This window comes from Agromyces sp. ISL-38, assembly GCF_018613935.1.
Lineage (GTDB): Bacteria > Actinomycetota > Actinomycetes > Actinomycetales > Microbacteriaceae > Agromyces.
In genome coordinates, this window is sequence record NZ_JAGGPF010000010.1 from 287,089 (window position 1) to 344,283 (window position 57,195).

The following is a 57,195-nucleotide window of genomic DNA, read 5'->3' on the forward strand; positions in this document are numbered from 1 at the left end:
GCCGCCGAGCAGGATCGACGCGTCGTCGGAGAGCACGAGCTTCTTGTAGACGCCGGCGACCGGGTCGGCGTAGACGACGTCGAGCGCGCCGGGCGTTTCGCCGAACGCGTCGCCGAAGCTCGCGACGTCGACGCCGCCGAGCTTGAGCTTGGTCGAGAGGTCGTACCCGGGGAACTCGGCTTCGCCGCCGAGCAGGCGGGTCGCGACGACCTCGGCCATCGCATAGCCCGGCGCGACGAGGCCGACGCAGCGGCCCTCCATCGCGGCGACCTCTCCGATCGCGTGGATCGACGGATCCGAGGTGCGGCATCCGGCGTCGACGACGATGCCGCCCCGCTTGTCGACGTTCAGGCCGGAGATCCGTGCGAGCTCGTCACGCGGCCGCACCCCGACCGTGAAGATGACGACGTCGGCCGGGGCGAGGCTGCCGTCGCGGAACTCGAGCTGCGCGACACCCCCGTGAGGGCCCGCGTCGAGCCTCGTGGTGATCGTTCCGGTGCGCACCTCGATACCGCGAGCGCCGATGAGGCGCGCGAGGGCTTCGCCGCCGGCCGCGTCGAGCTGGGCCGACATGAGGCGATCGGACGACTGGATGATGGTGCACTCGACGTCCATGCCCTGCAGCGCGCCTGCGGCCTCGAGGCCGAGGAGCCCGCCACCGACCACGATGCCGCGAACCGGTCGGTCGAGGGCGCCCTGGCGCTCGGCCACCCACGAGGAGAGGGACTCGAGGTCGTCGAGCGTGCGGTAGACGAAGACGCCGGGCAGGTGGAAGCCGTCGACAGCGAGAGATGCTGCGTAGGAGCCGGTTGCAAGCACGAGCTCGTCCCACTCGACGACGGTGCCGCTCGCCGTGCGGAGGCGACGCTCGTCGCGATCGAGCGCCACGACCGCGTCGCCGCGGAGGAAGGTCACGCGCTCGTCGTCGACGAAGTGCTCGCGTGACAGGGTGAGGTCGTCGACGCTCGCCCCGTCGAAGAACGCGGTCAGCCCGACGCGGTCGTAGGGGAGGCGATCCTCCTCGCCGATCACGGTGATCCGCCACCGGCCCTCGGGGTCGCGCGTGCGCACGCTCTCGACGAAGCGGTGGGCGACCATTCCGGCGCCGACCACCACGAGGTGACGCGTGAGCGTGTTGTCCGACATGCCGTCACGGTAGGCGCTCGGCGTTGCGGCGCCGTGGCGGGCGTGTTTCGGGGGTGTGTCGCGGGCCATCGGTGTCTCCTCGTTCCGTCTCAGACGCGGGCGTGCAGGAGGCCGATGGTCATTCGGGCCCCCCGATCACGGACCGAGCTGTGTGACCAAAACGGTACGCAAGCCGTGTTTCCTCGTCGGACGTGAGGTGTTACCCCGATGCAAACCTCTCCGCACTTCGTGCGCGAGAAGATTGTGAGAAGGTGCTCAGCCGCGCGCGGTGAGCACGATCGGCTCGCCTTCGGTGATGGCGATGGTGTGCTCGGAGTGGGCGCCGCGCGAACCATCGGCGCTCTTCAGTGTCCAGCCGTCGGCATCCGTCACGATGCGGTCCGTCGTCTCGAGGAACCACGGTTCGATCGCGATCACGAGCCCCGGCTTCAGCGGAAGGCCGCGACCCGGGCGGCCGTCATTCGGAATATGCGGATCGCCGTGCATCGTGCGGCCGACGCCGTGCCCGCCGAAGTCGGTGTTGATCGAGTAGCCCTCGGCCTTCGCGACGTTCGCGATCGCCCGGGAGATGTCACCGATGCGGTTGCCGGGGCGCGCGGCCGAGATCCCGGCGGCGAGGGCACGCTGGGTCGTGTCGATGAGCCGCAGGTCTTCGGCTCGCGGCGTGCCGACGACCATCGAGAGGGCCGAGTCGGAGACCCATCCGTTCACCGACGCCGCGAAGTCGAGCGTCAGCAGGTCGCCGTCGCGGAGGGTGTAGTCGCGGGGGAGGCCGTGGAGCACCGCCTCGTTCACCGAGGTGCAGATGACCTTGCCGAAGGGGCTGCCGCCGAACGAGGGGTGGTAGTCGATGTAGCAGCTCTCGGCGCCGGCCGCCAAGATCATGTCGTGCGCGAGCGCGTCGAGCTCGAGCAGGTTGACCCCGACCCCGGCGGCTCTCGAGGTCGCCTCGAGCACGCTCGCCACGAAACGGCCCGCGGGCCGCATCTGCTCGACCTCGGCAGGGGTTCTCAGTTCGATCACGCTCGTCCTCTCCGCCTCCATTCTGTCGTCTCCGCCCTGAGTGAACACCCGGCGAGCTCGAAGGTGCCGCCGTTACGCTGGCAGCATGCTGATCCGGCGCGCGTTCTACCGATGGCAGTTCATCGCGGTCGTCGCGCTGCCCGTGTGGCTCGCCGTCGGCTGGGCCGTCTTCGGCGGCGGCGGCTGGGGCACGCTCGGGCTCGTCGTGGTCGTGCCGGTCGGGTTCATCGCCCTCGGCGTCGTCGCGCTCCTCACCTCCCTCCGGCCGACCGTGCGCGAGCAGCGCGCGGCGTCGTGGATGGATCTCGGCATCATCGGCGCGTGGCACGCTGCGATCGTCGCCACGGGCTTCTACGGCGCCACCGCGACGCTCTTCGCGGTGCTCGCGATCCTGCTCGCGATCGCCGCGTTCTGGCTCGCCGTCTGGCAGCTCGTGCACGACGGCGCGCGGCGCGTCCAGGCGTCGATGGCCGAGTTCGAGCGGCTCGCCGCCCAGCAGCAGGACGGCACACGGCGTCCGGATGCCGCGGCCACGCGACGCCCGCCGTTCGACGACGGCGGCGACGACGTCATCATCGTGCGCGAGGTTCGCGACTGACGGTTGCAAATGCTGCAGCGGCATCCGCGGTCCCGCTTTTGCCGGGAAGTATCGTGACATGGCACAATAGAGGATTGTGCCGCCGCAGGTCTCTGCCTCCGGGGAGCTAGCACAGCGCGACCTGGTCGCGCGGGCGGCACCATTCACTTCAATCAATGATCCGCGTTCGACCGGTGGCGGGCGCAGAGAGCGAACCATCATGCACATCCTCGACCAACTCGACGCAGCGAGCCTGAGGTCGGATGTTCCCGACTTCCGGCCCGGTGACACCGTCAAGGTGCACGTGAACATCATCGAAGGCACGCGCAGCCGCGTGCAGGTCTTCCAGGGCGTCGTCATCGGCCGTTCAGGAGAGGGCGTGCGCGAGACCTTCACGGTGCGCAAGGTCAGCTTCCAGGTCGGCGTCGAGCGCAAGTTCCCGGTGCACTCGCCCGTGATCGACCACATCGAGGTCGTCACGCGCGGAGACGTGCGCCGCGCGAAGCTCTACTACCTGCGCAAGCTCCGCGGCAAGAAGGCCAAGATCAAGGAGAAGCGCGACAGCTAGTCGCCGCTTCGCTCGCGGATCGCGAGCGCCTGGCATCGTCACCGAGCTCCCCGCCCCTAGACTGGGTGGGGAGCTCGGGCGGTTAAATGACTGAAGAAATTATCACCTCGCGATCAGATCGCGCGGGCTCGGCATCGGCGCGCAGAAAACGAGGCATCCTCCTCTTCCTGCGCGACCTGCTCGTCATCTTCGTGGTGGCCGTGCTCGTCTCGTTCCTCATCAAGACGTTCCTCATCAGGTCGTTCTTCATCCCATCGCAGTCGATGGAGGAGACCCTCGTGAAAGACGATCGCATCATCGTGAACCAGCTGGTTCCCGAGGTCACGCCGCTCGAGCGCGGCGACGTCGTCGTCTTCAAAGACCCGGGCGGATGGCTCCCGGCCCGCGTCGAGACGCCGCAGCCGCCGCTCGTGGCCGCCGTCGACTGGTTCCTTGCGTTCGTGGGACTCTCGGCGCCCGACTCGAACGACCACCTCGTCAAGCGCGTCATCGGATTGCCCGGCGATCACATCGTGTGCTGCAATGCGCTCGGCCAGATGAGCGTGAACGGCGTGCCGCTCGACGAGCCCTACGTGGCGCTGCCGCCGGGCGAGAGCAAGGTCTCTCGCGACGACTTCGACGTGGTCGTACGCGACGATTCGCTGTGGGTCATGGGCGACAACCGCTACAACTCGAAGGACTCCCGATACAACACGCAGACGCCGCTCGAGGGGTTCGTGCCCATCGACAACGTCGTCGGCCGCGCCTTCGTGGTGAGTTGGCCCATCGATCACTGGATGTGGCTTGACAACTACCCGCAGGTGTTCGATGGTGTCGATAAGGGAACGGGCTGACATGGTTCCACCACCGGTCGCGGTGCCGACATTGCGGGCGGAGCGCGAGATCTTCGCCGGAGGTGCTTCGGTGCTGCTCGCGTGCGACGAGGTCGGCAGGGGAGCGCTCGCAGGCCCCGTCACGGTCGGGCTCGTGCTCATCGATGCGAGCGTTCGCCGCATGCCGGCGGGCCTGCGCGACTCCAAGCTCCTGAGTGAGCCGCGGCGTGAGGAGATGGCACCGAAGGCGGCCGCATGGGTTCGTGCGTCGGCGGTCGGCGACGCCTCGGCCATGGAGATCGACGAACTGGGCATCATGGCGTGCCTCGGCCTGGCCGGAGCTCGCGCCTTCGCCGCGCTCGCACTCGCGCTCGGCGACGAGGTGACCGATGCGCCGCTCCTGCTCGATGGCAACCACGACTGGCTGAGCATCGCCATCGAGCACCGCGCCCGTGTGGTCACGCGGATCAAGGCCGACCGTGATTGCGCGTCGGTGGCTGCGGCATCCGTCATCGCCAAGGTGCATCGCGATCGTGGCATGCGCCGCGCGCACGACGACGTGCCCGTCTACAGCTGGGACGAGAACAAGGGTTACGCGAGCCGTGCCCACTTCGCCGCGATCGACGAGCACGGACCCAACGAGCTGCACCGCTCGACCTGGCTGCACGATCGCTCGGCATCGGCGCCGGCGCTCTTCGACCTCGGCGTAGGATGAGTCACGATGGATGAAGACGAGTTCGAAGACTACGACCGCGAAGTCGAGTTGGCCCTGTATCGGGAGTACCGCGACATCGTGTCGCAGTTCCAGTACGTGGTCGAGACCGAGCGACGCTTCTATCTCGCGAACGAGGTCGAACTCGTGCGCCGTGATACCGAGCACGATTTCTATTTCGAGCTCACCATGAAAGACGTGTGGGTGTGGGACGTCTACCGCGCCGACCGCTTCGTGAAGTCGGTGCGCGTGCTCACGTTCAAAGACGTCAACGTCGAAGAGCTCGCGACCCGGGAGTTCGAACTCCCGAAGGAGCTCGCGCTCGACGAGTAGCACTCGTCCTCGACAGCGTTGCTCACTGCTCGGCCTTCGCTGCTGAGGGCCGCTTCTGCCGGCCGGACCCCACCACCGCGCGACGCTGGTCGCGGAGGTGGTGCGGATGGCGCACAATGCGGAACTCGGTCGACGCGGTGAACAGCTTGCGGTCGATCATCTGGTCGGCCGCGGCATGGCGGTGCTCGATCGCAATTGGCGGTGCCGGCTCGGCGAGATCGACATCGTGGCGCGCGACGGGCGCGACACGGTGTTCGTCGAGGTGAAGACCCGCACGACGAGCGACTTCGGGCACCCGTTCGAGGCCATCACACCGCTGAAGCTCGCGCGCATGCGCCGGCTCGCGATCGCCTGGTGCGAGGCCACGGACGCCGCGGTGTCGCGAATCCGCATCGACGCCGTCGCCGTGCTCGCCCCCACCGAGGCGCCGGCCCTCATCGAGCACCTCGAGGGGATCAGCTGATGCCCGTCGCCCGCACCCGCTCGGTCGCCCTGCTGGGGCTCGCCGGCTCGATCGTCGAAGTCGAGGCCGACCTCTCGTCGCAATTGCCCGCGTTCGTCATCATCGGCCTGCCCGACGCCGCGCTCGCCGAGGCCCGTGAGCGAGTGCGCTCAGCTGCCGTGAATGCCGGATGCCCCTTGCCGCAGCGCCGTCTCACGGTGAACCTCTCACCCGCGGCCCTCCCGAAGCACGGCTCCGGCTTCGACCTCGCGATCGCGATCGCGTGCCTCGCGGCCGCGGGCGAGATCGCACGCGAATCGGTCGACCGTGTCGTTCATCTCGGTGAGCTGGGGCTCGACGGCCGGCTGCGACCGATCGACGGCATCCTCCCCGCGGTGCTTGCGGCATCGCGCGCGGGTCACGACACCGTCATGGTGCCCGCGGGCAACGCCGCCGAGGCGTCCCTCGTGCCCGGGGTGACGGTGATCGGGGTCGCCTCGCTCCTCCAGGCCGCCATCTGGCACGGCGGCGCCTATGAGGCGCGCGACGTCGAGGCAGTCCCCTCGACGGATCGCGCCGACGTGCCCGATGCGGTGCCCGGCGATCTTGCCGACGTGGCCGGCAACGAGGAGGCGGTGGCGGCGCTCCTCGTGGCGGCTGCCGGTGGCCATCACATGTTCCTCCTCGGTCCGCCCGGAGCGGGCAAGACGATGCTGGCGTCCCGGCTGCCCGGAATCCTGCCCGATCTCGACGCCGACGCGGCGCTCGAGGTCGCCTCGCTCCGCTCGCTCGCCGGTGGGCGACTCGTGAACGGACTGTCGCTCCGTCCGCCGTTCGAGGCTCCGCATCACACGGCGACGGCAGCGGCGATGGTGGGCGGCGGCAGCCGGCTCATCCGTCCGGGTGCCGCGGCGCGAGCGACCCACGGCGTGCTGTTCCTCGATGAGGCTCCCGAGTTTCCGGGATCGGTGCTCGACGTGCTCCGCCAGCCGCTCGAATCGGGCAGCGTCAGCATCCATCGCGCGACTGCCGTCGCCTCGTTCCCTGCACGGTTCCAGCTTGTGCTCGCCGCGAACCCGTGCCCGTGCGGCGGCTATGACTCGCCGGGCAGCGAATGCACCTGTCCGCCGTCGATGAGGCGACGCTACCTCGGCCGCATCTCGGGGCCGCTCCTCGATCGCATCGACGTGCAGCTGAAGGTGCCGCGGGTCACCGCGGCCGGACTCCGCATGATGGGCGACCGCGCCGGCACCACGAGCGATGAGGCCCGTGCCCGTGTCATCGAAGCCCGCCGAGCGGCATCCGAACGACTGGTCGGCACCCCTTGGCGCACGAACGCCGAGATGCCGGGCCCGTGGCTGCGCGGCGCGGGCGGCTTGCATCCCGGCGGCAAGGCGACCGCGGCCCTCGATCGCGCACTCGAACGCGGCGGCGTCACCATGCGCGGCTACGACCGGGTGCTGAAGGTCGCATGGACCATCGCCGACCTCGACGGCACGATGCGCCCCGGCGCCGACCAGGTGGGTCGTGCGTTCTATCTCAGGAAGGGAATCCCCGCATGAGCATCGTGAAGCGCTCGGTGTCACGACTGGCCGCCGAGCTCTCCGCCGTACGTCGTGACGACGACGGTGCAGCGCTCGAGGCGTTCGCCCGCGCGCTCCTCGGCTCGGTGGCAGAGCCCGGCGACGGGCTGCTCGGACGCGTCGTCGCTGCGCTCGGCCCGGTCGAGAGCGCCGAGCTGCTCCTCGAGTCCGCGCCGGCCGAGCGGATCGCCGGTCGTGTCACGGAGGTCGGCGAGTCGCTCGATCAACGCGAGGCGGCCGCGGGCCTCGAACGGTGGCTGCCGCGCATAGAGCATGCGGCGTTCGTGCGCTCGCTCGCCCAGGCGGCGCGCGTCGACGCGCGCCTGCTGATCCCTGGCGACCCCGAGTGGCCGGCGGGCGTCGACGAGCTGGGGGTTCACGCGCCGCTCCTGCTGTGGATTCGCGGCCGCGCCGACGCCCTGAACCACGGCCGGCCGTCCATCGCCCTCGTCGGGGCGCGCGCCGCCACGGGCTACGGCGAGCATGTGGCGATGGAGGCATCCGCCGGGCTCGTCGATCGCGGGTTCACCATCGTGTCGGGCGGCGCCTACGGCATCGACGGGATGGCGCACCGCTCGGCGCTCGCGAGCGATGGCGTCACGGTCGCCTTCCTCGCCGGCGGTGTCGACCGCTTCTATCCGATGGGCCATGAGGCGCTGCTCTCACGCATTGCCGCGACCGGCGCGGTCGTCTCCGAGCTCGGGTGCGGTGCTGCTCCGACGAAGTGGCGCTTCCTCCAGCGCAATCGACTCATCGCGGCTGCGAGCGAGGCGACGGTCGTACTCGAGGCCGGGATGCGGTCAGGGTCGCTCAACACCGCCGGTCACGCGGCAGCGCTCGGCCGCCCCCTCGGTGCCGTGCCCGGGCCGGTCACGAGTCCGGCATCGGGCGGATGTCACCGCCTCCTCCGTGAGTACGACGCCGTGTGCGTGGTCGACGCCGGGCAGATGGCCGAACTCGTCGGCGACCACCGATCGGGCATGCGCCCGAGTGCCGGCGACGGCGACGGCGCCGGCGCGCCCTACATCGCCGCTGCGTCGCCCAACGCCGTGCGCGTCATCGACGCGCTCAGCGTGCGGAGCCCGCGCTCGCTCGACGAGGTTGCGAAGAGGTGCGGCATGGCGGCGACGGCGGTCATGAGCGTGCTCGGCGCCCTCGAGGCGGAGGGCGTGGCCGTGCGTCATTCCGAGGGCTGGCGGCGGAGCCGCGCGACGTGAGGGGGCCACCATCCGCACGACACGACGATGCCGCCGAGCGGCGTGACGGGGTGGGCGCGCGGCGTGATGGGGTCGCCGCGCGGCGTGACGGCACCCGTCGGAGGCTCGGCTTAGGCTGACCCTGAAGGGGGTCGGCATGCAGTATCCGAAGCTCGGGAGGTATCCCGCAGCGCGTCAGGTGATCGCCCATGTGAGCGACACGCACTTGCTCGAAGGCGGTGCGCCGCTCGGTGGGGTCGCCGACACCGTGCTCGCGCTGGAGCAGACGGTGTCGCAGTTGCGTCGACTCGGCGACGCCCTCGACGCGATCGTCGTGACCGGCGATGTCGCCGATCTCGGGGAGCCCGACGCCTACCGCATCGCCCGCGAGATCCTCGCACCTCTCGCGAGCTCGGCAGGTGCCGAGCTCTGCTGGGTGATGGGCAATCACGACGAGCGCGGCACGTTCCGACGCGACCTCCTCGGCGAGGCGCCGAGCGATTCCCCGGTCAATCGCATCACCGACGTGTCGGGGCTCCGCGTGATCGCGATCGACACGACCGTGCCGGGATACCATCACGGCCTGCTCGACGAATCGACGATCTCCTGGCTCGATGCGGCTCTTTCAGATCCCGCGCCACTTGGCACCGTACTCGCGATGCACCATGCTCCGATCGCCACGCCCCTCGCCCTCATGGACCTGCTCGAGCTGCGCGGGCAGGACGAACTCGCCGAGGTGATCGGCGGCCGTGATGTGCGGCTCATCCTCGGCGGTCACCTTCACTACGCCACCAACGGCATGTTCGCCGGCATCCCGGTGTCGGTCGCCGGGGCAACCGCATACACGATGGACCTCTCCGCGCCGACCCGCGAGCTCGCCGGCATCGACGGCGGCCGCTCGTTCACGCTCGTGCACCTCTTCGAGGACAACTTCACCACGTCGATCGTGCCGATCGGTGCGTTTCCCATGGTCACGAACTTCAGCGCCGAGTTCCTCGCCGAGATCGAGGCGCTCTCGCCCGAGGCCAGGCTCGAGCGCTTCTCACGAAAGCCCACCGGCGTCGCATGACCGGCGATCGCGCGCGGGGTGCCCGAGCCCCAGCACAGTGCGGGTCGAGTCAGTGCAGGCCGAAGCCATGAACCTCGACACCCTGCTCGACGACTACCTCGCGCACGTGCGCACTGAACGCGGGTACTCCGAGCACACTGTCGCGGCATACCGCGGCGATCTCATCGAGCTCGTCGCGTTCGCGGGGGAGCGGGGCGCCGTTGACGCCGCCGCGATCGATCTCGCGCTCCTCCGCGACTGGCTCTGGGCGGCGACGGAGCGCGGGCTCGCACGAGCGAGCATCGCGCGGCGCGCGGCATCCGCCCGGGGATTCACCGCGTGGCTCTTGCGTCGCGGCCTCATCGCGGCCGATCCCGGGCTTCGTCTCAGGGCGCCGCGCGCGCAGCGCACCCTTCCGAGGGTGGTCACGCAGCAGGCACTCGCCGACGCGCTCGCCGCACTCGAGCGCGCCGCCTCGACCGACGATCCCATAGCGGTGCGCGACAGTGCCATCGTCGAACTGCTCTACGCCTCGGCGCTTCGCGTCTCCGAGCTCGTCGGACTCGATCGCTCGGCGATCGATCGTCGACGCCGAACGGTCCTGGTCGTCGGCAAGGGCTCGAAGGAACGTGTCGTGCCCTACGGCGCCCCTGCGGCTCGAGCGCTCGACCACTATCTCGACCAAGCGCGACCCGCCATCCTGGCCGCGGCCGCGGCGGCTCAGACCGGGCGTGGCGCGCTCGCCGTGACCGATGCGGTGTTCCTCGGCGCGCGGGGCGCTCGGATGGGCGTCAGGAGCGTCTACCGTGTCGTCACCGAGGTGCTCTCATCGATCCCGGGCACCGGTCCGAGCGGACCGCATGCCTTCCGTCACAGCGCCGCGACGCACCTCCTCGATGGCGGCGCCGACCTGCGGGCGGTGCAGGAGTTCCTCGGTCACGCGAGCCTCGGCACGACCCAGATCTACACCCACGTCTCGGCCGAACGGCTGAAGCAGAGCTATCGCACGGCGCACCCGCGGGCCTGACGCTTACAACGTGGGCAGCAGCACCGCTCGCGGCAGGCCGCCGAGGAACAGGAACGGCGAGACGTACTCGCCGTGCACCCGCACGCCGAAGTGCACGCATTCCGACGCACAGTGTCCGCCCGAGGCGACCGTGCCGATCGAATCGCCTGCCGTCACGGAAGTGCCGGCCCCGACGAGAGCCTCCACGGGCTCGATTGCGCTCACGACGCCGTCGCCGTGATCGATCGCGACGACCCCTCGTCCGGCGACCGTGCCGGCGAAACTGACGGTGCCGGCTGCCGGGGCAGTGACGACGGCACCTGCAGCCGCTTCAAGATCGATGCCGCGGTGGCCGGCCGCGTAGGGCGTCGGCGGCGCGCGGAACGGGGACACGACCCGGATCGGCGGCGGAACCGGCCACGTCCACGTCTGGGGATGGTCGACGTGCGGCGATGAGGCTTCAGCCATCGCGCCCGTGCGGAGACCGAGTGCCTCCGCGGCAGGCGGCGTGATGGCGATGAAGGCGGCAAGCGTGCCGACGATGAGGGCGGATGCCGCGACGAGCGACAACACCGTGCTTGAACGGGTGCTGCGGGAAGGCGGCGCGGAGGGGAAATCGGTCATGTTCCGATGCTCGATCGGCGCGGAGGCATCCGTCGCGGAGGAATCGAACCGGTGGCGATCCGACCGCCGCTCGCGGTTGGGGAGGACGAGTGCCGATGATAGAGTGTCGAGAGCACCTCGGTCCTCCGGGGTGACTACGCGTGCCATTTCGGCCGACGACTCCACTCAGTCCCCTCTTCGGAGCGGGCGGAGCCGTGCCGGGCACCAGGGCTCTCGGCCGCCGGCCGGAGCGACAACTGAGAACAAAGGAGTACGGCTCATGGCCGTCGTCACCATCCGCCAGCTGCTCGACAGCGGCGTTCACTTCGGGCACCAGACCCGCCGTTGGAACCCGAAGATGAAGCGATTCATCTTCACTGAGCGTTCCGGCATCTACATCATCGACCTGCAGCAGTCGCTCGGCTACATCGACAAGGCCTACGACTTCGTCAAGGACACGGTCGCCCACGGCGGCACGATCCTCTTCGTCGGCACCAAGAAGCAGGCCCAGGAGTCCATCGCCGAGCAGGCGACCCGCGTCGGCCAGCCCTTCGTCAACCAGCGTTGGCTCGGCGGTCTCCTCACGAACTTCACCACGGTCTCCAAGCGCCTCGCGCGCATGAAGGAGCTCGAGGAGCTCGACTTCGAAGGCACCACGAGCGGGTTCACCAAGAAGGAACTCCTCATCAAGAAGCGCGAGCTCGACAAGCTGCACAAGTCGCTCGGCGGCATCCGCAACCTGTCGAAGACGCCGTCGGCCCTCTGGGTGGTCGACACCAAGAAGGAGCACCTCGCGATCGACGAGGCCAAGAAGCTCGGCATCCCCGTCATCGGCATCCTCGACACGAACTGCGACCCCGACGAGGTGCAGTACCCGATTCCGGGCAACGACGATGCGATCCGTTCCGTGAGCCTGCTCACCCGCATCATCGCCGACGCTGCGGCCGAGGGCCTCATCGAGCGTCACCAGAAGCCCGAAGCCGAGGGCAACGTCTCGGCCGTCGAGCCGCTCGCCGAGTGGGAGGCGGAGCTCCTCCAGGCTCAGACCCCCGAGCAGTCCTCGCCCGAGACCGCCAAGGTCGACGCCGCAACCGCTGAGGCCGAAGAGGTCTCCGAGGTCGTCGAGGCGGTTTCCGCAGAAGCCACCGACGAAGCCGCCACCGAGTCGGCTGCCGACGCCGAAGCGGCTGAGGCCGCTGCACCCGAGGCCGCTGAGGCTGAGTCCGATGCACCCGAGGCCGCTGAGGCTGAGGCCGCTGCACCCGAGGCCGCTGAGGCCGCCGCCGAGTCCAAGTAAGACCACGAGCCAGGAGACATCCGAATATGGCCAATTTCACTCTCGAAGACGTCAAGAGCCTGCGCGAGCGCCTCGGCACCGGCATGGTCGACACGAAGAACGCACTCGTGGAGGCCGACGGTGACATCGAGAAGGCGGTCGAGGTTCTTCGCCTGAAGGGCGCGAAGGGCAATGCCAAGCGCGCCGACCGCTCCACCGCCGAGGGCCTTGTGGCCGCCGTCGACAACGGCGACGGCACCGCGACCCTGATCGAGCTCGCGTGCGAGACGGACTTCGTCGCCAAGGGCGACAAGTTCGTCGGCCTGGCCGACCGCGTGCTCGCGGCCGTCGCCGCGTCCCGTGCCGACTCGGTCGAGGCGGCACTCGCCGCTCCGGCCGACGGCAAGACCGTCGCTGACGTGATCAACGAAGAGGCGGCGATTCTCGGCGAGAAGGTCGAGCTTCGTCGCGTCCGCCTCGTCAAGGGCGAGCACTTCTCGATCTACCTGCACAAGACGTCGAAGGACCTGCCCCCGCAGGTCGGCGTGGTGCTCGGATTCGCCGGTGACGACGCGGAGACCGCGCGCAGCGTCGCCCAGCACATCTCGTTCGCGAACCCCGAGTACCTCGCACGCGAAGACGTTCCGTCCGACGCGGTCGAGAAGGAGCGCTCGATCGTCGAGCAGATCTCTCGCGAAGAGGGCAAGCCCGAGGCTGCGCTCCCGAAGATCATCGAGGGCCGTCTCGGCGCCTACTTCAAGCAGGTCGCACTGCTCGAGCAGGACTACGCCAAGGACAACAAGCTCTCGGTCAGCAAGGTCGTCAAGGATGCAGGCCTCACGGTGAGCGACTTCGCTCGCTTCAAGGTCGGCGCGTAAGTGCCACAGGGGAGTCCGGATCGCACGCAGCGATCCGGACTCCTTTGCTGTCTGCGGCGCAGATGCTCGTGAGCGATCCGTGAGACGGCGCCACCCGGCACTGCGCCGGAGCGCATGAACCAGTAGTTTTGACAGGGGAAGGAACGGTCGGGCATGACTGAACACAAGCGCAGGGTGATGCTGAAGCTCTCGGGCGAGGCCTTCGGCGGCGGGTCGCTCGGTGTCAATCCCGACGTGGTCGGTGCGCTGGCACGGGAGATCGCGGATGCCGCGCGCACCGTCGAGGTCGCGATCGTCGTCGGCGGCGGCAACTTCTTCCGGGGCGCAGAGCTCTCGCAGCGCGGAATGGACCGGGGCCGCGCCGACTACATGGGCATGCTCGGCACTGTCATGAACGCGCTCGCGCTGCAGGACTTCCTCGAGCAGGCCGGCGCTGAGACGCGCGTGCAGTCCGCGATCGCCATGACGCAGGTCGCTGAGCCCTACATCCCGCGCCGCGCCGAACGGCATCTCGAGAAGGGCCGGGTCGTCATCTTCGGCGCCGGCGCAGGCCTGCCCTACTTCTCCACCGACACCGTGGCAGCCCAGCGCGCCCTCGAGATCGGCGCCGAAGTCGTGCTCGTCGCGAAGAACGGCGTCGACGGCGTCTACTCGGATGACCCCCGCACCAACCCCGACGCCCACAAGATCGACCGCATCAGCTACCAGGAGGCGCTGCAGCGCGGCCTCAAGGTCGTCGACTCGACCGCGTTCAGCCTCTGCATGGACAACGGCATGCCGATGCAGGTTTTCGGTATGGAGCCGGGCGGAAACGTCACCGCGGCGATCCTCGGCGCCGAGCTCGGCACGGTCGTGAGCAACGGCGTACACGCGTCGACTCGATAGACTGTTCCGAGTAGCGAACCAGAAGGAGTTCCCGTGATCGCGGATGTACTTTCCGATGCCACCGCACGTATGAAGAAGGCCGTCGAAGTTGCCAAAGACGACTTCGGCTCCGTGCGCACCGGGCGGGCGAATCCCCAGCTCTTCCAGAAGATCATGGTGAGCTACTACGGCACGCCGACGCCGCTCGCACAGCTCGCGTCGTTGCAGAACCCCGAGGCCCGAACGCTCCTCGTCACGCCCTACGACAAGGGAGCGCTCCGCGACATCGAGCAGGCTATCCGCGACACCCCGAACCTCGGCGCCAACCCGTCGAACGACGGCAACATCATCCGCGTGACGCTGCCTGAGCTGACCGAGGAGCGCCGCAAGGAGTACGTCAAGATCGTGCGCGGAAAGGCCGAAGACGCCAAGGTGTCGGTTCGCAACATCCGCCGCAAGGCGAAAGACGACCTCGACTCCCTGAAGGGCGAGGTCGGCGACGACGAGGTGTCGCGCGCCGAGAAGGAGCTCGAGCAGCTCACGAAGTCCAACGTCGACTCGATCGACGACGCGCTGAAGCGCAAGGAAGCCGAACTCCTCGAGGTCTGAGGGAAGATCATGTCGGGCGTCCCAGAAGAGGATCAGTCGGACGCCGGGGGGCATGAGCGGACCTCGCGTGACGAGTTTCGAGCGCAGGTGCACGCCAGGAAGGCCGATCTCGAGCGCCAGTTCGAAGCGTCGAAGGCGCAGTTCGACCACGCACAAGAGAAGATCAACGCCCGCACCGGTCGCAACCTGATCCTCGCCGTGATCATCGGCCTTGCATTCGGCGGTGCGCTGCTGCTCAGCCTGCTCGTGATCAAAGAGCTCTTCATGGTCTTCGCGGTCGTGATCGCCGGCTTCGCGAGCTACGAACTGGCGCAGGCGCTGCGCAAGGGCGGCTTCCTGGTTCCCCGGATCCCGACGGTCATCGCCGCCGTCGTCGCGGTCCCGATCGCCTACTACGGGGGAGCGGGCGGCCAGGTGCTCGCGGTGCTCGGCGGCATCGTCGTCGTGACCATCTGGCGGCTCGTCGAACAGGCGCTTCCCGCCTTCAGGTCGACCACACGCCGCGCACTCGTGCGCGATGTCGCCGCCGGCACGTTCGTGCAGGGCTATGTGACGTTCCTCGCGACATTCACCGTCGTGCTTACCGCGGCCGAGGGTGGCCAATGGTGGACGCTTGCGTTCATCGTCACCGCGGTCGCAGCCGACACCGGAGCGTATGCCTTCGGGCTCATGTTCGGCAAGCACCCCATGGCGCCCGTGATCAGCCCGAAGAAGACGTGGGAGGGCTTCGCGGGTGGCGCCGCGACGAGTCTCATCGCCGGAGTGCTCCTCTCGACGCTCATGCTCGGCAACACGTGGTGGTTCGGCCTCATCTTCGGCGCGGCGATCTTCTTGACTGCGACCCTCGGAGACCTGGTCGAGTCGCTCGTCAAGCGCGACATCGGCATCAAGGACATGAGCTCGTGGCTGCCCGGTCACGGCGGATTCCTCGACCGGCTCGACTCCATCCTGCCGTCGGCAGCAGTCGCGTTCGTGGCCTTCCGGATCTTCGGTTGATCGTCGGCGATAATGGTGCGGTGAACTCCACCTTCCCTCGCACACGCAAGCCGCGCCTCGGGTATGACACGACCGAGGTCGAGGAGTTCCTCCAGGTCGCGCGCCGCGCCTACGATGGCTCGGCGCGAGCGGATGACCCGCCGTTGACCTCGGAGCGAATCCGGCTCACTGCGTTCGCAATGCAGAAGGGCGGCTATTCCACCGCACACGTCGACGCAGCCCTCGAACGCCTGGAAGACGCGTTCGCGGCTCAGGAGCGGCAGGTCGCGGCTCGGCTGCATGGCAACGAGGCATGGCTCCGCGAGGCCCGAACGACGGCGCAGGTCGTCTCCAACCGGCTCGCACGCCCGCAGGGCCAGCGTTTCGATCGGGTGAACCCACTGGTGCTCGGCTACAACACGCGTGAGGTCGATCGGTTCGCCGACAAGCTCACGCGATACTTCCGTGACGGATGGCCCATCTCGCTCGAAGACGTGCGCACGGTGGTGTTCAAGACGCAGCGCGGCGGTTACCGCGAGTCGCAGGTCGACCTCGTGCTCGATGCGGTCGTCGACGTGATGCTCGCCGTTCGATGACTTCCCGCGAATCGGTTCGACCTGTCGGCGCGCCCTCCGATACACTCGACGAATTGTGGCTAGGCATGCTGGGAGTGACGAGATAGGCGAGGCGCGGCGCCCGCCGACATCGGGCACTCGAAAGCAGGGCGGAGTCAAGCAGGCCGCGTCGGTCACCTTCGCGTTCCTCGCCTCGGTGAGCTTTCTGCTCGTGAACGTCGTCGACCCGTACTCGGGCGCGACCGCATCGCCGGATTTCAACCGCGGCGATCGCTTCGGCGGCGAACAGCCGCAGACCGTCGAGGTCGGCGACGAGCACTCGATCGCGATCGACCAAGAGGGATACGTCGTCGAGAAGAAGCCCGAGGTGAAGATCGCGCCCGCCAGCAGCGGCTGGGCTCCGCCCGCCGTGACGCCAGATCCGGGCTCCGCGCAGGCCTATGCAGCAGGGGCCGTCGCGGCGCGAGGCTGGGGGTCGTCGGAGTTCGACTGCCTCGTGGCGCTCTGGAGCAAGGAGTCGGGCTGGCGCGTGAATGCCTACAACGCCTCGAGTGGCGCCTACGGCATCCCGCAGGCACTTCCGGGCTCGAAGATGGCCACCGCCGGCGCCGACTGGGAGACCAACGCCGCGACGCAGATCGAGTGGGGCCTCGGGTACATCACCGGGCGCTACGGCACGCCGTGCGGCGCGTGGGCGCACTCGACCGACGTCGGCTGGTACTGAGACCCGCCTGGTGCCCTCGCCCGCACAACGCACGCACGGAGCCCGCCTAGACTGGAACCATGGTGCGCGCGAACCGATCCCGGGGCCGCGCGGCACGTGCGCGTGAGGGCCATCCCGAGCTCGACGTCGAGCGGCTCACGACGGGCTGGCGCCGCACCGAGGTGCGTGGCGGACGTGAATGGAACGTGCAGCCCGTTTCCGAGGCGCAAGCCGTGAAGGCGTATCTCTGCCCGGGATGCGGGCTCGAGGTCGCACCGGGCGTTGCGCATCTCGTGGCCTGGCGCGGCGACGGGGTGCTCGGCGATGCGGCCGATCTCGCGGCTCGCCGGCATTGGCACATCCACTGTTGGAGGATCGAAAGCCCGTGAGCGACAACGAAGCACCCGTCGAGATCCGCGCGGGCGTCGAACTTCCCGCCACTCGCGAAGAGATCGAGTTGCACACGAGCGACGGGCTCACCCTCGTCGGCGAACTCGCGACCCCTGAACAGCGGGCGCCCGTCGCCACGCTCGTGACGCTGCATCCGCTGCCCACGGCGGGCGGCTTCATGGACTCGCACATCCTGCGCAAGGCGGCAGCGCGCCTCCCGGCGCTCGCCGATCTCGCAGTGCTTCGCTTCAACACACGTGGCACCACCTCGCCGCGTGGCACGAGCGAAGGCGAATTCGGCGACGGCGTCAAGGAGCGAGCGGATGTCGCAGCGGCGATGTCGTTCGTCGAGGAGCGCGGCCTGCCGCATCCGTGGCTCCTGGGCTGGTCGTTCGGTACCGAGCTCGTGCTGAAGTACGGACTCGAGCACCGCATCGACGGTGCCATCCTGCTCTCGCCCCCGCTCCACCGCACGAGCGATGCAGAGCTGCACAAGTGGAACGACGCCTCAACGCCGCTCGTCGCGCTGATTCCCGAGCACGACGACTACCTGCGACCCGCCGAGGCGGCGGAGCGATTCGCCGCCTTGCCCAAGATCCGGCGCATCGACGTGGCAGGAGGCCGGCACCTCTGGGTGGGCGAGGCGCAGACGCGCAGGGTGCTCGATGAGATCGTCGCGACGGTGAATCCTGCGGCATCGCCGCTGCCGACGACCTGGCCGGTCACGACCGGATGACATCCGGTCGGCCCGACGCCACGGCAGCGCGTATGGGCGAAGCTGCCGGCCGTGGGATTCGGGTCACCGCTCGTTCTGCAGCGGCACCACGACTTGCTTGATGATGAGCAGGATCGACGCGGCGACGGGGATGGCGATGAGCGCGCCGAGGATGCCGAGCAGCGAACCGCCGGCGAGCGCCGCGATTACGACGATCGCTCCCGGCACCTTCACCGCACGGTTCATGATGCGAGGGCTCAGCACGTAAGCCTCGACCTGCATGTAGACCAGGTAGTAGATCGCGGCCACGAGGGCGGTGAGCGGTGAACCGAGCCCCGGGATGAGGCTGACGAGCACGATGATGATCGAACCCGTCAGCGTGCCGACCAGCGGGATGAGCGACAGCAGGAAGGCGATGAACGCGAGCACGGCCGGGAACGGGGCTCGGATGATCGACAGGAAGATGAAGCTCAAGACGCCGTTGACGGCGGCGAGCGAGACCTGCCCGAGCACGTAGCGGCCGACCGATTGGGTGATCTGCTCGGTGAGATCGGCGAACCTCGCGCGGTTGGATGCCGGAACGAGCTGGTAGGTCGCGCGCTTCATCGTGTTGAGCGACGCCGCGAAGTACAGCATGAGGATGAAGACGACGATGACGGCGAACACGCCGGTGCCGATGGCGACGGCCACCTGCAGCCCCACACCGGCGAGCTCGCTCAACTTGTCGGGGTTCGTGAAGAAGTCGGTGAGTCCGCTCGTGACCTGCCCGTTGATCTCGTCGATCGGGACCTGCGGGAACTGCTCTTTGAGCGCCTCGATCCAGTCTTCCGAGTTCACGCGGTCGACGATCCGGGGCAACTCGTCGACGAGCTGGCTGACCTGGTCGACGATGATCGGCACGACCGCGAGCACGAGCGCTGCGACGAGGAGGCCGACCCCGCTCATGACGATGATGATCGCCGCCCAACGAGGAAGCCCTCGGCGCTCGAGCCAGCTCATCGCCGGATCGAGGCCGAGGGCCAGGAAAAGTGCCGCGCCGATATAGGTGATGATCGTCGACAGCGTCGCGAGCGACGTGAGGATGAGCAGGCCGAGGCCGACCCCGAGCGTTCCGACGAGACCGATGCGGAACGCGTTCTGAATCTTCACCGAGCCGACGCGGTCTCTCTGTCTAGCGGCGGCTCTGCGCGGCTACCTGCTCGGCCTGCGTCAGTACGCCGCGCAGGCTCTCGAAGTACCCGGCCACCGCGTCGCGCTCGATCTTGATCTGCGACAGGCGGTCTTCTGCGTCGGCGACGAGGGCACGGGTGCGCTCCTCGGCGTCGGAGATGAGCTTGCGCGCCTGCTGGTGCGCAGCGGCGATGCGGTCGCGCGCCTCGTCGTCGGCCTTGTCGCGCACCTTGGCGATCTCGGTGCGCACCTGCGTCTCGAGACGGTCGGCCTCGGCGCGGCTCTCTGCGGTGCGGGCGACCGCCTCGGCGAGCTCGGCGTTGGCGTCGTCGAGGAACTTCTGCGTCTGGGAGACGGCCTCCTGGTGCGCTTCGAGCAGCTCCTGCTCGGCCTCGTCGCGTTTGGTGGCGAGCTCCGACTCGAGGTCGAGGTGGGCCTTCTCGATCTCGCGACGCATGCGGTTGACCTCGTGCGTCGTCTTCTTGCGCATCGCGGTGAGCTGGTTGTCGAGATCGATGCGGGCCTGCTCGGCCTCGGCGTCGAAGTCGGCGCGAGCCTGCTCCTGCTCGAGCGAGAGGTCGGCGCGCATCTGCTCGAGGTCGGCGGCGTGCTTGGCGCGGATGCGCTCGAGCTCGTGCTGGATCTTCAGGCGTGCCGCCTCGGCTTCACGCTCACGGTCGACCTTCGCCTGCTCGCGCTGCTCGGCGAGTTCGGCGCGCCCGGCTTCGAGCTCGCGGTCGAGGTCGGTGCGTGCCTGCTCGAGTTCGTGGACGAGGGCGGCTCGGCGTTCGGCGATCTCCGCATCGATCGCAGCGCGGGCCTCGGCCGATTCGCGGTCGAGGTCGAGACGCGCCTGCTCGGTCTCGGAGGCGAGGTCGATGCGGGCCTGCTCGGTCTCGCGAGCGAGATCTGCACGAGCGCGGTCGAGTTCGATCGCGACCTCGGCGCGGGTCTGCTCGGTCTCCTGGGTGAGGCCGGCGGCGGTCGCACGGGCCTCGGTGGCTTCCGCGTTGGCAGCGACGAGGATCTCGGACGCCTTGCGCTCGGCCGCCGCGACCATTGCCGCGGACTCGCGCTTCGCGCTCGTGCGCAGCTCTGCCGTCTCGGTCGCGACGGCGCCGCGGATGGCTGCTGCGTCGCGCGCTGCGTCTTGGCGGAGCTGCTCGCTCGACTCCTGCGAGCGGGAGATCATGTCGTCGGCTTCGGCGCGGGCGTTCTCGAGGATGCGGCTGGCCTGGGCGCGTGCCTCGGTGAGCGTGCGCTCTGCGAGCTCGTGCGCGTCGGAGCGCATGAGGTGCGCTTCGTCTTCGGCGGCGCGACGGAGCTTCTCAGCATCGATGTCGGCTTGCGCGATGAGCCTCGTGGACTGCTCCTCGGCGACCCGGAGCGTGTTCTCGAGCTTCGTACCGAGTCCGGAGAACGTGGGACTGCCGACCTCTTCGAGCTCGGCCGTGAGCTCTTCGATGCGGGCGAGGAGCCGCTTGTTCTCCTTGGCGTTCTCAGCGGACTGGTTGTTCGCGGCGATGATCTCGCGACGAAGACCGTTGAGGCTCTGATCGACTTCGTCTTTGTCATACCCGCGGAACACCTGCGTGAACTCGGTCTCTTCGACGGACATTCTTCCTCCGGGATCGTGTCCCGCGTTTGTGGGGGCGCATGCGGGATGTGATCCGATTGTACGGGCACGCGGCATCCACGAGGACACGTCCTCCACAGGTCCCAATGACACCTGCTGCACAGCTCGCGGTTAGGAGACTCCCAGACACCGCCAGTAGTGTGGAATGTCTTTGTCGGAAGCCGCTCCCCACGGCGGCACTGGAGGTAATTCGTGCGCTTCGTCTTCGCAATCGTGGCGTTCATCGCCGCGGCCGTGATGATCGGGCTCGGTATCGCCGAGCGCACCGTGCTCCTCGATCCCGACCGGGTATCGCTCTCAGCCGAGGTCGAGGGCGACGCCGACTACATCGTCCTCGAGCCCGACGTGCTCGCAGCGCACCCCGGCAAGCAGACGCTCACCGTATCGGGCTCCGACACCGTCTTCCTCGCCTACGGTCGCAGCACCGATGTCGAGGCTTGGCTCGGAGAGTCGCCGTACATCGCCGTGCAGCACGACGCCGATTCCGACGAGCTCGTGAGCGAGGTCGTCACCCCGGAGCCGGTCGACGGGGAGCTGACGCCGGCACCCGATGTCCCCGCCGATACCGAGGAGGCCGCCGCGTCGCCTTCCGGCTCCGACCTCTGGCTCGACGAGTTCACCAGTGAGAACACGCTGACCACCACGGTCGACGTGCCCGACGGCATCTCGGTCATCATCGCCGCCGACGGCATCGAGCCCGTGCCGTCACGGCTGTCGATCGCCTGGCCCCTCGACAACTCGACACCGTGGGCCGGCCCGCTCATCGCCGGTGGCGCCCTCGTCTTCCTCGCCGGTGCATGGCTCCTGATCTCCGGGTTCGCGCGGCATCGCCGCTCCCGTGGCCCGCGGCGCAACCTTCCCAAAGGGCCGCGCGGCAAGCTGCCGAGTGCACCCAAGCCGCCGTCGATGCGCCGCAGCCAGGTGACGGGCGGCGGTCGGCGCGCGATCGGGCGCTCGAGGCGAGTCGCGCTCGTGCCGCTCCTCGTGATCCCCGCATTCCTGCTCAGCGCCTGCTCCGCCGACTACTGGCCGAGCTTCGACCAGGGCGGCGACGCCCCGGCCACGAGCGCGCCGGCGACGCCCGCCGTCACGGGTGAGCCGGCCGAGGAGACCGAAGACGAGGGCGCCCAGCCCGCGGTCACCGTGCCCCAGATGGAGCGCATCATGCGCCGCATCGCCGTGTTCGCGGGCGAGGTCGACGCCTCGGGCAACTCCGACGCGGCACCGCAGCGGTTCACTGGACCTGCGCTCCAAGCCCGAACGGCGAACTACGCGATTCGGGGAGTGCTGCCCGAGCACCCCGCGCCGCCCGCGATCCCCGCCTCGCCGCTCACCCTCACCCTGCCGCAGCAGGCCACGGGGTGGCCCCGAACCGTGCTCACGATCGCGAAGAACGCCGACGACCCGACGGTCGCGCCGACCGCGCTCGTGCTCACGCAGGAGTCGCCTCGCGACAACTACAAGATCGAGTACGCGATGGCCCTCGCTCCCGACGCCGACGTACCCCCGGTCGCGCCCGCGGTCGTCGGCGCCTCGCCGATCAGTCCCGAGTACAAGGGGCTCGTGATGCCCACGGGCCAGGTCGCCTCCGCTTACGGAGACGTGCTGCTGCATGGCGACGAGTCGGGCTTCGCGTCGATGTTCGACGCCGAGGGCGACGTGCTGCGCGAACAGCTCGGCGTCGCCGGCCAGCAGACCATCCGCGACGGGCTGCCGCCGACGGCCGACATCAACTTCTCGAACGTGGTCGGCGACAGTCCCACCGTCGCGCTCGCGACGAACGACGCCGGAGCGCTCGTCACCGTGTCGATCGAGCAGACCGAGCGGGTCACGCCGAACGACGGCGGCACGATCGCCTTCGAGGCAGGTGCCCCGGGCGCTGCCCTCTCGGGTTTCACGTCGGCGAGCGCCAAGGGCGTGCAGCGCGTGATCGGCATCCAATTGCTGTTCTACGTCCCCGGCGTCGGCACCGGCGAGGCCGAGCCGATCCGCTTGCTCGGCTGGTCCGAGAGTCTCATCGGAGCTTCGGAGGTCCCATGACGAACCCCATCTCACCGAACGGTCCGGGCCTGCGCGGCGCCGTCGACCTGTCGGCGCTCGTGCAGCGCCAGCAGGAGCAGGCCGGCCCGGCATCCGGCGACGGCATCGTCTTCGAGACGGATGACGCGGCCTTCGGCTCCACCCTCGAGCTCTCCCGCACCGTGCCGGTCGTCGTCGCGCTCTGGGCCTCGTGGAGCGAGCAGTCGCGAACCCTCGTCGAGTCGCTCGAGCGTCTCGTACGAGCGCGTGACGGCCGGATGGTGCTCGCCACAGCCGACGCCGACCGCAGCCCGCAGCTCGTCCAGGCGTTCCAGGCACAGGCGATCCCCACGGTCGTCGCCGTAATCGCGGGCCAGCCCGTGCCGCTCTTCGCCGGCGTCCAGCCCGACGACGTGATCGACCAGGTGCTCGACCAGCTACTCGAGCTCGGTGCGCAGCACGGCGTCTCCGGCCGAGTCGAGTCCGGCGACGCCGGTGCCGATGGCGACGCGCAGGAGCCCGTCGAGGAGCCGCTGCCGCCGCTGCACCAGGAGGCGTACGACGCGATCGAGCGCGGCGACTTCGAGGCCGCGGCATCCGCATATCGCACCGCCATGGCGCAAGATCCGCGCGACTCGCTCGCGGTCGCGGGCCTCGCCCAGGCGAACCTCCTCGGTCGGCTCGCCGGCAAGACGCTCGACTCGATCCGCAACGCCGCTGCGGCGGCGCCCAGCGATCTCGACGCGCAGCTCGACGTCGCCGACCTCGACCTGTCGGGCGGCCACGTCGACGATGCATTCGACCGGTTGCTCACCCTATTCCCGACCCTCGACGCCGACGGCAAGAACCGGGTGCGCGAGCGCCTCATCGAGCTCTTCGAGGTCGTCGGCACCGAGGAGCCGCGAGTGATCGCCGCTCGCCGGCGGCTCACCAACCTGCTCTACTGACGGCAGCCCGCCGGCCCGCGACGCCGCCAGCGCCGCGGCCAGTGGTTTCGATACGCGTCCGGCTTCGCCGGGCGCTACTCAACCACCGGACTCGAGCGTGAACCAGACCGCTCCGAGCGGCGGGAGCGTGAACACGCCGGAGGCCGGGCGCCCGGCCCACGGTCGCTCGACGGCGTCGACCCCGCCGAGGTTGCCGACGCCCGAACCGCCGAACTCCGCGGCATCCGAGTTCAGGATCTCGGTCCAGCGGCCGGCTTGCGGCAGGCCGAGGCGGAATCCTTCGTGCGGTACGCCCGCGAAGTTCACGACGCAGAGCAGCGGCCTGCGGGCACGGTCGTACCGGAGGAACGCGATGAGGTTGTGCGCCGCGGCCCCGCCCTCGATCCATTCGAAGCCTGCGGCGTCGTCATCGAGTTCCCACAGCTCGGGTCGCTGCCGGTAGCAGCGATTCAGTGCGCCGACGAATTCGGCGAGCTGCCGGTGGGTCGGCTGGTCGAGGATCCACCAGTCGAGGCCGCGCTCCTCGCTCCACTCGGAGAGCTGGCCGAACTCCTGCCCCATGAAGAGCAGTTGCTTGCCGGGATGCGCCCACATGTACGAGAGGTAGGCGCGCACGTTGGCGAGCTGCTGCCAGTGGTCACCGGGCATCTTGCGAATGAGCGAGCCCTTGCCGTGCACGACCTCGTCGTGGCTGATCGGCAGCACGAAGTGCTCGCTGAACGCGTAGAGGAACGAGAACGTGAGGTCGTGGTGGTGGTGCGAGCGGTACATCGGGTCTTTCGAGATGTACTGCAGGGTGTCGTGCATCCAGCCCATGTTCCACTTGAAGCCGAAGCCGAGGCCGCCGCTCGTGGTCGGCGCGGTGACCCCGGGCCAGCTCGTCGACTCCTCGGCGATCATGACGATGCCGGGGTTCCGCTTGTAGGCGGTGGCCGTGGCCTCCTGGAGGAACCCGATCGCCTCGAGGTGCTCGCGGCCGCCGTGGATGTTCGGCACCCAGCCGCCCTCTTCGCGGGAGTAGTCGAGGTAGAGCATCGAGGCGACGGCGTCGACGCGCAAGCCGTCGACATGGAACTCCTCGAGCCAGAAGAGCGCGTTCGCGACGAGGAAGTTGCGCACCCGCGGGTTGCCGTAGTCGAAGACGTAGGTGCCCCAGTCGAGCTGCTCGCCCCGCCGGGGGTCGCCGTGCTCGTAGAGCGGCTCGCCGTCGAAGCGTGCGAGCGCCCAGTCGTCTTTCGGGAAGTGACCGGGGACCCAGTCCATGAGCACGCCGATGCCCGCCTGGTGCAGTCGATCGATCAGGTAGCGGAGGTCGTCGGGGTGCCCGAAGCGTGAGGTGGCCGCGTAGTAGCCGGTGACCTGGTAGCCCCACGATCCGCCGAACGGATGCTCCGCGAGCGGCATGAACTCGACGTGCGTGTAGCCCAGCCAATTGACGTACTCGATGAGCTCGTCGGCGACCTCTCGGTAGCCCCGGCCGGGGCGCCAGGAGCCGAGGTGCAGCTCGTAGACGCTCATGGGCAGTTCGTGCGCGTTGGTCGCCGCACGACGAGTCATCCACTCGCCGTCGCCCCACTCGTGGCTGCTGACGCTCACGACGGAGGCGGTCGCGGGGGAGACCTCGGCCTGCCGGGCCATCGGGTCGGCCTTCATCACCCAGTGGCCGGCCGCCGTGAGGAGCTCGAACTTGTACACGGAGCCGGGCTCGAGGTCTGGGATGAACAATTCCCACACGCCGCTTGCGCCCATGCTGCGCATCGCGTGCGCGGTGCCGTCCCAGCGATTGAACTCACCGACGACGCGCGCGGCGCGGGCGCGCGGCGCCCACACTGTGAATGCGGTGCCGTGGACGCCGCCGCCGACGCCCCAGTGCTCGCGGTGCTGGGCGCCGAGCACGCGCCAGAGTTCCTCGTGCCGGCCCTCGGCGATGAGGTGCAGGTCGAGCTCGCCGATCGTGGGAGCGAACCGGTACGGGTCGTCGCTCGTCCATTCCGACCCGTCGCCATAGCTCGCGCGCACGCGGTAGCCCGTGGGGCCGAACGCTCCGGCTCCTCCCCAGACGCCATATCCGAGATGAGCGAGCGACAGGGATACGCCGTCGTCGAACACCGCCTCGACCGATTCGGCGAGGGGGCGGCGGGTGCGGATGACCGTGAGCGGCCGAGGATCGCCCGGGGCCGTGAATCCGTGCTGGCCGAGCACCGAGTGCGGGTCGGAGTGCCGCCCCTCGCCGACGGCGGCGAGCACCCAGTCGTCGATGACGGGCGTGGCGATCGTTTCAGGCATTCGGGCCCCTTCTCACGTGCAGGATGTGCGCAGGGCGCGTGAACGCATCGAGCCGCACGTAGTTCGATTCGCCCCAGTCCCAGCGTTGGCCGGTTACGAGGTCTTCCACCTCGAATCGGGTGCCGGGCTCGAGCCCGATCGCGGCGAGGTCGAGGTGCACCGTCGTCTCCCTGACCGAGTGCGGATCGACGTTCGCGACGACGATGACCGTGTCATCGATGCCGGTCGGCGTGAATCGGCCCTCGAGATGCTTCGAGTACACGAGCACCGACTCGTCGTCGCTCGAGTGGAAACGGATGTTGCGAAGCTGCCCGAGTGCAGGGTGCGCCGCGCGGATGGCGTTCAGGATGCCGAGGTACAGCGCGAGCGATCGGCCCTCCTGGCGCTCGGCGCCGGCGAAGTCGCGCGGCTTGTACTCGTACTTCTCGTTGTCGATCGCCTCTTCCGCTCCCGGCCTGGCGACCGACTCGAAGAGCTCGAAGCCCGAGTACACGCCCCAAGTGGGCGCCGCGGTCGCGGCGATCGTCGCTCGCACGGTGAAGGCGGCGGGGCCGCCGAACTGCAGGTACTCGGTGAGGATGTCGGGCGTGTTCACGAACAGGTTCGGCCGCATGAAGTCGGCGGTCTCCTCGGCGACCGAGGAGAGGAACTCCTCGAGTTCCTGCTTCGTGTTGCGCCACGTGAAGTAGGAATACGACTGCTGGAACCCGACCATCGCGAGCGCCTGCATCATGGCGGGGCGCGTGAACGCCTCGGCGAGGAACACGACGCCCGGGTCATCCGCGTTGACCGTCGCGATCAGCTGCTCCCAGAACGAGAGCGGCTTCGTATGGGGGTTGTCGACGCGGAAGATGCGCACGCCCTGCTTCATCCAGTGCCGCACGATGCGCAGCACCTCGTCGAAGATGCCGGCCGGATCGTCGTCGAAGTTCACCGGGTAGATGTCCTGGTACTTCTTCGGCGGGTTCTCGGCGTAGCGGATCGTGCCGTCGGGCAATTGCGTGAACCAGTCGGGATGCTCGGCGACCCACGGGTGGTCGGGGGAGGCCTGCAGGGCGAGGTCGAGGGCCACCTCGATGCCGAGCGCCGCGGCACGGCGCACGAATGCGCGGAAGTCGGCGAGGGTGCCGAGGTCGGGGTGCACGGCGTCGTGCCCGCCGGGCGTGCCGTCGGCGAGCGGCCCGCCGATCGCCCAGGGCGACCCGGGGTCGTTCGGGCCGGGATTCAGCGTATTGTTCGCGCCCTTGCGGTTCGTGACCCCGATCGGGTGGATCGGCGGCAGGTACACGACGTCGAAGCCCATCGCCGCGACACCGTCGAGCCGCTTCGCGGCCGTGCGGAAGGTGCCGCTCTTCCAGCTGCCGTCCTTCAGGCGTCTCGCGCCCTCCGAGCGGGGGAAGAACTCGTACCACGAGCCGACGCCCGCTCGACGTCGCTCGACGACGATCGTCTGCTCTGGGGAGTCGGTCGAGATGCGAGCGAGCGGGCGAGCCTCGAACTCGGCGAGCGCGGCGTCGTCGATGAGAGGGCGGCGGACGACGACGGATGCCGCGGAGTCGCGCAACCCGCTCGCGAGCGCCGTGAGGCGCTTGCGTGCGGCGAGGGGCCGCGCCTTCTCCGCGATGGCCCGGTCGAGCAGCCGCACGCCGATCTCGAACATGAGCTCGACGTCGACGCCGGCGTCGACCTTGAGCGCGGCATCGTGACGCCACGTGGCGATCTCGTCGTCGAAGCCCGTGACGTGCCAGCGCCACTCGCCGGTCTCGTCGAGGAGCACTCGTGCCTCCCAGCGATCGGTGCCGGGCGCCAGCGGAGACATCCGCTCGCGCCGGGTCTCGCCCGAGGGGCTCGTGAGCACGAGCATCGAGCCGACCTGGTCGTGCCCCTCGCGGAACACGGTCGCGCGGAACGGCACGACCTCGCCTTCGTAGGCTTTCGGTCGCCAGCGGTCGTCGGGCAGGGCGGGAGTGAGCCGCGTCACGGGAATGCGGCCTGCGAGCGTGGTGCTGGTGGTCACGTTTCGACCGTAGCGCGGAATCGCTCCCGCGTCGCGACCGGCAGTTCACACATTCGACATGCACCCGACCTAATGTTGTCCCGTGAAGCCGATCCGAAAGTTCACTGTCCGAGCCGTCGTGCCCGCGTCGCTCGCTGCCCTGGAAGAACTCGCCGGGAACCTCCGCTGGTCGTGGCACGAGCCCACCCGCCGGTTGTTCGAGCACATCGATCCTGAACTCTGGCGCAGCTCCCATCGCGATCCCGTCGCGTTCCTCGGCGAGGTCGACCCGGCTCGGCTCGACGAGCTCGCGGGCGACGCCGGGTACGTCGAGTGGGCCGAGCGCGAGCGCGCCGCCCTGCAGGAGTACCTCTCGGAGCCACGCTGGTTCCAGACCCTCGGCACCGAGGCACCCCGCACGGTTGCGTACTTCTCACCCGAGTTCGGCATCACGGCGGCCCTGCCGCAGTATTCGGGCGGGCTCGGCATCCTCGCGGGCGATCACCTGAAGGCGGCATCCGATCTCGGCGTGCCGATCATCGGCGTCGGGCTCTTCTACAAGGCCGGGTACTTCGCGCAGGCCATCGGCGACGACGGCTGGCAGCAGGAGCGCTACCCGGTGCTCGACCCCGACGGGCTTCCGCTCTCGGTGCTGCGCCGCCCCGACGGCGCCCCGCTGCAGCTCGCGCTCGCGCTGCCCGAAGATCGTGTGCTGCACGCCCGCGTGTGGAAGGCGTCGGTCGGGCGCATCCCGCTGCTCCTGCTCGACACCGACATCCCGGCGAACTCCGACGAGCTCCGTTCGGTCACCGACCGGCTCTACGGCGGCGGCGGCGAGCACCGGCTGCTGCAGGAGCTCCTGCTCGGAATCGGCGGCGCGCGTGCCGTGCGGGCATGGACGGAGCTCAGCGGATGTCCCGTTCCCGACGTGTTCCACATGAACGAGGGTCACGCGGGGTTCCTCGGACTCGAGCGCATCTCGACGTACATCGCAGAGGGCCTCTCATTCGCTGCGGCGCTGCAGGTCGTGCGCGCCAGTACGGTCTTCACGACCCACACGCCGGTGCCGGCGGGCATCGATCGCTTCGACCGCGCGCTCGTCGAGCGATATCTCTCGACCTCGCTCCTGCCCGGCGTCGAGCCGGCCGATGCGCTTGCGCTCGGCGTCGAGCCGGGCGCCGACCCCGCGACGAGCGCCTTCAACATGGCCGTCATGGGCCTCCGGCTCGCGCAGCACGCGAACGGCGTCTCGAAGCTGCACGGCGAGGTGAGCCGGCGCATGTTCGGCGACCTCTGGCCGGGATTCGATGCCGACGACGTGCCGATCACCTCGATCACGAACGGCGTCCACGCGCCCACCTGGACCGACCCGGCACTCCTCGGCCTCGCCGAATCGAAGCTCGGCACCGGCGACACCGAGCACGCCGACTGGCTGAGCGGCGCGCTCAGCGACGGCGAGTTCTGGGGGGTGAAACGCGGCATGCGGCTGCAGCTCGTGCAAGACGCACGCCGGCGCCTCGCCGCGGCGTGGGTGGCGCAGCATCCGGGCTCGCCGGTTCCCGCGTGGATCTCGCGCGTGCTCGACCCCGACACGCTCACCGTCGGCTTCGCTCGCCGGGTGCCCACCTACAAGCGGCTGACGCTCATGCTGCAGGACCCCGAGCGGCTGAAGGGGATCCTCACGAACCCCGAACGGCCGGTGCAGTTCGTGATCGCCGGCAAGTCGCATCCGGCCGATGACGAGGGCAAGCGGCTGATCCAGCAGCTCGTGCAGTTCGCGCAGCAGCCCGAGTTGCGCGAACGCATCCTGTTCCTGCCCGACTACGACATGGGCATGGCCGAGATGCTCTACCCCGGTTGCGATGTCTGGCTGAACAATCCGTTGCGCCCGCTCGAGGCCTGCGGCACCTCGGGCATGAAGGCCGCGATGAACGGCGCGCTGAACCTCTCGATCCTCGATGGCTGGTGGGCGGAGTACTCGGGCGACGACTACGGATGGGTGATCCCGTCGGCCGACGCCGCGGGCGACGCCGCCGAGCGCGACGCCCTCGAGGCGGCAGCCCTTTACGACCTGCTCGAGCACCGCGTCGCGACGCGCTACTACGAGCGCGACGCCGACGGCGTGCCGCGCGAGTGGGTGCGCCGGGTGCGGCAGACGCTCGCGACGCTCGCCCCCGAACTCGGCGCCGACCGCATGGTGCGCCAGTACGTCGAGGAGCTCTACCGTCCGGCTGCGGAGCACGCCGCTGCAGTCCTGGCCGATGGCGCGCGTGGAGCCCGCGAGCTCGCAGCGTGGAGCGCCAAGGTGCGTCAGACGTGGCCCGGGGTGCAGGTGGTGCACGTCGAGTCGGGCGGCGTCGAGGAGCCGCACGTCGGCGACGAACTGCACCTGCGGGCGTATGTCGAGCTCGACGGCCTCGCACCCGACGACGTCGCGGTCGAGGTCGCATACGGGCGCAGCCGCGGCGACGACACGATCGACGGGGTGCGCCACGCGGTGCTCACGCCGGCAGTGTCGAACCCCGGGTCGACGGATGCCGCAGGCGACGCGACCTCCGGCGGGCCGCGCCTCTACACGGGAACGGTCGTGCTCGACCGCGCCGGCGCGTTCGGCTACACCGTTCGCGCGGTGCCGCGGCATCCGCTGCTCCTGAGCACCGCCGAACTGGGCCTCGTGACGGTCGCCGGCTGACGAGCCCGCAGGCCGGAGCCGCAGCGTGGCCCTCGCGGTGCGTGTGTTCGGTCAGCCCGACGAGGCGCGCGATCGGGCGATCGCCGCGAATTGCCCGCCGGTCACCGCCAGGAGGTCGTCGGGCGCGATCCCGAGGTCGAGGCCGCGGCGGCCTCCCGAGACGTAGATCCTCTCGTGGAGGATTGCCGACTCGTCGAGCACGGTCGGCAGCGCCGTCTTCTGCCCGATCGGGCTGATGCCGCCGACGACGTAGCCGGTCCTGCGTGCGGCGAGCGCAGGATCGGCCATTTCGGCGCGCTTGCCGCCGAGGGCGTGCGCGAGCGTCTTCAGGTCGAGCTGCAGCGCGACGGGAACGATCGCGACCGCGAGCTCACCGTCGACGTTCGCGAGCAGCGTCTTGAACACCCGAGCCGGGTCGAGGCCGAGCTTCTCGGCGGCTTCGAGGCCGTAGGCTGCGGCGCGAGGATCGTGGTCATAGGCGTGGGTCGAGAACGCGACGCCCGCGCGGGCGAGCGCGACGGTCGCCGGGGTGCCGGCCGAGGCATCCGCTCGTCTGGCCATCACTCGCTCGCGTGCGCCCGGAACAGCCGCATCGACGGGCCGGTCATCGTGATGCGATCGCCGGGTTCGTGGTCGATCGCGGCATCCGTCGGCGTCTCGTCTGCGGAGTCCCACAGGAGCGTGTACCCCGAGACCCCGGCATGCTCCGCGAGCACGACCTCGACGTCGGACTCGTGGGCGTGCACGACGAGGAGGATGCGGTTGAACGCCTCGAACTCGGGCGTCGATGCGGCGAGGTACTGGAGCGTGCGCTCCTCGGGGGAGTTCCAGTCGTCGATCGTCATCGTGGTGCCGTCGGCGTTGAACCAGTCCATCTGCGATGCGCTCGGCGTCGACTCGCCGAAACGGCCGAAGCGCACGGGACGAAGCGCCGGGTTCTCGGCGCGCAGGCGGATGAGGCGCCTCGTGGTTGCGAGCAGGTCGGGCGCCGAGCGCGGACGGCCCGCGGCATCCCAGGCGAGCCAGGTGAGTTCTGAGTCGTGGCAGTACGCGTTGTTGTTGCCCCGCTGGCTGCGGCCGAACTCGTCGCCCGCGGTGAGCATCGGCACCCCGGCCGAGAGCAGCAGCGTGGCGAGGAGGTTCCGGATGCTCCGCCGCCGTGCCGCGCGGATCGCCCGGTCTGCCGTGTCGCCCTCGACGCCGTGGTTGTAGGAGTTGTTGCCGTCGGTGCCGTCGCGGTTGTGCTCGCCGTTGCCGAGGTTGTGCTTCACGTCGTAGGACGTGAGGTCGGCGAGGGTGAACCCGTCGTGCGCGGTGATGAAGTTGAGGCTCGCGAGTGGCCCGCGCTCGGTCGAGAACGTGTTCGCCGATCCCGCCAGTCGCGTCGCGAAGCGGCCGATGCCGCTGCCGGCCGTGCCGGTCTCGCGTTCCCGGCGCAGGTCGCCGAGCCAGAAGTCGCGCATGCGGTCGCGGTAGCGGTCGTTCCACTCGGTGAAGCCGGCGGGGAAGTTGCCGGTCTGCCAGCCGCCGGGGCCGACGTCCCACGGCTCCGCGATGAGCTTCGTGGTGCTGATCACGGGGTCTTCGAGCATTCCGCGCAGCAGCGGGTGCTCGGGCGTGAAGCCGCCGTGATCGTCGCGAGCGAGGGTCGCCGCGAGGTCGAGGCGGAATCCGTCGACCTGCAGCTCCTCGGCGAAGTAGCGCATCGAGTCGAGTGCGAGGCGCACGGGTGCCTCGCGGCCGAAGTCGAGGGTGTTGCCGCATCCGGTCGTGTCGACGTAGCGGCCGTGCGCGTCGTGCCGGTAGTAGGAGCCGTTGTCGATGCCGCGGAACGAGAAGACCGGCCCTTCGCGCCCTTCCTCCGCCGTGTGGTTGTAGACGACGTCGAGCACGACTTCGAGGCCCGCTTCGTGCAGTCGCTTCACCATGCCCGCGAACTCGCGCCGAACCGCACCAGGTCCTGCGACCTGCGCGGACGCCGAGGCGTACGGCGCGTGCGGGGCGAAGAACGCGAGCGTGTTGTAGCCCCAGTAGTTCGTCTTGCCCTGGCGGATCAGGCGCTGTTCAGGCACGAACGCGTGCACGGGGAGCAGCTCGACGGTGGTCACGCCGAGGTTCGTGAGGTATTCGAGTGAGGAGTCGTGGGCGAGCCCCGCGTAGGTGCCCCGCAGTTCTTCTGGGATGGCGGGGTTCAGCCTGCTGAACCCGCGCACGTGCGTCTCGTACACGACGGTGTGATCGAGCGGCACGCGGGGCTTGGCCGAGTCGCCCCAGTCGAGGTGGTTGCCGAGCACAGCGCCGCGCCAGGAGCCGTCGGCGGCGGGTGAGAGGCCGCGTGCGTACGGATCGAGGAGCGTGTGCACGGGGTTGAACGCATGCGGGGGGCCGGCCGGGCCGTCGACGCGCAGGCCGTAACGGGCTCCCGGTACGAGCGCCTCGGATGCCCCGTGCCACACTCCGTGCTCGTCGCGCTCGAGCGCGACCCGGTCGGTCGCCCATTCGAGGTCGTTGGGATCGAAGATGACGAGGTCGACGGAGGTCGCGTTCTCAGACCAGATGCGGATGCGGCCGCCGTCGGCATCGGCCTGGACGCCGAGGTCGCGGAGGGGGTCGGGCGCGGACATGCGATCTACAGTAGTTCGTAGGAAGACGCCCGAAGCGACGCCATCGGAGTCGGCAGCGCGCGGCGCCACGGCAACCGGGCACCGGCCTGGGCACTCGGCCCACGATCACGACGGGAGGGAGCAGTCATGGTCTACCTCGACCACGCCGCGACCACCCCGATGCTGCCCGAAGCCATCGAGGCGCTCACCGCAGCCCTCGCCGTCGTCGGCAATCCGGCTTCCATCCACAGCGCCGGCCAGCGGGCGAAGCGCCTGCTCGAGGAGTCGCGCGAGCAGGTCGCCGCCACGCTCGGCGCCGACGGCATCGAGATCGTCTTCACCGGCAGCGGCACCGAAGCCGTGAACCTCGCGATCAAGGGCCTGTGGTGGCACCGGCAGGCGGATGCCTCCCGCCCGCGCCTGCTCGTGCCGGCCGGCGAGCACCACGCGACGGTCGACACCGTCGAGTGGCTCGCCGAGCACGACGGCGCGATCGTCGAGGAGATCCCGCTCGACGAGCTCGGACGGGTCCGCCTCGACGCGCTCGAGGCGGCGCTCGCCCGCGACGGCGCATCCGTCGCCCTCGTCACGATGCTCTGGGCCAACAATGAGGTCGGCACCATTCAGCCGGTCGACGAGGTCGCGCGGCTCACGGCGCGAGCCGGCGTGCCGCTGCACGTCGACGCGATCGCCGCCTATGGCCAGCTGCCGATCGACGTGCACGGCCTTCGACGGTCGACGGGCGCCGCACCCGGCACGGGACTCGTCGCCCTCAGCGTCTCAGCGCACAAGATCGGCGGCCCGGCGGGCATCGGCGCGCTCGTGCTCGACCGGTCGGCGGCCGTCGAACCGCTCATCCACGGCGGCGGGCAGCAGCGCAAGGTGCGCTCGGGCACGCAGGACGTCGCCGCCGCGGCGTCGTTCGCCGCCGCGGCATCCGTCGTCGCAGCTCGGCTCGAAGCCGACGCCCGGCGCATGTCGGCGTTGCGCGACCGCCTTACCTCGGGCGCGCTCGCCGAAGTGCCCGAGGCGCGGCTGAGCGGCGACCCCGATCCCGACGGCCGGCTGCCCGGCAACGTGCACTTCTCGTTCGCGGGATGCGAGGGCGACTCGCTCCTCTTCCTGCTCGACGCGGCCGGTGTCGCCGTGTCGACCGGATCCGCATGCCAGGCCGGCGTGCCCGAGCCATCGCACGTGCTCATGGCGATGGGGCGCTCGGAGGCCGACGCGCGCGGCGCGCTTCGTATCACCATCGGCCACGGCTCGACCGAAGCCGACGTCGACGCGTTCCTCGCGGCGCTGCCCGGCGCGTATGCGCAAGCCTCGCGGGCCGGGCTCGCGGCGCGCGCCACGTCGTTCGACCGTTAGAGCGCCGCGGTCACCCGCCCGCCCGCCCGCCGGTGTCGGCGGGTGCTCAGGTGGGACTGCGTACACTGGAACGGTGAAGGTTCTCGCTGCGATGAGCGGCGGCGTCGACAGCGCCGTCGCCGCTGCGCGCGCCGTCGATGCCGGCCACGAGGTCGTCGGCGTGCACCTCGCGCTCAGCCGCATGCCGGGCACGCTGCGCACCGGCAGCCGCGGTTGCTGCACGATCGAGGACTCGATGGACGCCCAGCGCGCCGCGAACGTGCTCGGCATCCCCTATTACGTTTGGGACTTCTCCGAGCGGTTCAAGGCCGACGTCGTCGACGACTTCATCGCCGAGTACTCGGCCGGTCGCACCCCGAACCCGTGCATGCGCTGCAATGAGCGCATCAAGTTCGCCGCCCTGCTCGAGAAGGCCCTCGCGCTCGGCTTCGACGCCGTCGCGACCGGCCACTACGCCTCGATCGTCACGGATGCCGCGGGCAACAAGGAGTTGCACCGTGCGAGCGCCTGGGCGAAAGACCAGAGCTACGTGCTCGGGGTCCTCACCGCCGAGCAGCTCGAGCACGCGTACTTCCCGCTCGGCGACACCCCCTCGAAAGACCTCGTGCGCGCCGAGGCGGCGCGGCGCGGCCTGTCGGTCGCGCAGAAGCCCGATTCGCACGACATCTGCTTCATCTCCGACGGCGACACGAAGGGCTGGCTCGCCGAGCGAGTCGGCACCGCCACCGGCGACATCGTCGACCGCACCGGCGCCCTCGTGGGATCCCACGAGGGCGCGCACGCCTACACCGTCGGCCAGCGACGCGGACTCCACCTCGGCATCCCTGCGCCCGACGGCCGGCCGCGCTTCGTGCTCGAGGTGCGCCCGAAGGACAACACCGTCGTCGTCGGGCCCAAAGAGGCGCTCGCCATCGGCGAGATCGCCGGATCGCGGTTCACCTGGGCGGGCGAGCCCCCGGCGCATCCCTCGACGCCGTTCGAGTGCGAGGTGCAGATCCGTGCGCACGCCGACCCGGTGCCGGCCGTGGCGGTCGTCACGGGCGGCGAGCTCGTGGTGACGCCGCAGCATCCGCTCAATGGCGTCGCTCCCGGTCAGACGGCCGTCGTCTACGTCGGCACCCGGGTGCTCGGCCAATGCACGATCGATCGCACGGTGAGCGCGGTGACGGTCGACGCCTGACGTCGCCGACCGCACAGGGCTGCCGATCGGCGGCCTGTCAAGGCCGTGCGGCCCTGAGCGGGCGCGCGTAGATTCGTGAGTGCGCCGCGGAGGTGCGTATCAGGCGGCGCCCGACAAGGGGGTTCGCCATGACAACTCCAAGGGACCCGGACGAGCGCTACGACCGGCCTGAGGATCGGCCGGCGGACCTGCCCCCCGAGCTGTACACGGATTCCGCCGATGCGGCCGCTCGCGACCCGAGGACGGTCCCCGCGGATCGTGCCGATGTCAGGGATGACATCGTCGACCGTCAACGCGAGCAGTTCGGCGGGCTCAAGATCGGGTCGGCGTTCTTCGGCTGGCTGACCGCGACAGGTCTGGCGGTGATCCTGACGGCACTCCTCGCCGCCACTGGTGCAGCGATCGGTCTCGGGGTGCTGGAGGATCCGGAGGCGGTGGCCGAGGACGCAGCTCAGAACCCCGAGACGGTCGGATGGGTGGGTGGCATCGCCCTGTTCGTCATCGTGTTCGTCGCGTACTGGTGCGGCGGCTACGTGGCCGGCAGGATGGCGCGCTTCAACGGCGTCAGGCAGGGCGTGGCGGTGTGGGTGTGGGCGTTGGTGATCGCGGTCGTCGTCGCCGTGCTCAGCTTCGTCGCCGGCACCCAGTTCGACATACTGGCCGACATCGACGCCTTCCCGCGCATCCCGATGAGCGAGGGAGAGGTGACCGTGGCGGGCATCGTCACCGCGGTCGTGGTCGCGATCGCGAGCCTCGGCGGGGCCATTCTCGGCGGAATCGCCGGCACGCGGTACCACCGGCGCGTCGACTTCGCCGGGGTCGTCGACTGAGCAGGCCGATCCGACGAGACCCCCGATGGCACACCCGTCGGGGGTCCTCCCTAGACTGTCGATGTGGTGGACGACGACATCGACCAGGACATAAGTCTCTCCGACGCGGCCGACGAGGTGGAGCGCCTCACGATCCGCATCAACGAGGCGCGTGACGCGTACTACGAGCGCGACACCGTCATCATCTCCGATGCCGAATACGACCAGCTCATGCATCGGCTCGAGGCGCTCGAACGCAGCTACCCCCAACTGCAGAGCCAGGACAGCCCCACGCTGACCGTCGGCGGCCGCGGCGAGACCACGCTCTTCGCGCCCGTCGAGCACGCCGAGCGCATGCTGAGCCTCGACAACGTGTTCTCGCCGGGCGAGCTCGCCGAGTGGGCGGTCCGCGCCGGGGCGGCCGCGGGCAGGCCGGTGCACTGGCTGTGCGAGCTGAAGATCGACGGCCTCGCGATCAACCTGCGATACCGGAACGGGCGACTCGTCACGGCAGCCACTCGCGGCGACGGGCGCGTCGGCGAAGACGTCACCGAGAACATCAGGTGGATCCAGTCGATCCCCACGAGATTGGCCGGCACGAGGCATCCGCCGCTCGTCGAGGTACGCGGCGAGGTCTTCTTCCCCGTGGCCGCATTCGACGAGTTGAACGCCAAGCAGGCGGCGGCCGGCGAGCGCGAGTTCGCGAATCCGCGCAACGCCGCGAGCGGGTCGTTGCGTCAGAAGGCCGAGGGCAAGAACGCCGCCCAGCTCGAGCTCATGCGCGATCGCCTCGGGCGACTCCGCATGCTCGTGCACGGCATCGGCGCCTGGCCGAATCCGCCCGTCGCGTCCCAGTCCGAGGTCTACGCGCTGCTGGCCGGCTGGGGGCTGCCCACGAGCTCGTACGTCCGCGTGCTCGACTCGGTCGGCGCCGTGCAGGAGTTCATCGCCCACAACGGCGAGCACCGGCACGCCGTCGAACACGAGATCGACGGCATCGTGGTGAAGATCGACGAACTCGCGTTGCACGACGAGCTCGGCGCCACCAGCCGCGCGCCGCGCTGGGCGATCGCCTACAAGTACCCGCCAGAGCAGGTGAACACGAAGCTCCTCGACATCGTCGTGAGCGTGGGTCGCACCGGGCGCGCCACGCCGTTCGCCGTCATGGAGCCGGTGCGCGTCGCAGGGTCCGTCGTGCGCCAGGCGACCCTGCACAATCAAGAGGTCGTGAAGGCGAAGGGCGTGCTCATCGGCGACACGATCGTGCTGCGCAAGGCGGGCGACGTCATCCCCGAAGTGCTCGGCCCCGTCGTCGAGCTCCGCGACGGAGACGAGCGCGCATTCGTCATGCCGACGGGGTGTCCCGAGTGCGGCACGACCCTGCGGGCCATGAAAGAGGGCGACATCGACCTGCGGTGCCCCAACGCGAAGAGCTGCCCCGCTCAGGTGCGCGGCCGCGTCGAGCACATCGGCTCGCGGGGAGCGCTCGATATCGAGGCCCTCGGCGAGGTGTCCGCCGCGGCGCTCACGCACCCGGCGGTCCCGAGCGAGCCGCCCCTTCCCACCGAGGCCGGCCTCTTCGACCTCACCGTCGCCGACCTCTTCCCGATCGAGGTCGTCGTTCGCGACGTCGAGACCGGGCTTCCGCGTCTCGATGACGACGGAATTCAGGTCTATCGCGCGCCGTTCCGTCGCCAGCGCAAGCGCACCGGCAAAGACGCCGATCCGCCCTACGACTCCGATTCCGCCGAGTTCGCCGGCGACGCGGCGAATGTGCCGTCGAAGGCGGCGTACGAGCTCGTGGCCAACCTCGAGCTCGCGAAGACGAAGCCACTCTGGCGCATCCTCGTCGCCCTCAACATCCGGCATGTCGGCCCCGTCGCGGCCCGCGCACTCGCCGATCACTTCGGCTCTCTCGACGCGATCCGGTCGGCCGGTCGTGCAGAGCTCGCCGAGGTCGACGGCGTCGGGCCGACCATCGCCGATTCGGTGCTCGAATGGTTCGACGTCGACTGGCACGTCGAGATCGTCGAGCGCTGGGCCGCCGCCGGCGTGCAGTTCGCGACGCCGGGTCATCCGGGCCCGGGTGCGGCGGCGGCCGGCGGTGTGCTCGCGGGAGTCACCGTCGTCGCGACCGGATCGCTCGACGGCTACTCCCGTGAAGGCGCGCAAGAGGCGATCATCGCCGCGGGCGGCAAGGCGGCGTCGAGCGTGTCGAAGAACACCGACTTCGTCGCAGCCGGCCCGGGCGCCGGTTCGAAGCTCGGCAAGGCCGAGGCGCTCGGCATCAGGGTGATCGACGCCGCGCAGTTCGCGGTGCTCGTCACCCGCGGGCCCGCTGCGCTCGACGAGTGACCGAGACATGGGGGACACATGGCAACGAACGACGAACATGAGTCTGGGCAGGGCACCGGCGAGCAGGGCGACGGCGAGCAGGGGGACACCGCCGAGCAGAATGAAACCGCCGAGCTGGGCGGCTCGACGAGACGCGATTTCCTGAAGTTCGGTGGGGTCGCCGCAGCCGGGGCCGTCGTCGGGGGCGGCGCCGGAGCCGCCATCGGGGGTGCGATCGGGCACTCGCTCGGCTTCGCCGAGGTCGCCGGCGACTTCACGCCCCTGAGCGCGCGGGCCGAGGCGGGCTTCGACCATCTCATCGTCGTGATGGGCGAGAACCGCTCGTTCGACAACCTCCTCGGTTGGCTCTACTCGAGCGACGACCTCACCGACGGCCGCCGCTTCGATGGGCTCGCGTTCGGCGACTACGGCAACACCGCACCCGACGGCACGCGCGTGGCGGCCCACGTCTACCAAGGCGCGACCGACGAGATCATGGGGCGACCCGATCCCGATCCGGGTGAGGAGTTCCCTCACGTCAACACCCAGCTCTTCGGCACGATCGACCCCGTCACGAACGCCGAACTCTTCGTCGAGCACATGGAGGCGCCGTTCAACGCCCCGAAGTCCGGGAGCACGCCGACGATGGATGGGTTCCTCACCGACTATCACGTGAACTACGCGAGGCTGAAGAAGGGCGTCCCGCCCGACCCGGCCGAGGCACGCCAGATCATGGGATCGTTCTCACCCGAGATGCTCCCCGTGCTCTCCACGCTCGCGCGCGAGTTCGCCGTCTTCGACAGCTGGTTCTGCGCCGTGCCCTCGCAGACCTTCTGCAACCGCTCGTTCTTCCACGCGTCGACCTCGCACGGGTTCGTCACGAACAAGCACGGCGGCGGCTACGACAAGTGGCTCGACGCCCCGGCGACGCCGACGATCTTCAACCGGCTCGAAGACGCGGGCATCAGCTGGCGCATCTACTTCGACGAGCTCCAGCTCGTCTCGTTCACGGGAGTGCTGCACGCATCGGTGCTCGAGCAGTACTGGCGCACCGAGCGCTTCGCGACGATGCAGCAGTTCTACGCTGACGTGAACAACGGAACGTTGCCGGCCTACGCGTTCATCGAGCCGCGCATGATCTACAACCACAACGATTTCCACCCCCCGTTCGGCAAGTTGAAGGAGAGCGACGTCGAGGGGCAGGACGTCATCGACAGCGCGATCTCCGATGTTCGCGCAGGCGAGGCCCTCATCCACGAGATCTACTCCTCGGTGAAGGCCAGCGCCTCGTCGACGGGCTCGAACGCCCTGAACACCCTGCTCCTCATCACGTTCGACGAGCACGGCGGATGCTATGACCACGTCGCACCCCCGGCCGCCACGCCGCCCGACGACGGCCCCGCCGGCGAGATGGGCTTCACCTTCGACCGGCTCGGATGCCGCGTGCCGGCCATCGCGGTGTCCGCCTACACGCGGGCGGGCACGATCGTGCACGACGAGCTCCACCACGCCGCGGTCATCGCGACCCTCAGCAGGCTGCACGGCCTGAAGCCGCTGACCCGGCGCGACGACGGTGCGAACGACCTGTTCGGTGCCATCAACCTCGACGCCCCGCGGCATCCGCTCACCTGGCCCACGACCACGCCGCAGTACCTGCCACCGAACCCGCAGGCAACCGCACCCCACCCTGCCCACGCCCATAAGGACAAGCCGCTGAGCCCGCCCGCCCGTGGGCTCGTCGGCCTGCTGCTCGCGCGGTATGCGCCGGGCACACCCGAGCCCGAGACGTTCGGCGAGGCCTACGAACTGCTCCACAAGCACGGGGAAGGGCTCTTCGGCGCGCCCCGATAGAATCGGTGCATCCCATCCCGAACCGACGGAGCAGCATGTCCGAAATCAATGCGGAGCAGGTCGCGCATCTCGCGAACCTCGCGCGCATCGCGCTCACCGACGAAGAGATCGAGCACCTCACGAAGGAGCTCGCGCAGATCATGCACGCCGTCGAGCAGGTGAGCGAAGTCGCCACCCCCGACGTGCCGCCGACGAATCACCCGATCCCGTTGAAGAACGTGTTCCGCGACGATGTCGTGGGGCACACCCTCACGGTCGACGAGGCCCTCTCGGGTGCGCCCGAGTCCGATGGAAGCCGGTTCGTCGTCTCGGCGATCCTGGGGGAGGAGCAGTGAGCGAGCACCTCATCCGGCTCACGGCCGCAGAGCTCGGCGCGCGCATCGCCGCCGGCGATGTGTCGTCCGTCGAGGCGACGCGAGCGCACCTCGACCGCATCGCCGCCGTCGACGGCGCCGTGCACGCGTTCCTCCACGTCGAGGGCGAGCGGGCCATCGAGACCGCGGCCGACCTCGACCGCCGCCGTGCCGCCGGCGAGGCCTTCGGCCCGCTCGCGGGCGTGCCGATCGCGATCAAAGACGTGCTCGTCACGAAGGGCATGCCGTCGACGAGCGGCTCCCGCATCCTCGAGGGGTGGATCCCGCCCTATGACGCGACGCCCGTGCAGCGGGTGCGCGACGCGGGCCTCGTGCCCCTCGGCAAGACCAACATGGACGAGTTCGCGATGGGCTCGTCGACCGAGCACTCCGCCTACGGTCCCACCCACAACCCGTGGGACCTCGAGCGCATCCCCGGCGGCTCGGGCGGCGGCTCCGCGGCATCGGTCGCAGCCTTCGAAGCGCCCATCGCGCTCGGCAGCGACACGGGCGGCTCGATCCGCCAGCCAGCCCATGTCACGGGCACCGTCGGCGTGAAGCCCACGTACGGCGGGGTCAGCCGCTACGGCTCGATCGCCCTCGCCTCGTCGCTCGACCAAGTCGGCCCCGTCTCACGCACGGTGCTCGATTCGGCGCTCCTGCACGACATCATCGGCGGCTACGACCCGCTCGACTCCACGTCCATTCCCGAGCCGTGGCCGTCGATGGCCGAGGCCGTCAGGCGAGCGGATGTCTCGGGCCTGCGCATCGGCGTCGTGAAGGAGCTCGACTCCGACGGCTTCCAGGCCGGCGTGCGCTCCCGCTTCCACGAGGCGCTCGCGTTGCTCGAGCGCAATGGAGCCGAGATCGTCGAGGTGAGCGCGCCGCACTTCGAGTACGCGGTCGCCGCCTACTACCTGATCATGCCCGCCGAGGCCTCGTCGAACCTCGCGAAGTTCGACTCCGTGCGCTTCGGCCTGCGGGTCACGCCCGACGGCGGCGGCACGGTCGAGCAGGTCATGGCCGCCACGCGTGAAGCCGGCTTCGGCCCCGAGGTCAAGCGCCGCATCATCCTCGGCACCTACGCACTCTCGGCCGGGTACTACGACGCGTACTACGGAAGCGCCCAGAAGGTGCGCACGCTCGTGCAGCGCGACTTCGACGCCGCGTTCACGACCGTCGACGTGCTCGCCACGCCCACCGCGCCGACGACGGCGTTCAAGCTCGGCGAGAAGCTCGACGACCCGCTGGCGATGTACCTGAACGACGTCGCCACGATCCCCGCGAACCTCGCCGGCGTGCCCGGCATCTCGCTGCCCGCCGGCCTCGCCCCCGAAGACGGACTGCCCGTCGGCATCCAGTTCCTCGCTCCCGCGCGCGAGGATGCGCGCCTCTACAACGTGGGCGGCGCGCTCGAGCAGTTGCTGCTCGCCGAATGGGGCGGGCCGCTGCTCGACCGGGCTCCCGACCTCTCCCGACATGAGCTCTTTGCGACCGAGGAGGGCGCACTCTGATGGCGCGTGCTGAACTGATGGACTTCGACGCCGCCCTCGAACTGTTCGAGCCGGTCATCGGCCTCGAGGTGCACGTCGAGCTGAACACGAAGACGAAGATGTTCTCGGCCGCGCCGAACCCCGCGAACGCGGAGTTCCACGTCGCCGACCCGAACACGCTGGTCACGCCGGTGTGCCTCGGGCTCCCGGGCTCCCTCCCGGTCGTCAACGGCCAAGCGGTGCGGTACTCGATCAGCCTCGGTCTCGCGCTCGGCTGCGAGATCGCGCCGTCGAGCCGCTTCGCGCGCAAGAACTACTTCTACCCCGACCTCGCGAAGAACTACCAGATCTCGCAATACGACGAGCCGATCGCGTTCGACGGCTCCGTCGAGGTGGAGCTCGAGAACGGCCGCAGCTTCACGGTGCCGATCGAGCGCGCGCACATGGAAGAAGACGCGGGCAAGCTCACGCACGTGGGCGGGTCGACCGGCCGCATCCAGGGTGCCGAGTACTCGCTCGTCGACTACAACCGCGCCGGCGTTCCCCTCGTCGAGATCGTCACGCGACCGATCATCGGGGCCGAGGCGGATGCCCCGGCGCTCGCGCGTGCCTATGTGGCGACGATCCGCGACATCGTGCGCTCACTCGGCATCTCCGAGGCCCGCATGGAACGCGGCAACCTGCGTTGCGACGCGAACGTCTCGCTCCGTCCTCGCGGGCAGGAGAAGCTCGGCACGCGCACCGAGACGAAGAACGTCAACTCGATGCGGTCGGTCGAGCGTGCGGTGCGGTACGAGATCCAGCGCCAGGCGGCGATCCTCGCGAAGGGCGGCTCCATCATCCAGGAGACGCGTCACTGGCACGAAGACACCGGCACGACGAGCGCCGGACGGCCCAAGTCCGACGCCGACGACTACCGGTACTTCCCCGAGCCCGACCTGCTGCCCGTGGTGCCGACGCGCGAGCTCATCGAAGAGCTGCGGGCCTCGCTGCCCGAGCCGCCCGCCGCGCGGCGCCGTCGCCTGAAAGACGAATGGGGCTTCACCGACCTCGAGTTCAAAGACGTCGTGAACGGCGGACTCCTCGCCGAGGTGACCGAGACGATCGCGGCCGGCGCCTCGCCTGCTGCCGCTCGAAAGTGGTGGACCGGCGAGCTCACGCGCGTCGCGAACGCCGAGGGTCGAGACGCAGCCGAGCTCGCGACGCCCGCACAGGTCGCCGAGCTCGCAGCCCTCATCGAATCCGGAGTGCTCACCGACCGGCTCGCCCGCCAGGTGCTCGAGGGCGTCGCCGCCGGTGAAGGCTCCCCGCAGCAGATCGTGGAGGCACGAGGCCTCTCCGTCGTGTCCGACGACGGTGCGCTCATCTCCGCGATCGATGACGCGCTGGCCTCGCAGCCCGACGTGCTCGCGAAGATCCGCGATGGCAAGGTGCAGGCCGCAGGCGCCGTCATCGGCGCGGTCATGAAGGCGATGCATGGCAAGGCGGATGCCGCTCGCGTGCGTGAACTCGTGCTGGAGCGTGCTCAGGGCTGATACGACGCCGGCGCTTCAGACGCTTTCGGCTGCGGAGGGCGGTTCGCAACCGTCTCGCCGGGTCACGGCACTCGGGCCGCGCTCGCGCAGGCGTGCACGGTGCGGGCTCAGGAGCAGCACGGCCGCAGCGAGGATGAGCGCGCTCGATGCCGCGACCGCGAAGGGGAGTCCGAAGACGATCACGCCGAACGACGGGATCACCATGAGTCCGGCCGCGAGCCCGGTCGACCGATCCGATGCGCCGGAGACGGGAGCAGCTGGAGTCCGTTCCAACCCGCCGAGCAGCATCGAGATCACGGCGAGCACGCCGACCATGACGAGGAAGATCAGCGGCCTCGTGAGCCACCAGGCAGCCGAACCGGATGCCGGGGTCGGCAGCGGCGTGAGCAGGAGGAGGCCGACGATCAGCGCGAGCACCGGCAGGTGCCACAAGTAGATCGTCATGAGGCGCGAGCCGACCGTCGCCACGACGACCTGCACCGGCCGCACGGCCGTCAGGCGTTCCAGCGCCGGATGCGCGAGCACGAGCAGGCAGGTCTGTCCGACGGCGAGCGCGACGATCGCGAAGGTCGGCGGATACAGGTTCGCCAGCATGTTGCCGGGATATCCGACTGCGACGAGGCCGAACAGCAGCAGGTAGGCACCGGCACCGATTGCGGCGATCGTCGCGCGGGACCTGGCGCGGAACCATCCGTCGGCGATCCAGAAGCCCAGCTGCTGTGCGAACAGCCAGACGAACGTCATGTCGAGCATGCCGAGCGCCTCGATGCCGGTGGCGAATCGCAGGACGTCGCAGAGGGCCGCGCCCGCCGCCAGGATGGCGATGGTCCGCCAGGGAGCCCGGGCATGGAGGATCGCGAGCCCTGGGAGGTAGGCCTGGGCGAAGGCGTACGCTGCGAGGAACCAGAGCGGCGACGAGATGCCGAGGCCGATGAGCCGGATCGCAGCAGGGTCGACGCCCGTGAGGTGCATCACGAGCACGGCCACCGCGAGCGCTGCGAACAGGGCGATCGACGGGCGCGCGAGCCGGAGGATGCGTGACCGGATGAAGTCGGCCGCAGTTCCGCCCGAGGCAGCCAGGCGTCGCCAGGCGCCGATCCCGGCGAAGCCGCCGACGACGAAGAACAGCGGCATGATCTGGGCGATCCACGAGACCGGGCCGATCCAGTCCGTCTCGAGCAGCGGCCGCTCGATGACGAGTCCGCGGCCGGGGACCACCATTGCGCCGACCATGAGCATGTGGCCCACCACGACGACGGCGACGCAGAGCACGCGGACGAGATCCATGACGGGATCGCGCGCGATCCCTCCAGGTACGAGGCCCGCGGAATACGATGCGCTCGACTCGCTCACGGCTCCTCCGACGTGGCACTGGCTTGCCTACTGCCAGTGTGGCACGAACCCGGCGCAGGGAACCGGTGGCGCGCGTGAACGGAGGGGAGTGAGCGGCGGCCGGCGTCGAGGGCATCCCGGACTCACAGTCGGCTCAATGCTCGCGACCGTATATTGGGCGTCCCCTGACACCGAGTGAAGAGGACATCATGGGCTTCCTGGACCGCCTGTTCGGAACATCCGATGACAGAGCTGCGCAGCCGGCGCGACAGGTGCCGCCGGCGCCGCTGAGCGAGGATGAACTGGCCATCGAGCGCTATCGCTACCTGCTGCGCACTGCTCCGCCCGAGTCGATCGAGGCGGCGCACGCCGAGGCGTTCGCGAAGCTCACTCCAGAGCAGCGCGCAGAGGTCTACCGCACGCTTGCCGAGCAGGCGCCGCTCGGTGAACGCATCGTGTCGGACGAGCCGTCCGCGCTCGCCCGTGCCGCCACGCGCGCCGAGATCCGCTCCCCGGGAACCATGGAGCGCACCTTCGGCGGCGCGAACGCCGCCGACGGCCGCGGCAACATGGGTGGCCCGTCGTTCGGCTCGATGTTCGGCGGTTCCATGCTCGGCGCGATCGCCGGCGTCGTCGTGGGTTCCGCGATCGCCCAGGCGTTCCTGCCCGACGCGTCATCGGTCGATGCCGGTGCCGACACGGGTGAGAGTGGTGCCGATGCCGGTTCGGCGGATGCATCCGGTGCCGACGCCGGTTCTGCGGATGCATCCGGTGCCGACGCGAGTGGGTACGACGGCGGCGGTTCCGACGGGGGAGGCGGATTCGGCGACTTCGGCGGCGGCGATTTCGGTGGTGGCGGCGATTTCGGTGGTGGCGGCGACTTCGGCTTCTGAGCAGGGCGAGCACGCCCGGGTGATGCAGAAGCCGATGACGGCGGCACGGGCTAGGGTCGCAGCATGAGCAAGCAAGACGGCTCGTCGCGTCAGGTCACGACGGGCCCCGTCGACGACTCGGCGACGCCGATCCTGCACGTCGACATGGACGCATTCTTCGTCTCGGTCGAGCTGCTCACCCGACCCGAGCTGCGTGGCAAACCCGTGCTCGTCGGCGGCACCGCCGGTCGCGGCGTCGTGGCCGCCGCGAGCTACGAGGCGCGTCGATTCGGCGTGAACTCGGCAATGCCGATGTCGATCGCGTTGCAACGCTGCCCGAACGCCATCGTGCTCCGCGGCGACTACGCGAGCTACGCGAAGTACTCCAACCAGGTCATGGCGATCTTCGAGCAGCTCACGCCACTGGTCGAGCCGCTCTCCATCGACGAGGCGTTCCTCGACGTGTCAGGTGCCAGGCGCCTGCACGGGAGTCCGGCCGAGATCGCGTGGACCATCCGTGAGCGCGTGCGTGCCGAGACCGGGCTCACCTGCTCCGTTGGGGTCGCGGCGACCAAGTACGTCGCGAAGGTCGCGTCGAGCCGCGCGAAGCCCGACGGCATGCTCGTCGTACCGGCCGCCGACACGGTCGCCTTCCTGCATCCGCTGCCGGTCTCGGCGTTGTGGGGCGTCGGCCGGGTCACCGAGGAGTCACTGCTGCGACTCGGGCTCCGCACCGTCGGCGACGTCGCCACGATGCCGCATGACGCGCTCCAGCGGGCGGTCGGCCCGGCGCTCGCCGCGAGGCTCGAGCGGCTCGCGAACGGCATCGACCCGCGCGACGTGCACACGACCCGCGTCGAGAAGAGCATCGGCCACGAGAACACGTTCGGCTACGACCTCACCGATCCCGACGACATCCGCCGCGAGCTGCTCCGCCTCGCCGACAACGTCGGCGTACGGCTGCGCAAGGCCGGCCTCGTCGGCCGCACCGTGGTGCTGAAACTCCGGTACGGCGACTTCCGCACGGTCACGCGGTCCCGCACGCTGGCCGAGCCCACCGATGTCGCGCGCCGCATCTACGACGAGGCATCCGACGCGCTCGCCGAGCTCATCGGCGACGGGCAGCGTATCCGGCTCATCGGCGTGCGCGCCGAACACCTGCAGGTGTCGGGCAGCGGTGCGATGCTGTGGGACCCCGACGAGGAGTGGCGCGACGCCGAGCGCACGATCGACGAGGTCACGGCGAAGTTCGGCAAGGGCTCGGTGCGTCCGGCGACCCTCGTCCGACGCAAGGGCGAGCGAGGCGAGCGGGGCGAGGCACGTGGTGAGCAGCCGCGCCCCGGTGGTGACGACGACGCGTCGACCGCGGCGGCAGGATGGGGCTGGTAGGCCGCGGCATCCGCGAGTAGCGTTGCCCGCATGGCTGAACTCGTACTGGAACTTGCACAGACCGTCGCCGGCGTGGGCGTGAAGACGTCATACGGAGAGACGCTCGACATCGACGGCACCAAGGTGGTTCCGGTGGCGCTCGGATACTACGGCTTCGGCGGTGGCGGTGGGAGCGATGAGAAGGGCGACCAGGGCAGCGGAGGCGGTGGCGGCGGCGTCTCCATTCCAATCGGCGCATACATCGGTCGCGGAGGCGACGTGCGCTTCGAGCCGAACCTCATCGGGCTCATGCTCGTGGCGACGCCGCTCGTCTGGGTCACGGGCAAGGCGCTGAAGGTGGTCATCCGGGCGCTCAAGCGCTGACACGCCCCGCGGAGCCGAGCGTGCCGGCGACGTGGTGCTGACGCACGGCGTCATCCGAGTTGCCGTTCACGGTCAGGCGACGAGCTCTGCGGCGTATACTCGATATCGAACACGGGAGTCCGGTGAGCCGGGCTGAGAGGAAGGTTCTCAACCTTCGACCGTCGAACCTGATCTGGGTCATGCCAGCGCAGGGAGGGCATCACATCTCAATCCCGTGCCTCTTTCCACGAATCGAAAGGGCACGACAGTGCACGCAACCGTCGCCGAATCCGCCATCACATCCGGCGGTCGCCGCTTCCGCTGGCGCGTCGTCGACATCGTCGTCGCAAGCGTCATCGGCGTCGCCGTCGGAGTCATCTTCTGGGCTTGGGGCGTCGCCTGGGGCCCCGTCTCGGCACCGATCGAGGCGCTCCTGCCCGGGCTTCAAGCGGCTCCCGCAGCCGTCTGGCTGATCGCCGGCGTGCTCGGCGCGCTCATCATCCGCAAGCCGGGCGCCGCGCTCTACACCGAGCTCGTCGCCGCGATCATCTCCTCGCTCATCGGCAGCCAATGGGGCGGTCTCCTCACGATCGAGGCCGGACTCGTGCAGGGCCTCGGCGCCGAGATCGTATTCGCCCTGTTCCTGTACCGCTACTGGCGCCTGCCCGCCGCGCTCCTCGCAGGTGCCGGCGCCGGGCTCGCCATGGCGATCAACGACCTCGTGCTCTGGTACGCGGGCGCGGCACCTGCGTTCGCCGTCGTCTACACCATCTCGGCAGTCGTCGGCGGCGCGATCATCGCCGGGGGGCTGTCGTGGCTCGCCGCACGCGGACTCGCCAGGTCCGGCGCGCTCGGCCGCTTCGCCTCTGGCCGCGAGATCCGAGCGTCCTGACATGCGCACCGGCGAGCCCGTCGCCGATGCCCGCCCAGTGGAGATCCAGGCGCGGCGATGGGGCTGGCGGCACGGGGGCCGGCGGGACGCCGCGATCGCCGGCCTCGACCTTCGCATCGCGCCGGGGGAGCGGGTGCTCCTGCTCGGGGCATCCGGCTCCGGCAAGTCCACGCTGCTGCACGGTCTCGCGGGTGTGCTCGGCGGTGACGAGGACGGCGAGTCGAGGGGCGAGCTGCTCATCGATGGGCGACCGCCCGAGGCATCCCGAGGCCGATCGGGTCTCGTGCTGCAGGATCCTGACAGCCAGCTCGTCATGGCGCGGCTCGGCGACGACGTCGCATTCGGTCTCGAGAACCTCGGCGTGCCCGCAGATGCCATCTGGCCGAGGGTTGCCGATGCGCTCGACGCGGTCGGTTTGCGGCTGCCGCACCCGCACTCCACCGCGAATCTCTCGGGTGGCCAACGGCAGCGTCTTGCGCTCGCTGGAGTGCTGGCGATGCGACCTGGCCTGATCCTGCTCGACGAGCCGACGGCGAACCTCGATCCCGACGGCGTGCGAGAGGTGCGCGATGCGGTGGCCAGGGTCGCCGATGAGAGCGGCGCGACACTCGTCGTCATCGAGCACCGGGTCTCGGTATGGCTGCCGGTCGTCGACCGCGTGGTCGTGCTGGGGCAGGGAGGTCGGCTCATCGCCGACGGTCGCCCGGCCGACGTCCTCAGCGATCGCGGCGGAGAGCTGCGTGCGGCAGGCGTCTGGCTTCCGACGGATGTCCCGTGGCGCGCTCACGCGCCGGGCTCGGCGCCCCCTGAGCCGCTCATGGCCACCGCGGCGCTCGATGTCGCGCGAGTGCCGGGCGACCCGGTGCAGCGCGGGATCGACACGCGCGTGGACGCCGGCCGCATCCTCGCCGTCACCGGCCCGAACGGTGCGGGCAAGTCGACGCTTGCACTCACCCTCGCAGGACTCGTGCGGCCCGACGGCGGTGAGCTCGCTGCGCGCGCGGCACTCGCCGGCGACCTCGGCTCCGAGCCGTGGAGGTGGCGTTCGCGCGACCTGCTCACGCGCATCGGCACGGTCTTCCAGAACCCCGAGCACCAGTTCCTGACGGGGAGTGTGCGCGCCGAGCTCGAGGTGGGACCGCGGGCGCTCAAGCTGTCGTCGCGCGAGCGCACGACACGGGTCGACCGAATGCTCGACGCGCTTCGCCTCGACCCCCTCGCCGACGCGAACCCGTTCACCCTCTCGGGGGGCGAGAAGCGCCGGCTGTCGGTGGCGACGGTGCTCGCGAGCCGCCCCCGCATGCTTGTGCTCGATGAGCCGACGTTCGGTCAGGACGCGAACACCTGGCGCGAGCTCGCCCGCCTCATCGTCGAGCTCCGCGATGAGGGCGTCGGCGTCGTCGCGGTCACGCATGACGAGACCTTCGTCGAGGCCGTGGCCGACACGCGCCTGGTCCTCGCCGCTCCGTCGGACGACGGCGATGAGCGAGTCGGCAGTGCTTCTGCGCCGCATGGTGACAGCGCCTCGCAGGGCACGCAACGCGGGGTCCGCGCATGAGCATCGGCATGGTCCGCCCCGACCTCCCGCTCGCCGCCGTCAATCCGGTCGCGAAGGTCGCCGCGACGATCCCGCTCAGCATCGCGCTCGTGCTCACACTCGACCCGGTCTCTGCGGGGGTTGCGATCGTGTGCGAGCTGATCGTGTTCATGGCGATCGGGCTCGGGTCGCTGCTCTGGTCTCCACGCACGCTTCCCGTGTGGATCGCAGCTCCACTCACGGGCCTCAGCATGGTGCTCTACGGTGCGCCGTCCGGTGCGACGTTCTGGGAGTTCGGGCTCATCCGGATCAGCGAAGGATCGCTCGAGATCGGCCTCGCGACCATGACCCGCGTAATCGCGATCGCGTTGCCCGCGGTCGTGCTCTTCCTCACGATCGATCCGACCGACTTCGCCGACGGCCTTGCCCAGACGCTCCGGTTGCCGGCGCGATTCGTGCTCGGCGCCTTGGCGGCGCTCCGGCTCGTCGGATCGAGCATCGACGACTGGCGCACGCTCGCTCTCGCGCGCCGTGCGCGCGGCGTAGCCGACCGCGGCGTCATCCGTCGCTCCCTCGGCCAGGCTTTCGCGCTGCTCGTGCTCGCCATCCGCCGCGGCAGTACCCTCGCCACCGCGATGGAGGCGCGCGGATTCGGAGCTTCCGCCGAGCGCACATGGGCGCGCCGTGTGCACTTCGGCGGCACCGAATGGGTCGTGATCGCAGTCGGATGCCTCGTTGCCGCTGTATCGGTCACCGCGGCAGTGGTCACGGGTAGCTGGAACCTTGTCTGGTCGTGACCGGCCGGTGCGTACGCCCGAGCCGGACGCCGCCGCCGCCCCTGACACGTCTGTCGCCGAGCGCCCTGACCCCGATCTCGAGCCGATCGTCGCGGCTTCGGCGGTGCGCGGCATCCTCGCCTCGGTGCGGGGCCGCCGCGCGCCGATCGTGCTCATCGACGGGCCGAGTGGCGCCGGCAAGAGCACGCTCGCGGATGCCGTGCTCGAGCGGTGGCCGGGTCCGGCGCCGTCGCTCGTGCGCCTCGACGATGCGTACCGGGGCTGGAACGGGCTGGCTCGCGCCGGATCCGACCTCGCCCGAACTCTCGTTCCGCCGCTCCGTCGAGGCGGTGTCGGTCGCTGGATCCGCTGGGACTGGGTGGCCGATGCTCCGGGCGCCCTCGAGCGACGACGTCCCGGCCGTGCGCTCATCATCGAAGGGTGTGGGGCTTTCGCAGCGGGTGCGCTCGCGCCTGATGCGGTGCACGTGTGGGTCGCGGCGCCCGACGCCCTCCGTAAGCGCCGTGCGCTCCAACGTGACGGCGGCCGGTACGACCCGTTCTGGGCCATCTGGGAGCAGCAATGGCGGCGGTACGTGCATCGCACGGCCCCAGAGCGGCGGGCGACGGTTCGTGTGCGCCGCACCGATGACGGCCGCCTGGAGCCGGCGTCTGCACAAAGCGCGCCGTCTGCCGTGGCGCGGGCGTGAGCGATACGGTAGTCACATGAGTGCAGACACCGTGGGTGCACAGTATGTCGCGGAGTTCCTCGACGGGCCGCTCGAAGGAGAGTTCGAGCATCGCGTACTCGTCGGCGGCAAGCCCGAGTCACGAGTCGGCATGTTCGCCGCGGTCGACGGCCTCGAGTCGGTGTTCTGGTACGACGCAGTCGAGCAGCGCGAGGTGAACGGCCAGCTTCGCGTGCGGTTCCGCTTCGACGCCGACGACTCAGATCCGGCGCAGTCCGACGTCGAGAACGACTGAGGCATCCGGCGCAGCATCAGCCGTGCGGAGAGCGAATCGATGCCCGTTCATCGCTCCTGGTCGGCGATGAACGCCGAGATGAGTTCGACCGGGTGGCTCAGGCGCCACAGCGGGCCTGGATCGCGGATGTCGGCGCTGAGCTCGAGCGGTGACGCGATCTCGCCCGTGGCCGTCGGCACTGCCACGCGGCCGACGTTGCGGCCCTTCGCCGCGGTGGCGAACGGCTCCACCGTGACGGATGCCGCGCCGAGCGCAGCGCCCCAGGCGACCGCTGTGCGCGTGGTCGACGCCACGAGCTCACCGCGATCGCCCCACGGAGCCTCGACGTCGGCGTACGTCGTTCCCGACGTGATCACGGTGACCGGTTGCGCTACGGCCTTCGTGGATTCGAGCGCGGCGAGCACCGCCGGGTCGAGGGTCTCGTAGTCGGGCATGCGGAGCATGGCGCCGACGATCCGCCGTGGTTCGTCGCCCTCGGCGGCGGGAGTCTCGGCGGTGAAGAGCAGGCAGAGGCCTGCCTGATCGGTGAAGCTGCGGGAGATCGAGCGCACGCCTTCGTTGCCGAGGTGGGCGGCGATGTCGGGCACGTTCCGCGCGCCCGGAACCGGAGTCGCAGACCCTTCGAACATCTCCGCGATCTCGGTGTCGGCGAGGGCGAGTGCCACGAGCCGCGTCAGCTCCTCGGCCGTGCCGACGTTCTCGCCCGAGAGCCCGGTCGCATCGTCGACCCGGGTGGACTCGAATCCGTGTGCGGCGAGCCAGTCGTTCGCCGCCACGACGTACGGCTCGACGCCGCCGAACGCCCAGCGCACGAGCGTGTCGGCGTGGTTGTTGCTCGATGCGAGCAGCACAGCTCGCACGACGTCGCGCTCGGTCCAGGTCTCGCCGGGCGACACCTGCAGGGTGCGGGAGCCCTCGCCCGAGTACTTCAGGTAGTCGGTGTAGTCGGCCGGGCCGATGGGGATGCCGGGTCCGGCCCCGTCGTCGGGCAGGGGCAGGGATTCGAGGGTCGCGAGCACCGCCACGAGCTTCGCCGCGCCGCCGATCGGCACCACGCCCGCCTCGCCACCGAGAGCGAGGGTCTCGGCTGAGCCGTCGTCGCCGATGACGGCGAGCGCGTTGGCGCCGGTGTCGGACAGCACGATGGGAGCGGCGGGCTCGCCCGCGGCATCCGCAGCACCTTCGACCTTCACGGTGACGTCGGGGAGGGGGCCGAGGAGCATCGCCGGGCCGTAGACGCCGATGCCGAGGATTGCGAGCGCACCGACGACGATGCCGACGATGCGGCCGGGGGCGAGGCTCATGGATTCAGCGTATCCCGAGCCCGAGCGACGTCATGCCCAGCCCAGCTCGTGCAGGCGGGCGTCGTCGATGCCGTAGAAGTGCGCGATCTCGTGCACGAGGGTGACGTGGATCTCCTCGCGCAACTGCTCCTCGTCGCTCGAGATCGCGAGCAGCGGCTCACGGTAGAGCACGATGCGGTCGGGGGTCTCGCCGAAGCCGTAGCGGTCTCGTTCGGTGAGTGCCCAGCCGTCGTAGAGCCCGAGCAGGTCGAGCGTGCCATCTTCGGGGCGGTCCTCGACGACGAAGACCACGTTCTCGAGCCCGTCGACCATGTCATCGGGCAACTCGTCGAGTTCGTCGACGACGATCGCTTCGAAGGCCTCGGCATCGAGTTCCACGACCAGCTCCGATCGAGGCCTACGGGATCAGGCAACTGACGAGGGCAATTGGGGTGAGTAACGGGGCTTGAACCCGCGACCTCCTGGACCACAACCAGGCGCTCTACCGACTGAGCTATACCCACCATGTGACGACCACCGGAGTGATCAGGCAACTCAAAGAGACTACTACAACTTGCTGTCGAACTCGTCCACCACGGAGGTCGCGAGCGCCTGAAGGTCTTGGCTGGTGGGACCGGGCGCCGCCACGAAGAGCGCGCGACGGTAGTACTCCAGCTCGCGGATCGACTCGAGGATGTCGGCGAGGGCGCGGTGACCGCCGTTCTTGGCGGGCGAATTGAAGTACGCGCGCGGGTACCAGCGCTTGGCGAGCTCCTTGATCGACGATACGTCGACGTTGCGATAGTGCAGGTGCGCATCGAGGCGCGGCATGTACTTCGTGAGGAACGCGCGGTCGGTGCCGATCGAGTTGCCGGCGAGCGGCGCCCTCTGTTCGTCGGGCACATGCTTCAACACGTACTCGAGCACCTCGTACTCCGCCTCGGCCACGCTCACGCCATTGGGGATCTCTTCGATGAGTCCTGACTCAGTGTGCATCGTGCGCACGAACTCACCCATCGACTCGAGCGCGCTCGCGTCGGGCTTGATCACGATGCTGAGTCCCGCGTCGACGGGAGTCAGATCGTAGTCGGTGATGACGACCGCGATCTCGACGAGCTCATCGACGTCGAGGTCGAGGCCGGTCATCTCGCAGTCGATCCAGACCAGTCGGTCGCTCGGTGATGCCATGCGGCGAGTCTACCGGCGGGCTCGGACACCGCCGGACGCCGTATCGACGCTCGCGCGGCTCCTCGACTCTGTCAGCGCGCGCAGCGCGCGGATCCGATCGCTGAATCACGAGCTCCCGCGCGGATCATGCGTGGCGTGGCTCGCATCTCGGTGCCCCCGGCAGGAATCGAACCTGCGACCGACAGATTAGAAGGCTGCTGCTCTATCCGCTGAGCTACGGGGGCCGGCATGGCCAGCATACCGGCCTCGGTCGGATCAGCCCTCAGTCGGCAGGTGGGGGTCGTCCACCTGGGGACGGCCGACCTCGCTCGAACGCCGCTCTCGCACGGCCAGCGCGATGAGCGGGAACAGCAGCACCGAGAGCATTCCGGCGCCGACGAGGGCCGCGGCCGTGCCACTCGAGAGGTCCCCTTGGTCGACGCCGATCGCCGACACGGCCACGATGATCGGGAGCCCGGTCGCGCCGAAGAACGCCGTCGCCGCGAGGTCGCGTCGGCTCGATCCGGGCGGTGCGGCGAGCAGCGATGGAATCCCGCGCACGACGAGGAACAGCCCGAGGAAGATCGGCAGCGATACGAGGGTGCGCGGGTCGGCGAACAGTGCAACGAGATCGAAGGTCACCCCGGTGTTGATGAAGAAGACCGGCACGAGGAACCCGTACCCCACCGCCTCGATCTTCGTCTCGACGATCTCGGCATCGTGCTCGGGAGCACCGTCGAGCAGCATCCGATAGATCACGCCGGCCGTGAATGCTCCGAGCAGCATGTCGAGCCCGAGGGCGATGCTGAGCGCGACGAGGGACAGCAGCACGAGCACCACGAGGCGCACCGCGAACTGCCCGCTCGTGTGCAGTGTCGCGGCGATGATCGCATTCATGCGTCGTCCGACACCGCGCGAGGCGAGCCAGATCGCGAGCCCTGCGATCACCGCGAACGCGACGAGGAGCCCCGCGGCGAGCAGTTCCGAGCGCCCGCTGAGGAACAGCGAGATCGCGAGGAGCGGCCCGAACTCGCCGACTGCTCCGAGCGCCATGACGGCGATGCCGAACGGGGTGCGCAGATCGCCCGAATCGCGGAGCACGGGCATGATCGTGCCGAGGGCCGTCGAGGTGAGGGCGATCCCGATGAACACCGCGGCTGACAGATTCGGCGCCAGGAGTGCCGCGATGCCGATACCGGCGGCGAGCGACATGAGCCATCCGATCGCGGCGCGGGAGATGGGCCTGCCGCGGATCGTACGGAAGTCGATCTCGTTGCCGGCGAGGAAGAAGAGCATCGCGAGGCCGAAGTCGGCGAGGAGGCTTGTGAAGTCGTCGGGTTGGACCCAGCCGAGCAGGGCAGGTCCGAGAAGCAGGCCGAGCACGATCTCGAAGACGATGAGGGGAATCGCCGCCCAGCGGCCGATCGCCCGCACGAGGAGGGGCGCTGCGACGGCGATCGCGGGGATCAGCACCATCGTGCCGAGGGACACCTCCACACCGCGCCTCCTGCCGGCGCAGCCATGTGCGCCTGCCGCGATGCTATCGGAGCCGCCCGGCTCGGCAGGGGAGGCAAGCAGATGCCGCGACGCGTCGTGTTTCGCCGAGGAAACATGCCAGCGGTATCGTCGTGACATGCGAGACCTGCAGTCGCGAATCATCGCGGAACTCAATGTCAGTCCGGTCATCGACCCCGCCGAGCAGGTTCGCTCGCGCGTCGATTTCCTGAAGGCCTACGCGCGCACCACCGGCGCGAAGGGATTCATCCTCGGCATCAGCGGCGGGCAGGACTCCTCGCTCGCCGGACGACTCTGCAAGCTCGCCGTCGAGGAGCTCATCGCCGAAGGCGACGCCGCTCGTTTCGTCGCGGTGCGCTTGCCGTACGGCGTGCAGCACGATGAGGTCGATGCCCAGATCGCCCTCGGTTTCGTGGAGCCCCAGGAGACGATCGTCTTCAACGTCAAGCGCGGTGTCGACGGACTCCTCGAGGAGTTCCTCGACGCCAACGGGGTTGCCCTCAGCGACTTCGGAAAGGGCAACGTGAAAGCGCGCATGCGGATGGTCTCGCAGTACGCGCTTGCCGGTGAAGGCGCGTTGCTCGTCGTCGGAACCGATCACGCGGCGGAGGCGGTCACTGGGTTCTTCACGAAGTACGGCGACGGCGGAGCCGACATCCTGCCGCTGACCGGGCTCACAAAGCGGCAGGGCCGCGCCCTGCTCGAGTATCTCGGCGCGCCTGAACGGTTGTACGTCAAGGTTCCGACCGCAGACCTGCTCGACGACGACCCCGGCCAGGCCGACGAGGCGAACCTCGGTCT

Annotated in this window: 53 protein-coding genes, 2 tRNA genes and 1 riboswitch (2 of these 56 cut by a window edge); of the genes, 39 read left to right on the plus strand and 16 right to left on the minus strand. The window is 69.7% G+C overall.

All coding sequences use genetic code 11. From position 1 onward, the window contains the following. On the minus strand, positions 1-1,146 hold the 5' portion of the coding sequence (nirB, locus tag J7E25_RS11545; RefSeq protein ID WP_214870613.1) for a nitrite reductase large subunit NirB. It extends 1,440 nt beyond the left edge of the window; the window shows 1,146 of its 2,586 coding nt (coding positions 1-1,146); its start codon is at positions 1,144-1,146; its stop codon lies beyond the left edge, outside the window. Between the two features lie 255 nt (positions 1,147-1,401). Next, positions 1,402-2,169 (minus strand): type I methionyl aminopeptidase, encoded by a 768-nt coding sequence (gene map, locus J7E25_RS11550; RefSeq protein ID WP_214870284.1) that lies wholly within the window; start codon positions 2,167-2,169, stop codon positions 1,402-1,404. 85 nt (positions 2,170-2,254) lie between these two features. Here map and J7E25_RS11555 point away from each other — a divergent pair, with 85 nt between their 5' ends. The 10 genes from J7E25_RS11555 to J7E25_RS11600 all read left to right on the plus strand — a co-directional run bounded on the left by J7E25_RS11555 (position 2,255) and on the right by J7E25_RS11600 (position 10,467). After that, the gene (locus J7E25_RS11555; RefSeq protein WP_214870285.1) at positions 2,255-2,767 is read left to right on the plus strand and encodes a hypothetical protein; all 513 of its coding nucleotides are present in this window, start codon (positions 2,255-2,257) and stop codon (positions 2,765-2,767) included. A gap of 199 nt (positions 2,768-2,966) precedes the next feature. Beyond that, entirely contained in the window at positions 2,967-3,314 is a 348-nt protein-coding gene (gene rplS, locus J7E25_RS11560; protein WP_214870286.1) for a 50S ribosomal protein L19, read from the plus strand. Between the two features lie 86 nt (positions 3,315-3,400). After that, positions 3,401-4,147 carry a signal peptidase I gene (lepB, locus tag J7E25_RS11565; protein WP_214870287.1) on the plus strand — a complete coding sequence of 249 codons (747 nt, stop codon included), beginning with the start codon at positions 3,401-3,403 and terminating at the stop codon, positions 4,145-4,147. 1 nt (position 4,148) lies between these two features. Next, on the plus strand, positions 4,149-4,841 hold the full coding sequence (locus tag J7E25_RS11570) for a ribonuclease HII (RefSeq protein WP_214870288.1): 693 nt from the start codon (positions 4,149-4,151) through the stop codon (positions 4,839-4,841). A gap of 6 nt (positions 4,842-4,847) precedes the next feature. Continuing rightward, positions 4,848-5,171, plus strand: a complete 324-nt coding sequence (locus J7E25_RS11575) for a DUF2469 family protein (RefSeq protein ID WP_129522552.1) — start codon at positions 4,848-4,850, stop codon at positions 5,169-5,171. Positions 5,172-5,277: 106 nt separating this feature from the next. Further along, positions 5,278-5,634 (plus strand): YraN family protein, encoded by a 357-nt coding sequence (locus J7E25_RS11580; RefSeq protein ID WP_214870289.1) that lies wholly within the window; start codon positions 5,278-5,280, stop codon positions 5,632-5,634. Further along, positions 5,634-7,175 (plus strand): YifB family Mg chelatase-like AAA ATPase, encoded by a 1,542-nt coding sequence (locus J7E25_RS11585; protein WP_214870290.1) that lies wholly within the window; start codon positions 5,634-5,636, stop codon positions 7,173-7,175. The genes J7E25_RS11580 and J7E25_RS11585 overlap by 1 nt, the downstream gene beginning before the upstream one ends. After that, positions 7,172-8,413 (plus strand): DNA-processing protein DprA, encoded by a 1,242-nt coding sequence (gene dprA, locus J7E25_RS11590; protein WP_214870291.1) that lies wholly within the window; start codon positions 7,172-7,174, stop codon positions 8,411-8,413. Before J7E25_RS11585 ends, dprA begins: the two co-directional genes overlap by 4 nt. Positions 8,414-8,549: 136 nt before the next feature. Next, complete coding sequence (locus J7E25_RS11595; RefSeq protein WP_214870292.1) at positions 8,550-9,461, plus strand: phosphodiesterase; 912 nt, start codon at positions 8,550-8,552, stop codon at positions 9,459-9,461. A gap of 67 nt (positions 9,462-9,528) precedes the next feature. Continuing rightward, positions 9,529-10,467 (plus strand): tyrosine recombinase XerC, encoded by a 939-nt coding sequence (locus tag J7E25_RS11600; protein WP_214870293.1) that lies wholly within the window; start codon positions 9,529-9,531, stop codon positions 10,465-10,467. A 3-nt stretch (positions 10,468-10,470) separates the two neighbouring features. Here the strand turns inward: J7E25_RS11600 and J7E25_RS11605 are convergent, their stop codons facing one another. Further along, positions 10,471-11,070 carry a M23 family metallopeptidase gene (locus J7E25_RS11605; RefSeq protein ID WP_214870294.1) on the minus strand — a complete coding sequence of 200 codons (600 nt, stop codon included), beginning with the start codon at positions 11,068-11,070 and terminating at the stop codon, positions 10,471-10,473. A 259-nt stretch (positions 11,071-11,329) separates the two neighbouring features. Here J7E25_RS11605 and rpsB point away from each other — a divergent pair, with 259 nt between their 5' ends. The 9 genes from rpsB to J7E25_RS11650 all read left to right on the plus strand — a co-directional run bounded on the left by rpsB (position 11,330) and on the right by J7E25_RS11650 (position 18,055). After that, positions 11,330-12,346: a 30S ribosomal protein S2 gene (gene rpsB, locus J7E25_RS11610; protein ID WP_214870295.1), complete on the plus strand. Its 1,017-nt coding sequence runs from the start codon at positions 11,330-11,332 to the stop codon at positions 12,344-12,346. 26 nt (positions 12,347-12,372) lie between these two features. Further along, the gene (tsf, locus tag J7E25_RS11615; RefSeq protein ID WP_214870296.1) at positions 12,373-13,203 is read left to right on the plus strand and encodes a translation elongation factor Ts; all 831 of its coding nucleotides are present in this window, start codon (positions 12,373-12,375) and stop codon (positions 13,201-13,203) included. Between the two features lie 153 nt (positions 13,204-13,356). Then, on the plus strand, positions 13,357-14,088 hold the full coding sequence (gene pyrH, locus J7E25_RS11620; protein WP_214870297.1) for a UMP kinase: 732 nt from the start codon (positions 13,357-13,359) through the stop codon (positions 14,086-14,088). 33 nt (positions 14,089-14,121) lie between these two features. Beyond that, on the plus strand, positions 14,122-14,676 hold the full coding sequence (frr, locus tag J7E25_RS11625; protein ID WP_214870298.1) for a ribosome recycling factor: 555 nt from the start codon (positions 14,122-14,124) through the stop codon (positions 14,674-14,676). Positions 14,677-14,763: 87 nt separating this feature from the next. After that, on the plus strand, positions 14,764-15,672 hold the full coding sequence (locus J7E25_RS11630; RefSeq protein ID WP_215005016.1) for a phosphatidate cytidylyltransferase: 909 nt from the start codon (positions 14,764-14,766) through the stop codon (positions 15,670-15,672). Positions 15,673-15,692: 20 nt separating this feature from the next. Next, positions 15,693-16,247 (plus strand): DivIVA domain-containing protein, encoded by a 555-nt coding sequence (locus tag J7E25_RS11635; protein ID WP_214870300.1) that lies wholly within the window; start codon positions 15,693-15,695, stop codon positions 16,245-16,247. A 55-nt stretch (positions 16,248-16,302) separates the two neighbouring features. Next, a complete protein-coding gene (locus tag J7E25_RS11640; RefSeq protein WP_251006661.1) occupies positions 16,303-16,950 on the plus strand; it encodes a hypothetical protein in 648 nt (215 codons plus the stop codon). A 59-nt stretch (positions 16,951-17,009) separates the two neighbouring features. Next, positions 17,010-17,318, plus strand: coding sequence for a hypothetical protein (locus J7E25_RS11645; protein ID WP_214870301.1), 309 nt, complete (start codon positions 17,010-17,012; stop codon positions 17,316-17,318). After that, entirely contained in the window at positions 17,315-18,055 is a 741-nt protein-coding gene (locus J7E25_RS11650; protein ID WP_214870302.1) for an alpha/beta hydrolase, read from the plus strand. The genes J7E25_RS11645 and J7E25_RS11650 overlap by 4 nt, the downstream gene beginning before the upstream one ends. 63 nt (positions 18,056-18,118) lie before the next feature. Here the strand turns inward: J7E25_RS11650 and J7E25_RS11655 are convergent, their stop codons facing one another. Both J7E25_RS11655 and J7E25_RS11660 read right to left on the minus strand, forming a co-directional pair. Beyond that, entirely contained in the window at positions 18,119-19,183 is a 1,065-nt protein-coding gene (locus J7E25_RS11655; RefSeq protein WP_214870303.1) for an AI-2E family transporter, read from the minus strand. A 22-nt stretch (positions 19,184-19,205) separates the two neighbouring features. Continuing rightward, positions 19,206-20,822: a DivIVA domain-containing protein gene (locus J7E25_RS11660; protein ID WP_214870304.1), complete on the minus strand. Its 1,617-nt coding sequence runs from the start codon at positions 20,820-20,822 to the stop codon at positions 19,206-19,208. 210 nt (positions 20,823-21,032) lie between these two features. On the opposite strand from J7E25_RS11660, the gene J7E25_RS11665 reads away from it, so the two are divergent. Both J7E25_RS11665 and J7E25_RS11670 read left to right on the plus strand, forming a co-directional pair. Further along, positions 21,033-22,880 carry a hypothetical protein gene (locus J7E25_RS11665; protein ID WP_214870305.1) on the plus strand — a complete coding sequence of 616 codons (1,848 nt, stop codon included), beginning with the start codon at positions 21,033-21,035 and terminating at the stop codon, positions 22,878-22,880. Beyond that, positions 22,877-23,806: a tetratricopeptide repeat protein gene (locus tag J7E25_RS11670; protein WP_214870306.1), complete on the plus strand. Its 930-nt coding sequence runs from the start codon at positions 22,877-22,879 to the stop codon at positions 23,804-23,806. Before J7E25_RS11665 ends, J7E25_RS11670 begins: the two co-directional genes overlap by 4 nt. A 78-nt stretch (positions 23,807-23,884) precedes the next feature. On the opposite strand, the gene glgB is transcribed toward J7E25_RS11670, so the two are convergent. Together glgB and J7E25_RS11680 are read right to left on the minus strand one after the other, a co-directional pair. Next, positions 23,885-26,092 (minus strand): 1,4-alpha-glucan branching protein GlgB, encoded by a 2,208-nt coding sequence (gene glgB / locus J7E25_RS11675; protein WP_214870307.1) that lies wholly within the window; start codon positions 26,090-26,092, stop codon positions 23,885-23,887. Further along, on the minus strand, positions 26,085-28,109 hold the full coding sequence (locus J7E25_RS11680; RefSeq protein ID WP_214870308.1) for a maltotransferase domain-containing protein: 2,025 nt from the start codon (positions 28,107-28,109) through the stop codon (positions 26,085-26,087). The genes glgB and J7E25_RS11680 overlap by 8 nt, the downstream gene beginning before the upstream one ends. A gap of 82 nt (positions 28,110-28,191) precedes the next feature. Here J7E25_RS11680 and glgP point away from each other — a divergent pair, with 82 nt between their 5' ends. Continuing rightward, positions 28,192-30,780: an alpha-glucan family phosphorylase gene (glgP, locus tag J7E25_RS11685; RefSeq protein ID WP_214870309.1), complete on the plus strand. Its 2,589-nt coding sequence runs from the start codon at positions 28,192-28,194 to the stop codon at positions 30,778-30,780. 51 nt (positions 30,781-30,831) lie between these two features. Here the strand turns inward: glgP and ybaK are convergent, their stop codons facing one another. Beyond that, positions 30,832-31,341 carry a Cys-tRNA(Pro) deacylase gene (gene ybaK / locus J7E25_RS11690; protein WP_214870310.1) on the minus strand — a complete coding sequence of 170 codons (510 nt, stop codon included), beginning with the start codon at positions 31,339-31,341 and terminating at the stop codon, positions 30,832-30,834. Further along, a complete protein-coding gene (gene glgX / locus J7E25_RS11695; protein ID WP_214870311.1) occupies positions 31,341-33,404 on the minus strand; it encodes a glycogen debranching protein GlgX in 2,064 nt (687 codons plus the stop codon). The genes ybaK and glgX overlap by 1 nt, the downstream gene beginning before the upstream one ends. A 126-nt stretch (positions 33,405-33,530) precedes the next feature. On the opposite strand from glgX, the gene J7E25_RS11700 reads away from it, so the two are divergent. The 8 genes from J7E25_RS11700 to gatB all read left to right on the plus strand — a co-directional run bounded on the left by J7E25_RS11700 (position 33,531) and on the right by gatB (position 44,306). Further along, positions 33,531-34,751: a cysteine desulfurase family protein gene (locus tag J7E25_RS11700; RefSeq protein ID WP_214870312.1), complete on the plus strand. Its 1,221-nt coding sequence runs from the start codon at positions 33,531-33,533 to the stop codon at positions 34,749-34,751. Between the two features lie 73 nt (positions 34,752-34,824). Next, positions 34,825-35,931 (plus strand): tRNA 2-thiouridine(34) synthase MnmA, encoded by a 1,107-nt coding sequence (mnmA, locus tag J7E25_RS11705; RefSeq protein ID WP_308164530.1) that lies wholly within the window; start codon positions 34,825-34,827, stop codon positions 35,929-35,931. 128 nt (positions 35,932-36,059) lie between these two features. Next, the gene (locus tag J7E25_RS11710) at positions 36,060-36,761 is read left to right on the plus strand and encodes a hypothetical protein (protein ID WP_214870313.1); all 702 of its coding nucleotides are present in this window, start codon (positions 36,060-36,062) and stop codon (positions 36,759-36,761) included. A 63-nt stretch (positions 36,762-36,824) separates the two neighbouring features. Beyond that, positions 36,825-39,095 (plus strand): NAD-dependent DNA ligase LigA, encoded by a 2,271-nt coding sequence (gene ligA / locus J7E25_RS11715; protein WP_374196218.1) that lies wholly within the window; start codon positions 36,825-36,827, stop codon positions 39,093-39,095. 18 nt (positions 39,096-39,113) lie between these two features. Then, entirely contained in the window at positions 39,114-40,925 is a 1,812-nt protein-coding gene (locus J7E25_RS11720; RefSeq protein WP_214870314.1) for an alkaline phosphatase family protein, read from the plus strand. A 35-nt stretch (positions 40,926-40,960) separates the two neighbouring features. Beyond that, positions 40,961-41,260, plus strand: a complete 300-nt coding sequence (gatC, locus tag J7E25_RS11725) for an Asp-tRNA(Asn)/Glu-tRNA(Gln) amidotransferase subunit GatC (RefSeq protein ID WP_214870315.1) — start codon at positions 40,961-40,963, stop codon at positions 41,258-41,260. Beyond that, the gene (gatA, locus tag J7E25_RS11730; protein ID WP_214870316.1) at positions 41,257-42,792 is read left to right on the plus strand and encodes an Asp-tRNA(Asn)/Glu-tRNA(Gln) amidotransferase subunit GatA; all 1,536 of its coding nucleotides are present in this window, start codon (positions 41,257-41,259) and stop codon (positions 42,790-42,792) included. Before gatC ends, gatA begins: the two co-directional genes overlap by 4 nt. Then, entirely contained in the window at positions 42,792-44,306 is a 1,515-nt protein-coding gene (gene gatB, locus J7E25_RS11735) for an Asp-tRNA(Asn)/Glu-tRNA(Gln) amidotransferase subunit GatB (protein ID WP_214870317.1), read from the plus strand. Before gatA ends, gatB begins: the two co-directional genes overlap by 1 nt. A gap of 15 nt (positions 44,307-44,321) precedes the next feature. Here gatB and J7E25_RS11740 read toward each other — a convergent pair whose 3' ends face one another. After that, on the minus strand, positions 44,322-45,659 hold the full coding sequence (locus J7E25_RS11740; RefSeq protein ID WP_214870318.1) for an acyltransferase family protein: 1,338 nt from the start codon (positions 45,657-45,659) through the stop codon (positions 44,322-44,324). Positions 45,660-45,847: 188 nt separating this feature from the next. Here J7E25_RS11740 and J7E25_RS11745 point away from each other — a divergent pair, with 188 nt between their 5' ends. From J7E25_RS11745 to J7E25_RS11780, 8 genes are all read left to right on the plus strand, one after another. Further along, the gene (locus tag J7E25_RS11745; protein ID WP_214870319.1) at positions 45,848-46,531 is read left to right on the plus strand and encodes a hypothetical protein; all 684 of its coding nucleotides are present in this window, start codon (positions 45,848-45,850) and stop codon (positions 46,529-46,531) included. A gap of 63 nt (positions 46,532-46,594) precedes the next feature. Beyond that, complete coding sequence (locus tag J7E25_RS11750; RefSeq protein WP_214870320.1) at positions 46,595-47,899, plus strand: DNA polymerase IV; 1,305 nt, start codon at positions 46,595-46,597, stop codon at positions 47,897-47,899. Positions 47,900-47,929: 30 nt separating this feature from the next. Continuing rightward, the gene (locus J7E25_RS11755) at positions 47,930-48,262 is read left to right on the plus strand and encodes a hypothetical protein (RefSeq protein WP_214870321.1); all 333 of its coding nucleotides are present in this window, start codon (positions 47,930-47,932) and stop codon (positions 48,260-48,262) included. A gap of 101 nt (positions 48,263-48,363) precedes the next feature. After that, positions 48,364-48,473: riboswitch (TPP riboswitch) on the plus strand. 36 nt (positions 48,474-48,509) lie between these two features. Then, complete coding sequence (locus tag J7E25_RS11760; protein ID WP_214870322.1) at positions 48,510-49,133, plus strand: ECF transporter S component; 624 nt, start codon at positions 48,510-48,512, stop codon at positions 49,131-49,133. Between the two features lies 1 nt (position 49,134). Continuing rightward, on the plus strand, positions 49,135-50,691 hold the full coding sequence (locus tag J7E25_RS11765) for an ABC transporter ATP-binding protein (RefSeq protein WP_214870323.1): 1,557 nt from the start codon (positions 49,135-49,137) through the stop codon (positions 50,689-50,691). Then, the gene (locus tag J7E25_RS11770; RefSeq protein ID WP_214870324.1) at positions 50,688-51,467 is read left to right on the plus strand and encodes an energy-coupling factor transporter transmembrane protein EcfT; all 780 of its coding nucleotides are present in this window, start codon (positions 50,688-50,690) and stop codon (positions 51,465-51,467) included. The genes J7E25_RS11765 and J7E25_RS11770 overlap by 4 nt, the downstream gene beginning before the upstream one ends. After that, positions 51,454-52,155 (plus strand): ATP-binding protein, encoded by a 702-nt coding sequence (locus J7E25_RS11775; RefSeq protein WP_214870325.1) that lies wholly within the window; start codon positions 51,454-51,456, stop codon positions 52,153-52,155. Before J7E25_RS11770 ends, J7E25_RS11775 begins: the two co-directional genes overlap by 14 nt. Before the next feature lie 16 nt (positions 52,156-52,171). Further along, entirely contained in the window at positions 52,172-52,429 is a 258-nt protein-coding gene (locus tag J7E25_RS11780; RefSeq protein WP_214870326.1) for a hypothetical protein, read from the plus strand. Positions 52,430-52,476: 47 nt separating this feature from the next. Here the strand turns inward: J7E25_RS11780 and J7E25_RS11785 are convergent, their stop codons facing one another. From J7E25_RS11785 to J7E25_RS11810, 6 genes are all read right to left on the minus strand, one after another. Then, positions 52,477-53,733 (minus strand): hypothetical protein, encoded by a 1,257-nt coding sequence (locus J7E25_RS11785; protein WP_214870327.1) that lies wholly within the window; start codon positions 53,731-53,733, stop codon positions 52,477-52,479. A 30-nt stretch (positions 53,734-53,763) separates the two neighbouring features. After that, entirely contained in the window at positions 53,764-54,111 is a 348-nt protein-coding gene (locus tag J7E25_RS11790; RefSeq protein WP_129520747.1) for a metallopeptidase family protein, read from the minus strand. Positions 54,112-54,160: 49 nt separating this feature from the next. Next, positions 54,161-54,236, minus strand: a tRNA-His gene (locus tag J7E25_RS11795). Between the two features lie 43 nt (positions 54,237-54,279). Further along, positions 54,280-54,900, minus strand: coding sequence for an oligoribonuclease (orn, locus tag J7E25_RS11800; protein WP_214870328.1), 621 nt, complete (start codon positions 54,898-54,900; stop codon positions 54,280-54,282). Between the two features lie 151 nt (positions 54,901-55,051). Next, positions 55,052-55,124, minus strand: a tRNA-Arg gene (locus J7E25_RS11805). A 31-nt stretch (positions 55,125-55,155) separates the two neighbouring features. Further along, on the minus strand, positions 55,156-56,376 hold the full coding sequence (locus J7E25_RS11810) for a cation:proton antiporter (RefSeq protein WP_214870329.1): 1,221 nt from the start codon (positions 56,374-56,376) through the stop codon (positions 55,156-55,158). Positions 56,377-56,512: 136 nt separating this feature from the next. Between J7E25_RS11810 and nadE the strand changes: the two genes are divergently transcribed. Further along, positions 56,513-57,195, plus strand: partial view of an ammonia-dependent NAD(+) synthetase gene (nadE, locus tag J7E25_RS11815; protein WP_214870330.1) — the 5' portion only. The gene runs 139 nt beyond the window's last position; only the first 683 of its 822 coding nucleotides appear in the window; the start codon lies at positions 56,513-56,515; its stop codon lies beyond the right edge, outside the window.

Bases quoted from the DNA above. Each gene is read 5' to 3' on its own strand.
- J7E25_RS11555 (WP_214870285.1), top strand. From the start codon at position 2,255: ATGCTGATCCGGCGCGCGTTCTACCGATGGCAGTTCATCGCGGTCGTC.
- rplS (WP_214870286.1), top strand. From the start codon at position 2,967: ATGCACATCCTCGACCAACTCGACGCAGCGAGCCTGAGGTCGGATGTT.
- lepB (WP_214870287.1), top strand. From the start codon at position 3,401: ATGACTGAAGAAATTATCACCTCGCGATCAGATCGCGCGGGCTCGGCA.
- J7E25_RS11570 (WP_214870288.1), top strand. From the start codon at position 4,149: ATGGTTCCACCACCGGTCGCGGTGCCGACATTGCGGGCGGAGCGCGAG.
- J7E25_RS11575 (WP_129522552.1), top strand. From the start codon at position 4,848: ATGGATGAAGACGAGTTCGAAGACTACGACCGCGAAGTCGAGTTGGCC.
- J7E25_RS11580 (WP_214870289.1), top strand. From the start codon at position 5,278: ATGGCGCACAATGCGGAACTCGGTCGACGCGGTGAACAGCTTGCGGTC.
- J7E25_RS11585 (WP_214870290.1), top strand. From the start codon at position 5,634: ATGCCCGTCGCCCGCACCCGCTCGGTCGCCCTGCTGGGGCTCGCCGGC.
- dprA (WP_214870291.1), top strand. From the start codon at position 7,172: ATGAGCATCGTGAAGCGCTCGGTGTCACGACTGGCCGCCGAGCTCTCC.
- J7E25_RS11595 (WP_214870292.1), top strand. From the start codon at position 8,550: ATGCAGTATCCGAAGCTCGGGAGGTATCCCGCAGCGCGTCAGGTGATC.
- J7E25_RS11600 (WP_214870293.1), top strand. From the start codon at position 9,529: ATGAACCTCGACACCCTGCTCGACGACTACCTCGCGCACGTGCGCACT.
- J7E25_RS11605 (WP_214870294.1), bottom strand. From the start codon at position 11,070: ATGACCGATTTCCCCTCCGCGCCGCCTTCCCGCAGCACCCGTTCAAGC.
- rpsB (WP_214870295.1), top strand. From the start codon at position 11,330: ATGGCCGTCGTCACCATCCGCCAGCTGCTCGACAGCGGCGTTCACTTC.
- tsf (WP_214870296.1), top strand. From the start codon at position 12,373: ATGGCCAATTTCACTCTCGAAGACGTCAAGAGCCTGCGCGAGCGCCTC.
- pyrH (WP_214870297.1), top strand. From the start codon at position 13,357: ATGACTGAACACAAGCGCAGGGTGATGCTGAAGCTCTCGGGCGAGGCC.
- J7E25_RS11645 (WP_214870301.1), top strand. From the start codon at position 17,010: ATGGTGCGCGCGAACCGATCCCGGGGCCGCGCGGCACGTGCGCGTGAG.
- J7E25_RS11660 (WP_214870304.1), bottom strand. From the start codon at position 20,822: ATGTCCGTCGAAGAGACCGAGTTCACGCAGGTGTTCCGCGGGTATGAC.
- J7E25_RS11670 (WP_214870306.1), top strand. From the start codon at position 22,877: ATGACGAACCCCATCTCACCGAACGGTCCGGGCCTGCGCGGCGCCGTC.
- glgB (WP_214870307.1), bottom strand. From the start codon at position 26,092: ATGCCTGAAACGATCGCCACGCCCGTCATCGACGACTGGGTGCTCGCC.
- ybaK (WP_214870310.1), bottom strand. From the start codon at position 31,341: ATGGCCAGACGAGCGGATGCCTCGGCCGGCACCCCGGCGACCGTCGCG.
- glgX (WP_214870311.1), bottom strand. From the start codon at position 33,404: ATGTCCGCGCCCGACCCCCTCCGCGACCTCGGCGTCCAGGCCGATGCC.
- J7E25_RS11700 (WP_214870312.1), top strand. From the start codon at position 33,531: ATGGTCTACCTCGACCACGCCGCGACCACCCCGATGCTGCCCGAAGCC.
- J7E25_RS11710 (WP_214870313.1), top strand. From the start codon at position 36,060: ATGACAACTCCAAGGGACCCGGACGAGCGCTACGACCGGCCTGAGGAT.
- J7E25_RS11720 (WP_214870314.1), top strand. From the start codon at position 39,114: ATGGCAACGAACGACGAACATGAGTCTGGGCAGGGCACCGGCGAGCAG.
- gatC (WP_214870315.1), top strand. From the start codon at position 40,961: ATGTCCGAAATCAATGCGGAGCAGGTCGCGCATCTCGCGAACCTCGCG.
- gatB (WP_214870317.1), top strand. From the start codon at position 42,792: ATGGCGCGTGCTGAACTGATGGACTTCGACGCCGCCCTCGAACTGTTC.
- J7E25_RS11745 (WP_214870319.1), top strand. From the start codon at position 45,848: ATGGGCTTCCTGGACCGCCTGTTCGGAACATCCGATGACAGAGCTGCG.
- J7E25_RS11750 (WP_214870320.1), top strand. From the start codon at position 46,595: ATGAGCAAGCAAGACGGCTCGTCGCGTCAGGTCACGACGGGCCCCGTC.
- J7E25_RS11755 (WP_214870321.1), top strand. From the start codon at position 47,930: ATGGCTGAACTCGTACTGGAACTTGCACAGACCGTCGCCGGCGTGGGC.
- J7E25_RS11765 (WP_214870323.1), top strand. From the start codon at position 49,135: ATGCGCACCGGCGAGCCCGTCGCCGATGCCCGCCCAGTGGAGATCCAG.
- J7E25_RS11770 (WP_214870324.1), top strand. From the start codon at position 50,688: ATGAGCATCGGCATGGTCCGCCCCGACCTCCCGCTCGCCGCCGTCAAT.
- J7E25_RS11780 (WP_214870326.1), top strand. From the start codon at position 52,172: ATGAGTGCAGACACCGTGGGTGCACAGTATGTCGCGGAGTTCCTCGAC.
- J7E25_RS11785 (WP_214870327.1), bottom strand. From the start codon at position 53,733: ATGAGCCTCGCCCCCGGCCGCATCGTCGGCATCGTCGTCGGTGCGCTC.
- orn (WP_214870328.1), bottom strand. From the start codon at position 54,900: ATGGCATCACCGAGCGACCGACTGGTCTGGATCGACTGCGAGATGACC.